Origin of the sequence: Clostridium intestinale (assembly GCF_035905475.1) — a bacterium.
Lineage (GTDB): Bacteria > Bacillota > Clostridia > Clostridiales > Clostridiaceae > Clostridium_T > Clostridium_T intestinale.
Genome location: NZ_CP121166.1, coordinates 4,531,617 through 4,589,287 on the forward strand (window position 1 = coordinate 4,531,617; position 57,671 = coordinate 4,589,287).

General features: G+C 30.7%; 48 protein-coding genes (2 of these 48 cut by a window edge). All 48 read left to right on the plus strand.

Features of this window, described 5'->3' with window-relative positions; all coding sequences use genetic code 11:
- Positions 1–1,037: the 3' portion of a response regulator transcription factor gene (locus tag P8F83_RS22825; RefSeq protein WP_326512820.1), read on the plus strand. The gene continues 562 nt to the left of window position 1, outside the view; only the last 1,037 of its 1,599 coding nucleotides appear in the window; the start codon falls outside the window, past its left edge; it ends in the stop codon at positions 1,035–1,037.
- Between the two features lie 7 nt (positions 1,038–1,044).
- Positions 1,045–2,043 (plus strand): sensor histidine kinase, encoded by a 999-nt coding sequence (locus P8F83_RS22830; RefSeq protein ID WP_326512821.1) that lies wholly within the window; start codon positions 1,045–1,047, stop codon positions 2,041–2,043.
- Between the two features lie 30 nt (positions 2,044–2,073).
- The gene (locus P8F83_RS22835; protein ID WP_326512822.1) at positions 2,074–3,510 is read left to right on the plus strand and encodes an ATP-binding cassette domain-containing protein; all 1,437 of its coding nucleotides are present in this window, start codon (positions 2,074–2,076) and stop codon (positions 3,508–3,510) included.
- 268 nt (positions 3,511–3,778) lie between these two features.
- Complete coding sequence (locus tag P8F83_RS22840; protein WP_326512823.1) at positions 3,779–4,471, plus strand: hypothetical protein; 693 nt, start codon at positions 3,779–3,781, stop codon at positions 4,469–4,471.
- 441 nt (positions 4,472–4,912) lie between these two features.
- Entirely contained in the window at positions 4,913–6,307 is a 1,395-nt protein-coding gene (locus P8F83_RS22845; RefSeq protein WP_326512824.1) for a PTS transporter subunit EIIC, read from the plus strand.
- A gap of 149 nt (positions 6,308–6,456) precedes the next feature.
- Positions 6,457–8,859 (plus strand): GH39 family glycosyl hydrolase, encoded by a 2,403-nt coding sequence (locus P8F83_RS22850; RefSeq protein ID WP_326512825.1) that lies wholly within the window; start codon positions 6,457–6,459, stop codon positions 8,857–8,859.
- 168 nt (positions 8,860–9,027) lie between these two features.
- Positions 9,028–10,080, plus strand: coding sequence for a Gfo/Idh/MocA family protein (locus P8F83_RS22855; protein ID WP_326512826.1), 1,053 nt, complete (start codon positions 9,028–9,030; stop codon positions 10,078–10,080).
- 30 nt (positions 10,081–10,110) lie between these two features.
- Positions 10,111–11,028, plus strand: coding sequence for a sugar phosphate isomerase/epimerase family protein (locus P8F83_RS22860; protein WP_326512827.1), 918 nt, complete (start codon positions 10,111–10,113; stop codon positions 11,026–11,028).
- Positions 11,029–11,140: 112 nt separating this feature from the next.
- Positions 11,141–12,250 (plus strand): Gfo/Idh/MocA family protein, encoded by a 1,110-nt coding sequence (locus tag P8F83_RS22865; RefSeq protein WP_326512828.1) that lies wholly within the window; start codon positions 11,141–11,143, stop codon positions 12,248–12,250.
- 12 nt (positions 12,251–12,262) lie between these two features.
- A complete protein-coding gene (locus P8F83_RS22870; RefSeq protein ID WP_238902863.1) occupies positions 12,263–12,703 on the plus strand; it encodes a C-glycoside deglycosidase beta subunit domain-containing protein in 441 nt (146 codons plus the stop codon).
- Positions 12,704–12,714: 11 nt separating this feature from the next.
- Positions 12,715–13,689 (plus strand): sugar phosphate isomerase/epimerase family protein, encoded by a 975-nt coding sequence (locus P8F83_RS22875; protein WP_326512829.1) that lies wholly within the window; start codon positions 12,715–12,717, stop codon positions 13,687–13,689.
- Positions 13,690–13,714: 25 nt separating this feature from the next.
- Positions 13,715–14,359 (plus strand): histidine phosphatase family protein, encoded by a 645-nt coding sequence (locus P8F83_RS22880; RefSeq protein ID WP_326512830.1) that lies wholly within the window; start codon positions 13,715–13,717, stop codon positions 14,357–14,359.
- 76 nt (positions 14,360–14,435) lie between these two features.
- The gene (locus P8F83_RS22885; RefSeq protein ID WP_326512831.1) at positions 14,436–15,401 is read left to right on the plus strand and encodes an ROK family glucokinase; all 966 of its coding nucleotides are present in this window, start codon (positions 14,436–14,438) and stop codon (positions 15,399–15,401) included.
- 10 nt (positions 15,402–15,411) lie between these two features.
- Positions 15,412–15,951, plus strand: a complete 540-nt coding sequence (locus tag P8F83_RS22890) for a PTS sugar transporter subunit IIA (protein WP_326512832.1) — start codon at positions 15,412–15,414, stop codon at positions 15,949–15,951.
- 38 nt (positions 15,952–15,989) lie between these two features.
- The gene (locus tag P8F83_RS22895; RefSeq protein WP_326512833.1) at positions 15,990–16,961 is read left to right on the plus strand and encodes a flavodoxin family protein; all 972 of its coding nucleotides are present in this window, start codon (positions 15,990–15,992) and stop codon (positions 16,959–16,961) included.
- Positions 16,962–17,241: 280 nt separating this feature from the next.
- Complete coding sequence (locus P8F83_RS22900) at positions 17,242–19,899, plus strand: calcium-translocating P-type ATPase, PMCA-type (protein ID WP_326512834.1); 2,658 nt, start codon at positions 17,242–17,244, stop codon at positions 19,897–19,899.
- 306 nt (positions 19,900–20,205) lie between these two features.
- Positions 20,206–20,766, plus strand: coding sequence for a sigma-70 family RNA polymerase sigma factor (locus P8F83_RS22905; protein WP_326512835.1), 561 nt, complete (start codon positions 20,206–20,208; stop codon positions 20,764–20,766).
- A 1-nt stretch (position 20,767) separates the two neighbouring features.
- A complete protein-coding gene (locus P8F83_RS22910; RefSeq protein WP_326512836.1) occupies positions 20,768–21,850 on the plus strand; it encodes a DUF4179 domain-containing protein in 1,083 nt (360 codons plus the stop codon).
- 169 nt (positions 21,851–22,019) lie between these two features.
- A complete protein-coding gene (locus P8F83_RS22915) occupies positions 22,020–23,060 on the plus strand; it encodes a S66 family peptidase (RefSeq protein ID WP_326512837.1) in 1,041 nt (346 codons plus the stop codon).
- Between the two features lie 115 nt (positions 23,061–23,175).
- Positions 23,176–23,607 carry an Rrf2 family transcriptional regulator gene (locus tag P8F83_RS22920; protein WP_073022332.1) on the plus strand — a complete coding sequence of 144 codons (432 nt, stop codon included), beginning with the start codon at positions 23,176–23,178 and terminating at the stop codon, positions 23,605–23,607.
- A gap of 90 nt (positions 23,608–23,697) precedes the next feature.
- On the plus strand, positions 23,698–24,339 hold the full coding sequence (locus P8F83_RS22925; RefSeq protein WP_326512838.1) for a DsbA family oxidoreductase: 642 nt from the start codon (positions 23,698–23,700) through the stop codon (positions 24,337–24,339).
- Positions 24,340–24,359: 20 nt separating this feature from the next.
- Positions 24,360–25,001 (plus strand): NAD(P)-dependent oxidoreductase, encoded by a 642-nt coding sequence (locus P8F83_RS22930; RefSeq protein WP_326512839.1) that lies wholly within the window; start codon positions 24,360–24,362, stop codon positions 24,999–25,001.
- Positions 25,002–25,136: 135 nt separating this feature from the next.
- Complete coding sequence (locus P8F83_RS22935) at positions 25,137–25,745, plus strand: sugar O-acetyltransferase (protein WP_326512840.1); 609 nt, start codon at positions 25,137–25,139, stop codon at positions 25,743–25,745.
- 300 nt (positions 25,746–26,045) lie between these two features.
- Positions 26,046–27,347, plus strand: coding sequence for a PTS sugar transporter subunit IIC (locus tag P8F83_RS22940; RefSeq protein WP_326512841.1), 1,302 nt, complete (start codon positions 26,046–26,048; stop codon positions 27,345–27,347).
- A gap of 78 nt (positions 27,348–27,425) precedes the next feature.
- Positions 27,426–30,368 carry a carboxylesterase family protein gene (locus P8F83_RS22945; protein ID WP_326512842.1) on the plus strand — a complete coding sequence of 981 codons (2,943 nt, stop codon included), beginning with the start codon at positions 27,426–27,428 and terminating at the stop codon, positions 30,366–30,368.
- 309 nt (positions 30,369–30,677) lie between these two features.
- Positions 30,678–30,998: a PTS sugar transporter subunit IIA gene (locus P8F83_RS22950; RefSeq protein WP_021804147.1), complete on the plus strand. Its 321-nt coding sequence runs from the start codon at positions 30,678–30,680 to the stop codon at positions 30,996–30,998.
- A 31-nt stretch (positions 30,999–31,029) separates the two neighbouring features.
- Positions 31,030–31,341, plus strand: coding sequence for a PTS sugar transporter subunit IIB (locus P8F83_RS22955; protein WP_326512098.1), 312 nt, complete (start codon positions 31,030–31,032; stop codon positions 31,339–31,341).
- 84 nt (positions 31,342–31,425) lie between these two features.
- Positions 31,426–32,727 (plus strand): PTS sugar transporter subunit IIC, encoded by a 1,302-nt coding sequence (locus P8F83_RS22960; protein WP_326512843.1) that lies wholly within the window; start codon positions 31,426–31,428, stop codon positions 32,725–32,727.
- A gap of 159 nt (positions 32,728–32,886) precedes the next feature.
- Positions 32,887–33,534, plus strand: a complete 648-nt coding sequence (locus P8F83_RS22965) for a YczE/YyaS/YitT family protein (protein ID WP_326512844.1) — start codon at positions 32,887–32,889, stop codon at positions 33,532–33,534.
- 125 nt (positions 33,535–33,659) lie between these two features.
- Positions 33,660–34,091 (plus strand): MarR family winged helix-turn-helix transcriptional regulator, encoded by a 432-nt coding sequence (locus tag P8F83_RS22970; protein ID WP_315108797.1) that lies wholly within the window; start codon positions 33,660–33,662, stop codon positions 34,089–34,091.
- 54 nt (positions 34,092–34,145) lie between these two features.
- Positions 34,146–35,879, plus strand: coding sequence for an ABC transporter ATP-binding protein (locus P8F83_RS22975; RefSeq protein ID WP_326512845.1), 1,734 nt, complete (start codon positions 34,146–34,148; stop codon positions 35,877–35,879).
- Complete coding sequence (locus tag P8F83_RS22980; RefSeq protein WP_326512846.1) at positions 35,872–37,758, plus strand: ABC transporter ATP-binding protein; 1,887 nt, start codon at positions 35,872–35,874, stop codon at positions 37,756–37,758. Before P8F83_RS22975 ends, P8F83_RS22980 begins: the two co-directional genes overlap by 8 nt.
- Before the next feature lie 287 nt (positions 37,759–38,045).
- Entirely contained in the window at positions 38,046–40,478 is a 2,433-nt protein-coding gene (locus P8F83_RS22985) for a GH39 family glycosyl hydrolase (protein ID WP_326512847.1), read from the plus strand.
- A gap of 193 nt (positions 40,479–40,671) precedes the next feature.
- Positions 40,672–41,136: a C-glycoside deglycosidase beta subunit domain-containing protein gene (locus P8F83_RS22990; protein WP_326512848.1), complete on the plus strand. Its 465-nt coding sequence runs from the start codon at positions 40,672–40,674 to the stop codon at positions 41,134–41,136.
- A 1-nt stretch (position 41,137) separates the two neighbouring features.
- Complete coding sequence (locus P8F83_RS22995; protein ID WP_326512849.1) at positions 41,138–42,193, plus strand: hypothetical protein; 1,056 nt, start codon at positions 41,138–41,140, stop codon at positions 42,191–42,193.
- A gap of 514 nt (positions 42,194–42,707) precedes the next feature.
- Complete coding sequence (locus P8F83_RS23000) at positions 42,708–43,046, plus strand: PTS sugar transporter subunit IIA (protein WP_326512850.1); 339 nt, start codon at positions 42,708–42,710, stop codon at positions 43,044–43,046.
- A complete protein-coding gene (locus P8F83_RS23005; protein ID WP_326512851.1) occupies positions 43,039–43,902 on the plus strand; it encodes a Cof-type HAD-IIB family hydrolase in 864 nt (287 codons plus the stop codon). Before P8F83_RS23000 ends, P8F83_RS23005 begins: the two co-directional genes overlap by 8 nt.
- Before the next feature lie 37 nt (positions 43,903–43,939).
- The gene (locus tag P8F83_RS23010; protein ID WP_326512852.1) at positions 43,940–45,235 is read left to right on the plus strand and encodes a PTS sugar transporter subunit IIC; all 1,296 of its coding nucleotides are present in this window, start codon (positions 43,940–43,942) and stop codon (positions 45,233–45,235) included.
- Between the two features lie 12 nt (positions 45,236–45,247).
- Positions 45,248–45,559, plus strand: coding sequence for a PTS sugar transporter subunit IIB (locus P8F83_RS23015; RefSeq protein WP_326512853.1), 312 nt, complete (start codon positions 45,248–45,250; stop codon positions 45,557–45,559).
- Between the two features lie 25 nt (positions 45,560–45,584).
- Positions 45,585–46,694 carry a Gfo/Idh/MocA family protein gene (locus P8F83_RS23020; RefSeq protein ID WP_326512854.1) on the plus strand — a complete coding sequence of 370 codons (1,110 nt, stop codon included), beginning with the start codon at positions 45,585–45,587 and terminating at the stop codon, positions 46,692–46,694.
- Between the two features lie 61 nt (positions 46,695–46,755).
- Positions 46,756–47,670 carry a sugar phosphate isomerase/epimerase family protein gene (locus P8F83_RS23025; protein WP_326512855.1) on the plus strand — a complete coding sequence of 305 codons (915 nt, stop codon included), beginning with the start codon at positions 46,756–46,758 and terminating at the stop codon, positions 47,668–47,670.
- Between the two features lie 17 nt (positions 47,671–47,687).
- Positions 47,688–48,743: a Gfo/Idh/MocA family protein gene (locus P8F83_RS23030; protein WP_326512856.1), complete on the plus strand. Its 1,056-nt coding sequence runs from the start codon at positions 47,688–47,690 to the stop codon at positions 48,741–48,743.
- A gap of 30 nt (positions 48,744–48,773) precedes the next feature.
- Positions 48,774–49,730 carry an ROK family glucokinase gene (locus P8F83_RS23035; RefSeq protein ID WP_326512857.1) on the plus strand — a complete coding sequence of 319 codons (957 nt, stop codon included), beginning with the start codon at positions 48,774–48,776 and terminating at the stop codon, positions 49,728–49,730.
- Positions 49,731–49,784: 54 nt separating this feature from the next.
- A complete protein-coding gene (locus P8F83_RS23040; protein ID WP_326512858.1) occupies positions 49,785–50,735 on the plus strand; it encodes a flavodoxin family protein in 951 nt (316 codons plus the stop codon).
- 295 nt (positions 50,736–51,030) lie between these two features.
- Positions 51,031–53,481: a GH39 family glycosyl hydrolase gene (locus tag P8F83_RS23045; protein WP_326512859.1), complete on the plus strand. Its 2,451-nt coding sequence runs from the start codon at positions 51,031–51,033 to the stop codon at positions 53,479–53,481.
- Between the two features lie 166 nt (positions 53,482–53,647).
- Positions 53,648–54,424 carry a class B sortase gene (srtB, locus tag P8F83_RS23050; RefSeq protein WP_326512860.1) on the plus strand — a complete coding sequence of 259 codons (777 nt, stop codon included), beginning with the start codon at positions 53,648–53,650 and terminating at the stop codon, positions 54,422–54,424.
- 100 nt (positions 54,425–54,524) lie between these two features.
- A complete protein-coding gene (locus P8F83_RS23055) occupies positions 54,525–57,227 on the plus strand; it encodes a prolyl oligopeptidase family serine peptidase (RefSeq protein ID WP_326512861.1) in 2,703 nt (900 codons plus the stop codon).
- A 167-nt stretch (positions 57,228–57,394) separates the two neighbouring features.
- Positions 57,395–57,671: the 5' portion of an SdpI family protein gene (locus P8F83_RS23060; protein WP_474198368.1), read on the plus strand. 59 nt of this gene lie beyond the right edge of the window; only the first 277 of its 336 coding nucleotides appear in the window; its start codon is at positions 57,395–57,397; its stop codon lies beyond the right edge, outside the window.

Consider the following 57,671-nt stretch of genomic DNA (forward strand, 5'->3'; position numbering starts at 1 on the left):
ATAATGAAGGATTTAATCATAAAAATATTTTTAATATTTTCATAAAAGAATTTGACAATCTATTTCTTGATAAAACCCATGATATTACTAATAGCCTTTATAAAGAAGGAGTAATATTACTTATTAACTATAGGCAAGTTGATGAAAACTGTATGCATGAATCTTTAAATAAATTTTTAAATATAATAAAAAAATTAATTGGGAAATTTCAAGATTTAAATTTTATTTTAACTTTAGGAAATACGGTAACAAAAATTAATGAAATCCCTTCGACCATATATAACAGCATAAATATGATTAAATATAGAGTAACTTATGGAGTGAACACTATAATAGATATCTCTATGACAGAACCTCTTGGGATTAATGGGACAAGTATTTTAAGTGATAAAGAAATATGGGATTTAAAAAACATAGTGGAATCACAAAATTATAAAGGGTTTTTATCATTAATTGATAATGCATTTAAGAAAGTTGATACAAAGTACCATGGAAATGCTATTTACTTTTTTAAAACATTAGAGAGTATAAATGAAACAATATTAGAAGTTTATAAATCTATAGATGTGAAAGATAACTTTTCTGAGGCGTTAATAAGCCAATATAATAGGTTAATAAATATTGAAAATGATAGAAAGATTCTAGTTAATAAATATAAGTTATTTGTAGTAGATCAGTTGAAGGAGTGTAATTGTGGCGTTAATAAAAAAGAATTAGCATTGATAACAAAAGCTAAAAAATATATTTCATATAATTACCAAAATGCAATAACATTAGAAGAAGTTGCAGAAGTAGTTCAAATAAGTCCTGCTTATTTAAGTACTATGTTTAAAAAAGAGATGGGAGTAAATTTCTGTGATTATATTATAGAATTAAGAATTGAGTTATCAAAGGAGATATTAAAGACTACAAATTTACCAATAGCAGAAATTACTGAACAAATAGGATATACAGATTCTAGATACTTTAGTAAGTTGTTTGATAAAATAGTTGGAATAAAACCGTCAAAATATAGAAAATTATATAATAAAGGATAGCTTTAATATGAAAAGTTTATATAAAAGAATACTAACAATATTTTTAATATTGATGTTTAGTATCTTAATAGTTTATATAGTAGGAATATTAGAATTTGCAATAACAAAAAAGGGCTTAAACCGCAGTTTAATGTTGATAATCTTAGTAGGTTTGTTATTAGTTATAATATTTATTTGTTTTTATATATTTATTTGTAAGCCTATAAAATTAATTGAAGAAAATATTAGGAATATTAATATAAATGGAGGTAATGAAGATAATAACTCCATTTTAGATATATTAAATAATATCAATAATATAATTATTGATAATGAAAGACAATTAGTTAGAAAACATTCTGCTGAAATGCTCAACCAAAAAATACATTTTGCGGAGCTTCAAAATCAAATAAATCCTCATTTTCTTTATAATACTTTAGAATCAATAAGAGGACAGGCGATAGAAGATGAGCATTACGTTATATCAAATATGACAGAAGCTTTGGCTAAATATTTTAGATATAGTATAAGCAATAACAGTGATATTGTTAAATTAGAAGATGAGCTGAAAAATGTAATGAACTATATGGAAATTCAGAAATATAGGTTCGAGGATAAAATACATTTTCAAATAAAATTTGATGAATTAGATGAAGAATTATTAAGCAGTTCTATACCTAAGTTAACATTACAACCTATTGTAGAAAATGCTATTTATCATGGGTTAGAAACAAAAGCAAACGAGGGTGAATTAATAATAAGAATCGAAAAAACTCAAAAGAGAATCATCATTATTATAACCGATGATGGGATTGGAATGGATCATATAACTTTAAGTGAATTAAATAAAAAAATTAATGGGAATTTGGAGAATTTAGTTGAGACAAATAGTAAAAAAGGTGCAGGTATTGCTATGAGCAATGTAAATAAAAGATTAAAGTTACTATTTGGGAAAGAGTATGGACTTAATGTATCAAGCACACTAGCTTTAGGAACAGAAGTAGAAGTGGTGATTCCTATAAGTTAGAAAAGTAGATATAAAAACCTTGGAGAGCATATGAAAGAAGAAGTTTTAAGAATGGAGAATATTTCTGTATACAATTTAAATCGTAGTATTTTAGAAGATTTTCGCTTATATGTATTTAAGGGAGAAATCTTAAGCTTGGCTGGATTATCAGGAGAAGGGAAAACAGCGCTGTACAAAATTTTATCAGGAGAAAATGTAATTGAAGAAGGCAGGGTAATTTTTAAAAATAAAATATATACTAAAAATCAATGTATTGTGAAAAATAGAGATATTTTTTGTCTTGGAAAAGAAACTATACTAGTGGATAACTTATCGGTTGCAGAGAATATATTTGTAATTGGCAATAAGCAATATAAAAATATTTTTATTAATTACAAGCATATTATTTATAAAACTGAAAAGCTGTTAGCTAAATATCTACCTAATGTAAAATCAGATTGTTTAATAAAAGAGTTAACACAATGGGAAATAAGAATAGTAGAGCTTTTGAAAGCAATTATTATAAAACCAGTACTAATAGTTATAGATGAGGTTATATTAACCTGTAGTAAAGAAGAAATAGACCAAATTATATATTTATTAGAAGAGTTAAAAAATATGGGGATTTCTATTGTATATGAGTCAAATAGAATCAATAGAATAACTAATATATCCGATAGAATGTTTATAATAAGAGATAGAAAGATTGCAAAGATACTTTACAATGAACAATACTCTGAGATTCTTATAAATAATTTTTTAGTCGGTTATGATATGCCAATGGAAATAGAAAGACAGTCAAACATAAAAAATGAAACTATTTTATCTATGGAAGAAGTTAATTTAGGATTAGATATTCACAATATTAACTTATCCTTAAAGAAAGGTGAAATAATAGGGATATTTCATGACGAAAATATTTTAAACAAAAAAATACTAGATATAATAACAGGAGAAACTAAAGTATTATCAGGAAGCATAATTTTTGAAGAGGAGAGATTTCATCCTAAAAGTATAAGTTCAGCTAAAAGAAAAGGAATAGGAGTTATTCCTAGTGGATTGAGTAATGAGTTTATAATAGAATCAATGAGTTTAGAAGACAATCTAATATTATATTTTATAAAAAAGTATTCTATAGGGAAAATTTTTATTGATCATAAAATGGTTAAATTTATGATTAATCAATTTAAAAATATTATAAATAGTAGAACCTATAAAGAGATAATAAACACTTATTCCTATATAGAGCAACTAATGTTATTGTATAGGGAAATAATTTGTAATAACAAAATATTGATATGCATGAATCCATGTGAAAGAGCAGATATTATTATGAAAAAAATGATTTATTCGGCATTAAATGAAGCAGCAGAAACAGGCACTGGGATTATTATAATAAATAATAATATCATTGAATTACAAGAGATTTGTGACACTATTTATATAATAAATAATAATGGTGAAATTAAGAAACATAAAATTAAGTAGTATTTATAGTTAATAATAGATTTACAATATATGAGCTGTCTTGATAGACAGCTTTTTTCGTTAATCATTTAAGCTTAGACGAATACCTTAGCTCATTTTTTGGAGTAATAGCTTTTAGTTATAAGAATTATGCAGATTTGCTATTGGACTATGTTTAAGTTAGCAACCTATAATTAAAAAGAAAATACGTTAAATTATTATCAAGTATTTATGAAGAAATCATACAGAATTATTTTAAGTTACTGTAAAAATAGGAAAGGAAGTAGTTATGAAAAATTTAAAAGGTGACATAGTATGGGGGTTATTGCTTCTAGTTTGGGTTTTGGTACTGGTAATTCCAAGTGCAAGATCTGTATTTATAAGTTTTACTGAAGCTCATGCTTATATTGGAGGATTTATAAAGTTCTTTATTTTAGCATCCATGGGGGACATGCTTGGGGGAAGGATACTAAAGGGAAAATGGAGCTTTTCACAAGGATTTTTCTTTAAGGCAGTAGTTTGGGGAATTTTAGGAATGATGATAACATTGGTGTTCAGCGTATTTATGGCAGGTGCAGCTGGAGCACAAGCAAGTGGAAAATTGCCTTTTCAAGAATCGAAAGTAGCTTTAGCATTATTTGCAAGTGTTATTATGAATATGACTTTTGGACCAATGATGTATATTTATCATAAGTTTGGAGATCTTTTTGTAGACCTGTGTTATGAAAAGAATAAGGGGATTTTAAAGGGAAAAATAACAGTTAGTGAAATGGTAAATAGAGTTGATTGGCAAGGGATGGTAGGTTTTTCTTGGCTAAAAACATGTATATTTGTTTGGATGCCGTGTCATACAATCGTATTTTTACTACCACCTGAATATAGAGTTTTGGCATCAGCATTTTTATCTATACTACTAGGGGTGTTAGTCGCTATTTCGAAAAAAAGTGCAAGCTCTATAGATCATAGGAATGTTCCTATTTAACAACAGTGGAAAAGAGGATCAGTGCTATTTGCCAATGCCGGAACAGTGGAGAATCGATATGCAAAAGCATAAAAGCACAGGTACAGTGGAAAAGTGCAGCAGTGAAAAATAGGAGCAGTGCAAAAGCGGGGCATAGGAAAAGCGAAGCAGCGGACTGATGAGTTAAATAAGCCAGTTGTAGATAAGTACATCTACAACTGGCTTATTTTATAGATTATTGAACAGAGTAAAAAATAGCTAGGCGTTTTTTGTCCAATTCTTTAATTCATATAAGTATTAGACAAAAATAGAGCTATAATATTGTGAAAAATGAGAATGATTACATTAATAGCTTTGGTATTATAGTGTTAAAGAAGAAAACGATTAATGTAAGGCATTAATAGTAATCTCTACTGCAGTAAGGGATATATTTATTAAATATATTTTAAGGAGAAAAATGTTATGGATAAAAAAGTAGCCGTTAAAGAAATAATAAAATTAGTAGGTGATGATAAGAACATCGCTGAAGTTAGTCATTGCTTTACCAGACTTAGATTTAAGCTAATAGATCGTAACATTGTAGATGATGAGAATTTAAAAAAGGTACAATCTGTTATGGGCTTAATTGATAGAGGGGGAGAATTACAGGTTGTAATTGGAAATGAAGTTTCAGAATATTATGCTGAAGCAAAAAGTATATTAGGTGATAAGTCATCAGGATCAGTTGATGAGAAACTAGACAATGTACCAAGTAAAAAGAAACTTAATTTAATTGATAAAATTTCGGAAATAGCTTCAGCTATTTTCATCCCAATAATCGGTGCGCTTGCAGCATGTGGTACTTTACAAGGAATAATATCATTATTAACATTCTTAAATGTACTTACTAAAGATAGTGGAACATATATAGTGCTGTATGCAATTGCAGAAAGTATATTCTACTTCTTACCATTTTTCCTAGCATATACAGCAGCAAATCATTTTGGTGGAAAGACATATATCTCAATGATTATTGCAGGAACTATGATGTATCCAGAGGTAATGGCTCAAGTTACTAGTGGAAATAGCATGAATTTTGTAGGGATACCGCTATTATTTATGAATTATTCAAAAACAGTATTCCCTATTATAGTTGCATCTTGGTTAGCATCTGTAGTAGAAAAGAAATTAAGAAAAGTAATTCCAGATATATTAAAAATGATTTTTGTTCCTATGATTACATTACTTATAGTTGCTCCTTTAACTTTATTAGTTGTAGGACCAGTTCTTACTAAGGCTATGGCAATAGTTACACTATCAGTTCAAACTCTATATAATTTTACACCTACTATAACAGGTGCAATTGTAGGTGGAGTATGGCAGCTTCTTGTATTCTTTGGAATTAGTAAAGCATTTATTCCTATATTTACTTCAGACTTTTCAACTTTTGGATATAGCTACTTTGGAGCAATAACTTTCTTTGTTGCTTGCATGGGACAAACAGGTGCTGCTTTAGGTATTGCATTAAAATCAAAAAATAAAAATGTAAAATCAGTAGCATCAGGAGCTACAGTATCTGGATTCTTTGGAATAACAGAACCAGCGCTATTTGGGTTAAATGTACCAGCCAAAAAACCATTCCTAATTGGTAGTATAAGTGCGGTTATAGGTGCTATTGTATCTTCATTATTAGGTGGAAAACTATATACATTGGCAACAGGAGTCCTAGGAATACCAGCATTAATTAATCCTAACTCAGGTATAGATAGGGGATTCTATGGAGTTTTATTAGGATCAGCTATAACTTTAGTGTTGGCAGTAGGTCTAACATATAAATTTGGTTGGACAGAGGAAAATGATAAGAACTTTAAATTATAATTAAGATAAGTTAAATTAGGTGTGGCAAAGTAATCTATTAGATTATTTTGTTAACACCTTTTTTCTTCTACATTGATATAGATTATGTTAGAATTAGCTTAAAGGTTTTCAACTATTACATCAGGATGAATTGTGTAAGTGGGGGAATTATGAATAGAGTATTTAATGATTTTAATTCAGAAATTATGTTTAATATATTTATTAATAAAAGTATGGAAAAGCATAATCATGCTGCGGTTGAGTTTATTTATGTTTTAGAGGGGGAAATTGAGTTTAGTATAAATGACAAAAGTAGTACTTTAACTAAGGACAATTTTGTAATATTTAATTCTAATGATTCACATAGCTATAATTCTAAAACTGAAAAGAACTTAATATGTGAGCTGCATATATCTACTCAGCTTTTAAAGAGCATTATTAGAAAAAGAAATGTAGAGTTTGATTGTAATTCGATTAAAGATTTAGATAATAATCATGATAAGATAAGATCTATTATAAAAGAGTTTGTTAATCTAATTGTAGTTATGGATAAAAGAAAAAGCTTTAATCAGTATAGCTTAGCCTACCAGCTCTTAAATGAGCTTGTTAGTAATTATATAGTATCTAAAAATAACACTTCTAATATTAACGATGAGTATGATGAAAGAATAGAGAATATTTTGGATTATATAAATAGGTATTATTATAATGATATTACTTTATCAGAAGTAGCAAACGAACTATTTATGTCTCCATCTTATTTCTCAAGATTCTTTAAAAAGAATATAGGAAATAATTTTCTTGATTATTTAACTAAGTTTAGGCTTGATAAGGCTGTGGAGAAGCTTACTAGCTCTAATTCTTCAATTACTCATATAGCACTAGAAACAGGATTTCCGAGTACAAATTCTTTTAATAAGGTTTTTAAAAAAGCTTTTAATAGTACTCCATCTGAATATAGAAAAGAAAACGGAATAGTAAAGAATCAAGAAGTAGTAAATGAGACTAGCTACATAAAAGAAAGTATATACGAAAAGCTAAAGGAATATTCCGCAACCTCAATGATCTCAGTAGATGAAAAGAGCGAAGGAAATAACATAAATATAATAGAAAGCGTTAACATGAAAAATGCATATAATAAAACTTGGAATGAAGTTATCAATATGGGGAGCGCGGGAGATTTATTAAACTCCAACATGCAGGCACACATTATTTTATTAAAAAATAAGCTTAATATTAAGTATGTGAGATTTTGGAATATATTTTCCGAGGAAATGTATATAGATATAAGTCAAACAGACAATTTAAACTTTGATAAAATATATTCTGTATTGGATTTTTTAGTTGAAAATCAACTAAATCCATTTATAGAGCTTTCCTTTAAGGATAGAAGAATTCATAGAAGTCCAAGTAAGGCTGTAGTATACAATAAAAGTTCACAGAAAATTGATGGTATAACTCAGTGGGCAAAACTTATTAAAAGATTTATGGCCAATATAATTAATCGTTATGGATTAAAAAGAGTTGAACAGTGGAAATTTGAGTTTGGAAAAGATGATATTTCAAATAGTGATATGAATATAAACTACTGCGATTTTTATAAAGAAACCTACAGGATAATAAAGAAGTATTCAGAAAGAATATGCTTAGGTGGAGCTGGATTTAAATTATATGATGTTGAAAAGCTCTCTATGGAGTTAAAGAAAATTAAAGAAAAAGGGATTGAGTTTGATTTTATATCATTAATGATATACCCATATGTTCAAGGGGAAAAAGAAGGAGAAATGAATTCAAGAAGAGCAAAAGATCCTAGTTTTGTAGCAAATAAAATTAGAAATATAAGGAGTAAGATAGAGGATTTTGAAAGGCCTATATACATAACTGAGTGGAACAACACCATATCTAATAGAAATAGCACAAATGACAGCTGCTATAAAGGTGCATATGTTGTTAAAAATTTGATTGATACCTTGGAAGATGTAGATATGATGAGTTATTGGGTAGGTTCGGATGTGTTTGGGGAGTATTTTGACTCTAAAAGTATATTAAATGGGGGAGTTGGATTAGTAGCTAAAAATGGGATACTTAAACCTTCCTTATATGCATTTTACTTTATGAATGAACTTGAAGAGTATTTAGTAAGTAAAGGTGAAAATCATATATTAACGGTTGGAGATGAGGACAACTATACTTTGATTTGTCATAACTACAAACACTTTAATTACATGTATTATCTTAAAGAAGAAGATGAAGTGTTGATTAATGACCATAAATTTATATTTGAAAATGAGAACTCAAGAAAACTTAATATACTATTAAATGATGTTCCAAATGGAGAATATGAAATTAAAATATATTCAGTAAATAAAAACAACGGAAGCGTTTTAGATGAATGGGCGAATTTAGATTATCTTGATGATTTAAATAATGAATACATTAATCATTTAAAACAGATTTGTATTCCAAGGCTTACAATAAAGAAAGTTAAAGTAAGTGAGCAGTGCTTACATCTAGATAGTGAGCTTGAAGCTCATGAGATTTGTTTAATTAAGTTCAATAAAAAGATAGAATAGTATAAAAAGAGTGATGTCAAAAATAATCGGATGATTTTTGACATCACTCTTTTTTATTTTTTTGATTTGCAAAAAAGCATTGAGATTTTTGAATTAATGAAGTATTTGAAAAATTACGGATTTGGTATCATTTAAATATAGAAACGCTTTGAAAACAGGAGGATAACTATGAAACTTAAGTTAGGGATAATTGGATTTGGAGGCATGGGAAAATGGCATTCTGAAAATGCCACTAGAGTTGAAAACGTTGAGATAGTTTGTGTATGTGATATAAAGAAAGAGCGTATACAAGAAGCTAAAGAAAGAGGACTGAAGGTATACTCTGATGTAGAAGATGTCTTAAATGATAAAGATGTAAATACTGTTCTTTTAACTGTACCAAATCATCTACATAAAGAAATGGCAATAAGAGCAGCAAAGGCAGGAAAACACATAATTGACGAAAAGCCAGCAGCCTTGGATACAAAAGAATTAGATGAAATGACAAAGGCAGCTGAAGATAATAATGTTATCTTTACAGTTCACCAAAATAGACGTTGGGATAGAGATTTTCAAATAGTAAAGAAGGTATATGAGGAAAATTTAATAGGACAAATTTTTACCATAGAGTCAAAACTTCATACTGCTAACGGAAGAATTCATGAATGGCATTTATATAAAAAGTATGGTGGCGGAATGATGTATGACTGGGGTGTACACTTAATAGATCAAACTTTATTTATGATGAAAGGTGCCAAAATACTAAGCGTTTTTGCAGATATAAAGAGCATTATAAATGATGAGGTTGATGATTATTTCAAAATAATAATGAAGTTTGATAACAATATTACAGTTCATTTAGAGTTAGGAACTTATGTCTTAAATTATCAACCAAGATGGTTAGTAGCAGGAAATAGAGGAACCTTGAAAATAAACTCTTTTGCTTGTGACGGAGAGATATGGAGAACAAGTGAACTTCTAGACAAGCTTCCAGCACAAATTGCAGAAACTGTTGCAGGGCCAACTAGGCAGTTCGCACCACAACCAGCTGGAGCATTATACTCAGAACCATTACCAGAAGTAAAAACTGAGTGGACAGATTTTTATAAAAACTTTGTGGAAGTCTTAAATGATAAAGAAGAACTTAAGATAAAAATTCCAGAAGTAAGAAGAGTGTTATCTGTTATGGAAGCAGCTTTCTTATCTAGTGAAACTAATAAGACAGTTGAGTTTAATGAGTAATAAATAATAAGAGAAAGGATGGGAGTAAATATGAAACTAGGAGTAGTAAGTGCTATTTTAGATAAAAGCACATTTGAAGAAGTTATTGATTTTGTAGCTGAAAATGATATGGAATGTGTAGAGCTAGCTTGCTGGCCAAAAGGAAAAGCTGAACGTAGATATTCAGGAGTGTGTCATATAGACGTAGAGGAACTTAATGATGAAAAAGTTAACTATATAAAAGAATATACAAAGTTAAGAAATGTTGAGATATCCTCATTAGCTTATTATCCTAATACTTTAGATGAGGACTTAGAAAAAAGACAAGTATATATAAATCATTTACTTAAACTTATAGAAGCATCATCAAAGTTAGGAATCAACATGGTAACTACATTTATAGGAAGAGTTCCGACCAAAACAGTAGAAGAAAATCTAGAAACAGTTAAGGAAGTATGGACTCCTATAATCAAACATGCTGAGAAATTCAATGTAAAAATAGGAATTGAAAATTGTCCAATGTTATTTACAAATGATGAATGGCCAGGTGGACAAAATCTTATGACTTCACCAGCAAACTGGAGAAAAGTATTTAGTTTATTAGATAGTCCAAACCTAGGAATTAACTATGATCCATCACACTTTATATGGCAACAAATTGATTATATCAAGCCTTTATATGAATTTAAGGATAAGATATTCCACGTACATTATAAAGACATAAAGGTATATAAAGACAAGTTGGATGATGTAGGAATAATGGCTACCCCTCTACAATATATGTCTCCAAAGTTACCAGGTTTAGGAGATGTTAACTGGGGAAAATATGTGTCAGCACTAACTGATATAGGATATACAGGATACACTTGTATCGAAGTAGAGGATAAAGCTTTTGAAAAGTCTTATGAAGATGCTAAAAAAGCAATAAAATTAAGCGTTAAGTATTTAAGAAATTTTGTACACTGCTGATCTGTAGAGACTCCGAAGGACGTCTCATAAGAGTCATTTAGTTAAAGACTATAATCCAGATGACAATGTAAAAATAGAAGAATAGAAGAATAAAAAGAAAGAGGTAAGAGATATGAAAAAAGTAAGAATTGGTATTATAGGTTGCGGAGGAATAGCTAATAATAAACATTTTCCAGCATTAAGCTTACAAAAAGATAAATCAGAAATGGTAGCATTTTGTGATGTTGTTGTAGACAGAGCTAAAGAAGCAGCTGAAAAATATGGTGTTGAAGGAGCTAAAGTATATGAAGATTACAATGAATTATTAAAAGATGAAACTATAGATGTGGTTCATATATGTACACCAAACGTAGCTCATAGTCCAATAGCCGTTGCAGCATTCGAAGCTGGAAAACATGTACTATGTGAAAAACCAATGGCTCACACTACAGAAGCAGCTGAAAAGATGATGGAAGCTTGGAAGAAATCAGGAAAGAAATTCACTGTAGGATATCAAAATAGATTTAGACAAGAAGTACAATCTTTACAAAAATCTTGTGCCAATGAAGAATTAGGAGATATATACTTTGCAAAAGCGCATGCTTTAAGAAGAAGAGCAGTACCAACTTGGGGTGTTTTCCCAGATAAATCTCAACAGGGTGGAGGACCATTAATAGATATCGGAACTCACGCACTAGACATTACTTTATGGATGATGAATAATTATGAGCCTGTATCAGTAACTGGTTCTGTATTTAACAAGCTTGGAAATCTTCCAGAAGCAGTTGAAGGAAATATGTTTGGACCATGGGACCCAGAAACTTATGAAGTTGAAGATTCAGCATTTGGTTACATCAAAATGAAAAATGGAGCAACTATATTCTTAGAATCATCATGGGCATTAAATGTACTTGAGTCAAAAGAAGCAGCTACAACTCTTTGTGGAACAAAAGCAGGTGCTCAAATCAATGCTGGAATGAGCTATAAAGTAAATGAATTAATCTACAACAAAGCACATAATGGAATGTTAACAGAAGAGAAAAACTCTGCATCTGGAAATATAGCATTTTTTGAAGGTTCTTCAAATGCACCAGAAGCATTAGAAGCAGCTCAATGGATAGATGCAATAATAAATGATACAGAACCATTAGTAAAACCAGAAGAAGCATTTGTTGTTACAAAGATATTAGACTCTATATATAAAGCAGCAGCAACAGGTAAAGAAGTAGTATTTGAGAAATAGGAGGAAAGTTTAATGGGATTTGCATTAAGAATAAACTTCGTTGATGTAGTATGTGATAACAGTTTAAAAAACACTTACATTAACGGAAAGAAAAATGGATTTGAATTTGATATTCGTCTTAGCTATTATAGAGGACATTTCCTTTCTGTAATAGATAAGTTTGAGGTTGCAGTGGATGGAGTAAAAGTAGATGAACCTGATGTAGTATTTTGCATAAATGATAAAGAGTTTGCGGTAAATCAACTACAATACGCATATGACGAGTTCTGGGATGTATTAGAACCAGCAAAAATAAAGGTAAGAAAACTAGGTGGACTAGAAGTAGGAGAACATGAAATTGATGTAACATTAATGTTCCGTTCACCTTATATGCCGCTACCAAGTGCAGATAATGACCATTTATACATGCCAATAGATGGCTGTGGTAAAAAGGTATTATCAATTGAAGGATAGGAGTGAGATACATGAGTAACATTAAATTAGGAGTAACACTTTTTAGTTTTACAGATAATTATTGCAAAGGAATATTTACATTAGAAGACTGTATAAGAACTGCTAAGGAACTTGGAGCAGAAGGCTATGAAATAGTAGGAAGCCAAATGGTTAGATCGTATCCATATGTAAGTGATAAGTTCTTAGGAGAAATAAAAGCCATGAATTCTCATTATGACATTGAAGCTATTTGTTATGGAGCTAATATGGATAGAGGAATGAGAGCAGATAGAAATCTTACTGAAGATGAGATGCTATCTAGAGCTATAAATGACTTAAAGACTGCAAACAAACTTGGATGTAAAGTTATGAGAGAGCAGTTCTTAATGTCTCCAAATGCAATGAGAAGACTTGCACCATATGCTGAAGAGTATGATGTTAAGGTTGGTATAGAAATACACAATCCTGAGATTCCAAGCAGTCCAATAATGCAAGAGTACTTAGAAGTATTTGAAAAGAGCGGTTCAAAACATATAGGATTTATACCTGACTTTGGATGTTTTGCAACAAAACCTAACAAACCTCATTGGGAAAGAGCTTTGGCTCAAGGGGCACCATTAGAACTTTTAGAAATGAGTAGAGATTTAAGACTTCAAGGTGTTCCAATGAGAGAAGCAGCAGAAAAGCTTCAAAAAGCAGGAGCAAATGGACCAACTATGGCTGCTTTTAATGGAATGTATGGATTTGTTCAATTCTCTAACAGTCCAGATTATGAAGGGCTTAAGAAGATAATTCCTTACTGCTTTGAAATGCATGGAAAATTCCACTATGTAGGTGAAGACTTAGTAGAAGCAAGTATACCATATGAAGAGTTACTATCAATCATAAAAGAATCGGATTTCAATGGATACATCGTATCTGAATATGAGCAAGAAGGACCTTATGATGCTGTAGAACAAGTTAAACGTCATTTAAATATGGAGAAGAAAATACTAGGATTAGTGTAGAATTCTGAAAGGGTGAAAATTAGGAGTGAAGTTATATTTCATTAGACATGGAGAAACCTATTTAAATAAATATAAAAAGATGCAGGGCTGGGCTGATGCACCTTTAACTCCTAGTGGAGAAGAAGTTGCAATTCTAACAGGCAAAAGATTAGAAGATATAAAATTTGCCGGAGTATACTCAAGTGATTTAGGAAGAACCATAAAAACAGCACAAATAATATTAGATCATAACAAACAAAAAGAAGATGTAGAAATTAAATCTATAAGAGAATTAAGAGAAACCTTTTTTGGGAGTTTTGAAGGGAACAATGGGTTAGAAGTTTATAAACAAATGGCGGACAACCTAGGTATTCCTCAAGAAGATATATTCAAGAAACTAAGTTTAAAAGAAATAGCTGATGAGATGAAAAAGGTTGATCCTACAGAAGATACTGAAAGTTATGATGAGTTTTGGAACAGGATATTATCTGGATTAAAGTTAATAACATCAGATGTAGAAGAAAAGGATGAAGAAAAAAATATATTAGTAGTCACTCATGGAAATGTAATAAGAAGTGTAGTTAATTATGTAGATCCATCAATAAATGTTAAAAGAGAAATTGCTAATTCAAGTATAACTATCTTAGAGTACAGAGATGAAACTTATTCTGTAAAAGACTTTAATATATAAAAGTTAGTAAAGTTATTAGAAGAGAGTTAGTTAAAATAGCTCTCTTCTAATCTATTAGTTGATTAGAGGTGGGAAGATGAGTAAAAATTTATTAGGAATTGATTTAGGTGGAACAAGTGTTAAGTTTGGGATACTAACAGAAGGCGGAGAAGTAATCAATAAGTGGAGTATAGATACTAGAATAGAGGACAAGGGTAAATATATAGTACCAGATATTATAGAATCTATTAAAAATACATTAGCTTCAATGGATTTAAAAATAGAGGATTTTCAAGGAATAGGAATGGGTTCTCCAGGAACTATAGATAGAGAAAAAGGAACAGTAGTTGGAGCTTATAATTTAAATTGGGGAGAACTACAAGAAATTAAAGCTGCTTTTGAGAAAGAACTAAAGGTACCTTTTTATATAGATAATGATGCAAATGTAGCTGCTCTAGGAGAAAAGTGGATAGGTGCAGGAGAAGATAGACCAGACGTTGTTTTTATAACCATTGGAACTGGTGTAGGGGGAGGAATCATAGCAGAAGGCAAATTAATTCATGGTGCAATAGGCGCAGCTGGAGAAATTGGACACATAATAGTTGAACCTGAAACTGGTTTTGAATGTACCTGTGGAAATCATGGATGTTTAGAAACTGTTGCTAGTGCTACAGGAATAGTAAGATTAGCAAAACATCTATCAAAGGTATATGCAGAAGATTCAAAGCTTCATTCTATCATTAATGAAGGAACTGAAATTACAGCTAAAGATATTTTTGATTTTGGGAAACAAGGAGATAAATTTGCAATTGTTGTTGTAGAAAGAGTTTCCTATTATTTAGGTTTAGCTTCTGCAAATATAGCTAACATATTAAATCCAACAGACATAGTTATTGGAGGAGGAGTGTCAGCAGCAGGAGACTTTTTGCTTGAAAAGATTGAGAAATATTTTAATAAACATGCTTTTCCACAAGTAAGAAAAAGTACAAAAATAAAGTTAGCTATATTAGGAAATGATGCAGGAGTAATAGGTGCAGCATATATAGCTAAAGAAGAGAACTAGGAGGATTACAATGTTTAATTTCTTAAAGAAAAAGAAAGAAGAACCAAAAGTAATAGAAAATAAAGATACTCTAATATATTCAGTAGCTAATGGAACATTTATAGGTATGGAAAATGTAGAAGACGAGATGTTTTCACAAAAAATATTAGGGGACGGTTATGCAGTTATGCCTGAAGATAGAGATGTATATTCTCCTGTTAGAGGTACAGTAAAAAGTATATTCCCTACAAAACATGCCCTATGTATAGTTTCAGATCAAGGAGATGAAATAATACTACATATGGGAATAGATACTGTAAGTTTAAACGGAGTACCATTTAACATTTTAGTATCAGAAGGACAAACTATAGAAGCCAGCACTAAAGTTGCAGAAATAGATTTAAATTATTTAAAAGAAAACAATATAAATAGTTCACTAATAGTAGTATTTTCAAATGTAGATTCAATAAGCGAAATAATATATTCAAAAACTGGCAGCTTAAAAGCCACAGAGATAGTAGGGCAAGTTGTGCATAACTACGCCCATGAAGAAATAATTGTGGATAAATAGAAATAAGTAATGTAGAAGATAGAGGAGTTTATAAATTTATGAAAATTTTAGGATTATCATTTGGAAGAAAGATGGGAAACACAGATATACTTGTGAAAGAAGCATTATATGGAGCAAAAGAAGGAGCACCAGATGCAGAAGTAAAATTTATTAATACAAACCGTTTGACAATTGATCGTTGTACTGGCTGTGGAGCTTGTTCAACAAGTTTAGAGAGAGGCGGAGACAATGACTGTATAGTGAAAGATGATATGCAGATGGTAGAAGAAGAAATTAGAAAAGCAGACTGCATCATAGTTGGAGCACCAGTTTATGTATTGCAACCAGTAGGTCAATTCAAAAACTTAGTTGACCGTTTTTCATGTAGACATGATGTATCAGCAATTAATTGGGTATTAGATAAAAGAAGACGTGGAGAAGCTCCAGGAGATGCAGATGCATATCCACAAGAAAGATTAAAAAGACGTACTGTATCATATATATCGGTAGGGGGAACAAGTACTCAGAACTGGGTGTCAATGGGAACAGCTACTATGCATTTATTTGGTTTTCCAGCAATGATGAAGGCAGTTGGTAACTATGACGCACATCATATGGGAACTACAGGTAATCCAGTTCTAGATAAAACTCTTATATCTAATGTTCATGAAATGGGAAAACAAACATCAGAAGCTTATTTCAAAGAAGATAAAGATATAAAGTGGTTTGGGAATGAAGGAACTTGTCCTGTTTGTCATCAAAATCTTTTAATGATGAACGGAACAACAAAAGTAGAATGTCCAATCTGCGGAATTGAAGGAAGACTTTCAGTAGATGGGGAAAAAGTACATGTAGAATTCTCTGAAAAACAACAAAGAAGAGCAAGAGGAACCTTTGATGGATTAAGAGAACATACAGTAGAAATTCAAGGATTCGGAAAAATCTGTGGACCAAAACTAATGGCAGTAAAAGAAGAAATGCCTAAGATGCTTGATAAGTATAAGAACTTTGATGTATATATTAGTAAATAGGATTACAGCCTTACTTGACTAAATAAAACCATCATGGTAAAATATGAAAATAATTTAAAAATACTCGTGAGGGAGTAGTTTGCGTAAGAATTTACGTGACAAGTCAACATACTGACTGTAAAAAGTCTGGCTTGTCTTAATAAACGAGACTCATGTATAGCTTATTTAGCCATACATGGTCTTTTTTTATTTGACTCGTGTATAGCTTAATCTGCTATACACGAGTTTTTTATTCTTTAAGAATTCAGGGAATAATATTTATTAAGAGGAGGAATTATTTATGAAGGAATTTATGGAGGACAAAAAGAGTCTTCTAAGTAGGCTTAATGCAGATTCATCGGCAGGCCTGACTAATGAGCAAGTAGCTCTAAATCAATCAAAGTATGGTAGTAATACTCTGACTAGAGAAAAGCCCGAGTCTTTAGTAAAACGAATAATAGGAGCTGCCAGTGAGCCTATGATTTTAATGCTTATTATGGCAGGGGTAATAGCACTTATTGTTAACATTATCCGTACGACAACTGGTGGGGAAGCAGACTTTTTAGAGTGTGTAGGAATATTTGCGGCAATTTTTCTTTCGGTAATTATTACTGTTGTTATGGAGGGGAAAAGTGCTAAGGCTTTTGAAGCTCTTTCAAAGATAAGTGAAGACACTTTAATCAAGGTACTTCGTAATGGTGATACTACTATGGTAGTACAAAAAGAAATTGTAGCTGGTGATATACTGCTTCTTTCTACAGGAGATAAGATTCCAGCAGACGGGAGATTATTAGAAAGTGTGGATTTATCAGTGGATGAATCAGCTCTTACTGGTGAAAGTGTTCCAGCTAAGAAAAATGCTGATTTAACTATTATAGATGAAAAAACACCTTTAGCTGAAAGAAGTAACATGCTTTATTCAGGAAACTATATCATAAGTGGATATTGTAAAATGGTAGTAACTTCTGTAGGTGATAATACAGAGTTTGGAGAAATAGCTAAAGAACTTACTAGTACAGAAAGAACATTAACACCTCTACAAGAGAAATTAGCAAGGCTAGGGAAAACAATAACTATTCTTGGGGTAATCGCAGCTAGTATAGTTTTTATAACTGAACTTATATCATTTGCAGTTAATGGTGGACTAGTTTTTGAAGATGTTTTAGAAGCCTTTGTTACTAGTATTGTACTTATTGTAGCAGCTGTTCCAGAGGGATTACCTACAATTGTTGCAGTTTCACTTTCTATAAATATTATTAAGCTTTCTCACAAAAATGCCCTTGTTAAAAAGATGATTGCATCAGAAACTGTTGGTTGTATTAACGTTATATGTTCAGATAAAACTGGAACATTAACTGAAAATAAAATGACTGTATCTGAATTTTATGATGATAAGTGGAATGAAAAGCCATCAAATTTATCATCAAGTTGGCTGGTTCATAATATATGCTTAAATACAACAGCGGATATTTCTAAAGAAGGTGCTTTTATAGGTAATCCTACTGAATGTGCAATGTTAAATTTCTACGAAAAATCAGATGTACGTAAAACAAGTGGTAAATCATATAAAGATGAAAGAGAAGATCATGATGTTCTTCAAGCATTCCCATTTTCTTCTGAATTAAAGCATATGACAACTATAAGTAAGGTTGATGGTAAAATTATTTCATATGTAAAAGGTAGTCCAGAATCTGTATTTTCTATGTGTAATATTTCAGAAGATAAAAAAAGTGAAATTGATGAATATATTATAAAAGCACAAGAAAAAGCTATGAGGGTAATAGCTTTTGCACATAAAGAACTTGAGGTAATGCAAAATTATGATGAAGATCATCATCATAATGCAATGGAAAATAATATGGTTTTTGATGGATTTGTAGCAATATCAGATCCACTACGTCCAGATGTATATGAAGCTGTTAAGAATTGTCGTATTGCTGGGATAGACCTTAAAATATTAACAGGTGATAATATTGTAACAGCTAAAGCCATTGCAAATGAACTGAACATATTAGACGGTGAACACATAGCCGTTGAGTCAAAGGACATAGTAGATTTAAATGATGATGAATTATTAAAAATTCTTCCTAAAATCAGTGTAATTGCTAGAAGTACACCTACTATAAAAATGCGTGTAGTAAAATTACTTAAGGCTCAAGAAAATGTAGTTGCTGTAACTGGTGACGGTATTAATGATGCCCCAGCACTTAAAAATGCTGATGTAGGAATTGCAATGGGTATATCAGGTACAGAGGTATCTAAAGAAGCAAGTGATATTGTTCTTCTTGATGACTCTTTTTCAACAATTGTTAAAGCTATTGCATGGGGAAGAGGTATTTACGAAAACTTTAAGAGATTTATTCAATTTCAATTAACTGTAAATTTAGCCTCTGTTATTGTTGTTTTTACTTCTATAGTTTTGGGATTTAAAGCTCCATTTACAGCTCTTCAGCTTTTATGGATAAATATTATAATGGATGGACCTCCAGCTCTTACTTTAGGACTAGAACCTATTTATAGTGACTTAATGAGTCGTCCTCCTACAAAGAGAAGTGAAAATATTGTATCTAAGTCCATGCTTACAAGAATAGGGCTTGCTGGTGTTTATATTTCAATAGTATTTCTATGTCAGTATATCTTTAACTTTCTTGGAGCAACAGAAGAAGAGATGACAACAGTGCTTTTCACCTTATTTGCTTTGTTCCAATTATTTAATGCCTTTAACTGCAGGGAACTTCAGTCAGTAAGTATATTTAAACATTTATTTGAAAATAAGATAATGTTGATAGTTATTTCCATTACTTTTGTTCTGCAAATAATTATAATACAGTTTGCAGGAGCATTTTTTGGAACAATTCCTCTTGATATAATGATGTGGATAAAGATATTTGCAACTTCATTTAGTGTAGTTGTAATATCTGAACTTGTAAAATTAATATGGAGGAAGGTTAGAGTTTAGTAATATATTATATTTTAGTAATTATAAAAAAGGTATATTCCTTATAAAACATAAAGGAGCTATGATGAATTTAATTTATTATAGCTCTTTTATGTTTTATAAAATAATGATTCAAAGCCTTGTTCTAAGAGAACTTAAGATTTTTCTGATTATAGTATGTTTAAAAACCACATAACCAGTTAACCAGTTAAGAATATAACCAGTTAACCAGAAAACCAGTTATAATAAAATGTGAGAGAAAATTTTTTTATTAACGTTATATAATGTGTAAGAGCTTTTACAAAATAATGAATGGGAGAAGATTTAATGAGGTGTACTGAAAAAAATTATATAGATAGACTAAAAAATAAAAAAGAAGATGCACTTGAGTTTATAGTAGATAAGTATTTAGTAATAGTTAAGTCCACAGTGCATAAAGTACTCTCACCGCTTCATAATGATGGAATTATTGAAGAATGCATAAATGATGTTTTTCTTTCAGTATGGAATAATTCAAATAAGTTTATGGGAGAAGAAATTGCATTTAAGAAATGGATATTTAAAATAGCAAAATTTAAAGCGATTGATTACTATAGAAAAGAAATTAGGAAATTGGATGTAAGTATAGAAAATAAAGAAATAGGCACAAATGAATTAGTAGAAGAAGAAATTATAAAGATAGAAGAAAAAAATGAGCTCCTTAGCTTAATTAATACCCTAGAACCTATGGACAGAGACATCTTTGTTATGAAGTTTTTTCTTGGAGAAAAATCTGATGATATCGCTAAAAAGTTTGGTATTACTAGATCTGCTTTAGATAATAGAATTTATAGAAATAAGAAAAAGCTTAGTAAGAAAATACTTAAATTGAATATTGAGGTGATATAGTATGAAAGATATTTATGAAGTATTAAATGATATTGATATAGATGATGATGAGATTGAATTGATGGAAGTATCTGATATAGAAAAAATGAGAGTAAAAAAATACTTAAAAAATTCCATAAATAAGAATAAGGTATTCAAAAAGAAAAGAATAGTAGTAGCTGCTTTAGTTTGTTTAGTAATTGGAGGTACAGGAATTTTTGGAATGTCCTATCCATCATACGCAGCTGAAATTCCTATAGTTGGAGATATATTTAGATTTATAGATAATGGAAGAACTGGTGCGTATGACAAATATAAGGAATATTCAGATGTGCTAGGAATGACTCAGGAAAGCAATGGAATTAAAATTACTATAAAAGAAGCAATATTTGATGGAAGAACATTAACTTATACTTATGAAATAGTTAGTGATAAAGATTTAGGAGAAGATCCATTTTTAAGTATGAATGGACCTCGTATTACTATAAAAGATTATAGCGGGGGCACAGGGGGAGGTTCAATAGTAAAAAGAGTTGATAAGAATACCTATGTAGGTGAAGAAGATATAAGCATAGATGAAGAAAGAGAATCTTTAAGATTTGAATTAAACTTTACTAGTATAGTGGATATGAGCTCAGCTAATTCAACGCAAATAAATGGAGATTGGAAGTTTAAAATTAACTTAAAAGCGTTAGATAATGTTAAACAGATTGTAAATAAGGAGACTGAAAAGGATGGAGCTAAATTAATTATAAATAATATTTCTAAAACAGCAGTATCTTTTTCTGTAAATTGTACTCAAGAAATTCCTAAAGAACTAAGAGAGAAATATATTATGGTAGATAACCCTATACTAGAAGTAAAAGATGACATGGGAAATAGGTATACTTCTACAAGAGATTTACTAATTGAAGATAGAATGTATTGGGTAGAATCTACGTTAAGTTTTGGAGCACTAAATCCAAATGCAACTAAGCTAATAATAACTCCTAGGTTAGGTTTTACAAATGATGTACATTCCGCAAAAGTTAACAGTGATGGAGAACTCATTAAGATAAGCTCTGTTATAGATGAAAATCACCCTAAAAAGGTGAAATTATATTAGATGATATTGTGATAGATTTGGAAAAGTAATTTGTTTTATGAACTAAAGCTTATAGTTTTAAAATTTCTCTTTTGAGTAGCCTTCTTAAAATTATAATTATAAATGAATTAATGTATAGGACTCAGCTTTAATAAATGGTATAATGTTTCAAAAAGTAGGGGGAATGGCTGTGCTGAACTTGATAAAACCACAAATGCTTAAAAGAGGAGATAAAATAGCCACTGTAAGTTTGTCTTGGGGTGGAGCTGGAGATAAAGAAATATTATGGAGATATAATCAAGGAAAGAAAAGATTGCAAGAAGAGTTTGGTATTGAAGTAGTTGAAATGGAGAATACTCTTAAGGGAAGTGAATATGTATATAATCATCCTGAAAAAAGAGCTGAAGATTTTATGAATGCTTTTAAAGATAAATCAATTAAAGGAATTTTTTCATTTATAGGTGGGAATGAAAGTGTTAGAATGCTTCCATTTATAGATTTTGATATTATTAAAGAAAATCCTAAGGTGTTTATTGGGTATTCAGATACAACTGTTGCACATATGATTTGTTTAAAAGCAGGAATTTCTAGTTTTTATGGTCCAGCTATTTTATCAGAGTTTGCGGAAAATATTGAAATGTTTGATTATACAAGATACTGGGTAGATAAGGTTCTGTTTAATAGAGAAGAAATAGGAGAAATACACTCAGCATCTATATGGACAAGTGAGCACCTTCCTTGGGAGGAAGAAAATAAGAATATAGGTAGAAGAGCTAATGAATTTGAAGGAATAGAGATTCTGCAGGGAGATGGAAAGGTAAAAGGAACTCTAATAGGGGGCTGTATTGAAGTTTTAGAGATGCTTAAGGGAACAAAGCTTTGGCCAGAAGAGGATACGTGGAAAGAATCAATATTATTTTTAGAGACATCAGAAGATACACCAAGTCCTGAATATTTTGAGTACTGGATTAGAAATTATGGCTCTCAAGGCATTTTAGAAAAAATTAATGGAATAATTTTTGGAAAGCCATATGACAACAGGTATTATGAAGAGTATAAAAATGTAATTAGTAAAGTTATTAGAGAAGAATTAAGTCTTAAAGACCTACCAATAATGTACAATATGAATTTTGGTCATACAGCCCCAATGATGATAATTCTATATGGTGCATTAGCAGAAATTGATTGTGAGAATAAGAAGTTTTATATACTAGAATCTGGTGTAGTTTAAGTTTTAGAAAAAATGTAAATATCCATAGGAGATTAAAATTTCTTATGGATATTTTTCTATAAACTATTGACTAAAAGTTTGGTTGTAACTATAATGGTTACAAGAGGTGTTTTAAATGAAAATTAGTAGTAGATTTACCGTAGCTGTTCATATATTATCTTTGATAGCTGTTCAAAGCAATACTCTTTGCACTTCGGAGTGGATGGCGGGAAGTGTTAATACTAATGCCGTAGTTATTAGAAGAATTACAGGTATGCTTAAAAAAGCAGGTTTAGTAAATGTTACTTCAGGTACTGGAGGAGCTACCCTAAATAAGGACTTAAAAGATATAACTCTTCTGGATGTTTATCGTGCTGTTGATGTTGTTGAGGAAGGAGAACTTTTTCAATTTCAAGAAAATCCTAATATAAATTGTCCAATAGGAGCTAATATTCAAGGAGTTCTAGAACTTATATTAATAAAAGCTCAGGAAGCCATGGAAACTGTTCTTAAAGATGTAAATATGGAAGAGCTCGTGGGAGTGTTAAATAAAAAAATTGAAGGATAAGGTTTCAATTTTTTTTATCAATGTTGTAACTAATATGGTTACAACATATAGTATTAAGTAAACTTAAAATGTTTTAGGAGATGATTAATTGTGTCATTAAAAATTAGAGTATATTCAGATTATATTTGTCCATTTTGCGTTTTAACAAAAGGTATTTTTGAAGAAGCTATAGAAGGAAAAGATGTTGAGGTTGAGTGGATGCCTTTTGAGTTAAGACCAGAACCTGTACCTAAACTAGATCCTATAAATGAGCCAGAGAAAATGCAAATGTGGGATAGATTTACTAAATCCATAGGAAGTGATATGAAGTTACCTAGGGTATCTCCAAATCCCTATACTAATTTAGCCTTTGAAGGTTTTCATTTTGCTAAGGAGCAGGGAAAAGGGAAAGAATATAATGATAGGATTTATGAAGCTTTCTTTAAAGAAGAACAAAATATTGGAGAAATAGATGTTTTAGTTAAACTTGCAGTGGAAGTAGGATTAAATGGAGAAGCTTTCGAAGAAGCATTAGAAACAAGAAAATATAAAGATGTTCAAAGAGAAGCATTAAGACATGCTTATGAGGATGCAAATGTTAAGGTAGTTCCAACATTTATTATAGGAAACAAAAGAATTGAAGGATATACAGATAAAGAAACCTTTGAGAAAGCAATTAATGATGAATATGCAAAGGATGGAGCAAGTAAAGGCTATGGAGTTTGTAGTATAGACGGAGTATGTGAAATTTAGAAAATTAGGAGGAATTATAAATGAAAATAGGAATTATAGGGGCATATGGAAAGGCTGGGAGTCTTATATTAAAGGAAGCCCTAGATAGAGGTATTGAAGTGACTGCAATAGTTAAGGATGCTTCAAAAATAGCAGATAAAACTGTAAAAATAATAGAAAAAGATCTTTTAGATTTAAAGGCTGAGGATATTAATGGACTAGATGTTCTAGTAAATGCTATTAGTGCACCAGCCGGAAAAGAAAATCTTTATGTAGATGCAGGAAGATTTCTTACAAATCTTTTAAAAGAAGTGCCTCATACAAGACTAATCGTAGTAAGTGGTGCCGGAAGCTTATTTGTAGATGAAGATAAAAAGGTGAGATTGTATGATACTCCAGATTTTATAGAAGCATATCTTCCAACAGCTAGAGCTATGGGAGCTAGCTTAATAGAGATGGAAAAATCAGAAGGAATAAAATGGACTCACTTAAGTCCAGCAGCTTTTTTTGATCCTCAAGGAAAAAGAACAGGTAAATATATAGAAGGAAAAGATAATGTTATAGTTAATTCTAAAGGAGAGAGTTACCTTAGTTATCCTGATTTAGCAGTGGCATTAGTAGATGAAATTGAGAATGGAAAACACATAAATGAAAGATTTACTGTGGTTTCAGAGAAAGAATAATCAAGTACTTTTGTAATATGAGAGTTTAGTAGAGTTAATTTGCTAAACTCTTTTTTATATGTAAACAATTGAGTATAATATTAGTATAATTTCATTATTTAAATAGATTATAAAAGGTAAAAGAGAGGTATTACTATGAATCAAAAAGAAAGAATGCTTGCAGGACTACCATATAAGGCCTGGTTAGATGGTCTTAGTGAAGAGCGGATGGAGAATAAGTTAAAGATACATAAATATAACACTATGTCTCCAGATAAAAAAGAGGAATTAGATGCATTAATTAAAGATATACTTGGAAAGTCTGGGAAAAACATTGTAGTGGAACCTCCATTTCATTGTGATTATGGAAAAAATATTGAAGTTGGTAATAACTTTTTTGTAAATTATAACTGTACTATATTAGATGTAGGGAAAGTTATAATTGGAGAAAACGTTATGTTTGCACCTAATGTATCCATATATACTGCAGGACATCCTGTTCATCCTGAATCAAGAAATTCTGGATATGAATATGGAATTGAAGTAATAATAGGCGATAATGTGTGGATAGGCGGAAATGTTATAATAAATCCAGGCATAAAAATAGGAAATAATGTGGTTATAGGTGCTGGAAGTGTTGTAACAAAAGATATTCCAGACAATGCTATTGCAGTTGGTAATCCATGTAGGGTTATAAGGGAAGTAACCGAAGAAGATAGAAAGTACTATTTTAAAGATAGAGAATTCGATGTTGATGATTATTAATAAAGGAATATAGTTGGAAAATGTCTAGTTATTTTTCAATTAGAAAATTAACTAGACATTTTTATTTTAATTAAACTGACTGTTGAGTTTGTCTTTAATATATTAACTTCAAACACTAATGAAAAAATATAAACACAAAATTAAAATGCTATTAAAACGATATCAAAAGTCAAACACAATAAAAAAATACTTAAACACTATTAGAAACACTTGTTGAAAACGTTATGAATACGTAAAAATAGTGTTTTGGCATAGATATTGCTCTAATAAAAGGTATAAATTATAAGGAGGAATTATATTATGTCAGAAACACGTGGAGAAAAACTTATAAGTATCGTAATGAAGTTTGTTGAACTTAAAGCAATAGTTGCACTAAAAGATGGAATAATATACACTCTACCTATGTCACTAATAGGATCAGTATTTTTATTATTAGCACAAATCCCATATAAGCCATTTAATGATTGGATGGCTGGAATCTTTGGAGCAGGGTGGACTGAACCATTGTTCCAAGTTTATAACTCTACAATGCAGATTATGGCTATAATAGCAGTAATCGGTATAGCATATATGTATGCTAAAAATGAAGGTCATGAACCATTAGGATCAGGAATCATAGCTTTTGCAGTATTTTTAATAACTTTAAATCAATATACAGCATCTAAGTCAGGAGAAGTTGTATCAGGTGTTATACCTAGAACTTGGCTTGGTGGACAAGGTATGGTTACAGCCATAATTATAGGACTTTTAGTTGGATTCGTTTACTCATGGTTCCTAACTAAGAAAATAACTATTAAGATGCCTGCTGGAGTTCCACAGGGTGTATCAAATCAATTCTCAGCACTTATACCTGGACTTGTAATAATAACAGCAACAATGTTTGTATACATGTTCTTTAGATATGCGCTTAATACTACTTTAATAGATTTTATATTCAAAGTATTACAAACTCCACTACAAGGATTTACAGATTCATTAGTAGGTTTAATAATTACAACTGCACTTGTACCTTTCTTCTGGTGGTTTGGTGTTCATGGTGCTACTATAGTTAATGGAGTAATGAGTGGACTTACTGCTGCTAATAGATTAGATAATCAAGCAATTATAGATGCAGGTAAAGAATTAACTTTAGCTAACGGAGGACATATAGTAACAGATCAATTTAATGCAAGTTTTGTTACTGTAACTGGATCAGGGTTAACAATAGGTTTAGTAATATTAATGCTTACTATAGCAAAATCTGAGCAAAATAAAGCTTTAGGTAAACTTTCTGTAGGACCTGGTGTATTTAATATAAATGAACCAATACTATTTGGATTCCCAATGGTTATGAATCCATTAATGTTTGTGCCATTTGTAGCAGCACCAACAATATCAGCTATAGTTGCTTATTTTGCAATGAGAGTAGGCTTGGTTCCATTATTCACTGGTGTAACTGTTCCTTGGACTACACCACCTATAATATCAGGATTTATCCTTGGTGGATGGAGAACAGCCTTAATGCAAATAATTTGTATAGGAATTTCAGTTGTCGTTTATTTCCCATTCTTTAAAAAGGTAGATTCTATGAATCTTAAGAGTGAGCAAGAAGCAGAAGCTTAGAATAGTCAATTTAGTGAAGGCTCAACATTATCTATGTTGAGCCTTTGCTATATAAATATATAAGGGGTGTAAAAAGTAATGAAAAAAGGTTTGAAAAGTTTTTTAACTGCACTTACACTGACAGGAACAGTAGTAAATTTTGCGGTGCCCAGTTTAAGAGTTAATGCTGAAACTGTAGATAGTGTTAGTATAAAGCGTATTACAGCTAATACCTACGTGGGAGATGTAGGGCAGGTTGTTGATAATTTTGAAATAGTTATTGATGACGTAGCTAAGATTCAAGGAATTAAAGCTGAGGATTTTGAAATAATAAATAATTATGATGGATATCCTTTAAATTCTAAAGGTGAGCTTGTTAAAGAAAATTATGAAGATGATGGTATTTCTTTGAGTATTGAAGGTAATACCATAAAGATGGATGTAAAAGATTTTAAATATGATTCAAGTATGACAGGGGTATTTAGTGTAACATGTGATAAGTATCCAGAGCTTAATTTTACATCAAGCAATGTTAATGAAATAAAAACTCAAACAGTTGATAAATTTGAGAATTTGACTTACGTAGGAACTAATGGTGTGAAGATACCATATAGATTATATTCAGCAAACACAGGAAAACCTGAGCCATTAGTAATATGGATGCATGGAGCTGGAGAAGTTGGAACAGATAACGTTAAACCAGTTACAGCCAATAGAGGTGCTGTAGCATTTGCAGAATCAGGATATACAACAAATGTTATAGCGGCACAATACCCATATAAATATTCTGTAGAACTAACAGATGCAGAATTAAAAGATATGAGAGACTTTTTTGATGCTTATGAAGAACTTATAAATAAGCTCATAGCTGAAGGAAAAGTAGATGCTAATAGAATATACTTAACTGGAGCATCTATGGGTGGAGGATTAACTTTAAGATTTTTATTAGATAAACCTAACCTATTTACAGCTTCAGTTGCAATAGCAAGTAGAGGAACAGTTAAAGATTTATCTGAACTTAGTAAGATATCAAAATTACCAATATGGTTGTTCCATGCAGAAGAAGATACAACTAATTCAAGCACCATAAGTAAAAATATATATAACAAATTAAAAGAGCTTGGAAATGATAATGCTAAAATGACTATATATTCAACAGAATATATGAATTCATTGAGACTATATGGAGGACTTCTTCATTGGTCTTGGGTTCCTACTCTTAATAATAAAGATATGATTAGTTGGCTATATTCTCAATCTAAGCAAGTTGTTCAGGTAAAAGATATAGTTGCTGATACTTATATAGGTGATGCAGGTACTATGGTTCAAGGCTTTGATATAACAGTAAACGATGCATCAAAGCTTTCAGGACTAAAAGCATCAGATTTTGATATAAAAGGGAATTATGATGGATATCCACTAGATTCTAAAGGAAATCTTGTGCAAAATAACTATGCTGATGACGAAATTAAATTAAGCATAGAAGGAAATACAGTTAAATTAAGATTTAAAGGATTTAAATATCCAGGTGGAGTTATATCACCATTTTCAATTATATGCAGCAAATATCCAGAGTTATCTTTTAACCAAAGCAATGTTTCAAAGGTTAATATTAAAACTGTAGATGAATTTGTATCTGGTACTTTTGTAGGAAGTAATGGACAAAATTTAACATACAAACTTAAATCTACAAAGTCAAGTAAACCAGAGCCACTAGTTGTATGGTTACATGGTGGTGGAGAAGTAGGGACAGATGGATTAAAACACTTAACTGAAAATAGAGGAGCTACAACTTGGACTGAGTCTGGAAAAGAAACATCAGTACTTAGTGTACAATTCCCTAAAAATTATGGATGGGCAATTTACAATAATCCTACAGAATTAAAACAAATGCAAGATTATTTTACTGCTTATAATGAATTAATACAGAAATTAATCTCAGAAGGAAAAGTAGATAAAAATCGCGTTTATGTAGTAGGTGCCTCAAGTGGTGGAGGCGGAGTATTTAGATTTATGATGCAATATCCAGATCTTTTTGCAGGTGCTATATCAATAGCAGCAAAAGATACAATAGGAGATTACAAAGCTGAGGAAGCTACTGCTGTAGCAGACTTTAAAGAAAAATTAAAAGCAATAAAAGATATTCCAATATGGATAGTACATGCAGATGGAGATCCAATTTGTGATAGTAGAACAAGTAAATATGCATATAAAGCTTTAATAGAATTAGGTAGTACAAAAGCTAAAGAAACTATATATAGTAATGAATATATGGATACACACAAATTCTACGGGGCCTTAAAACATTGGTCATGGGTACCAGTATTTAATAATGATCAAGGTATGATTGATTGGCTTTTTGAGCAAACAAAAGCAGTTGATGATAATAAATCCAATAACCCAATAGTTAATAAAGATGGTGTTAATAAGATAGTAGTAAAAGATGTTGATTTAACTAAAGGAGCTAAAGTTGAAATTGAAGATGTACAATCAGTTAAAGATGGAAAAGGATCTTTTGAAATAGTAGCAGGAAATACTACAATAAAACTTCCTTTCTCAGCTATTGATGATAGCTTATTGGTTGAAGGTTCAAAATTAGTTTTTGAACTTAATATTGAAGAAAATAGTGATATTGTCAAAAACTTAAAAGGAAATAAAAAAGTTTATAATTTCAATCTATATGTAGTAAATGGAGATAATAAAACTCTTATTCATAAATTTAATAATGGTGAAGCAGAGATTACAATAACTCTTACTGATGAGGAATTAAGTAAATTTAATAAAGATAAGATAACAGTATTCTATTATAATGAAGAAACTAAAAGTTTTGAAAGTTTAAAAACATCATTAGATGGAAATAATGTAACTTTTAAGACTCCTCATTTCTCAAAATATGTAATAGGGGAAGCTACTAATGATTCTAAGACTGGTTTAACATTGCCTCAAACAGGATCAATGGTAGGAATGAATTCTTTACTTGGAATTTCTATAATACTTATTGCATTAGGTTTTGTATTAGTGAAAAAAAGAGCAAAAGTATAAAAATGATTTATAAAGGAAATGGCTGGATGCATAAGAAATGCCCCCAGTCATTTTTTTATTTTGATTAATATAAAAAAGAAAAATTAAACACAAGTACAATAAATATAAACACTTAAAAATCACTGCTTAAATAGTCAAACACTACTTGGAAAAAGTTGAACACTAATTAAAATGATGTTAAATAATCAAACACTAAATAATATTTATGTTTGAAAACGTTAATTATAGGTGGTTTTAGTGTTTTGGCACGAGTCTTGCTAATATAAAGAGTATAAAAACAAAAGGATTTAAAAATACGGAGGTAATAAAATGAGTGAGTTAGAACAGGTAATAATGAATATAATAATAAACTCAGGAGATGCTAAGGGATATTCCTATGAAGCTCTAAACGCAGTAAATGAAGGAAACTATGAAGAGGCAGATCAATTAATAGAAAAAGCAAACGAAGCACTAGAAGTAGCACACAATTCTCAAACAGATTTATTACAAAAAGAAGCAGCAGGAGAAAAAACAGAAGTGTCAGTACTGTTCGTACATGCACAAGATCATTTAATGACAACAATAACAGAAAAGAATCTTATAGAACAAATTATGGAACTAAGAAAAATAGTTAATAAACTAGTTAAATAGTTAAGTATAGATATTTAAGGAGGAAAAAAAGATGATAAAGATCAGATTATTTTGTGCAGCAGGAATGTCAACAAGTGTATTAGTAGCAAAAATGCAAGAGGCAGCTAAAGCTAAGGGAGTAGAAGCTGATATAGAAGCTTTCCCAGAATCAACTATGGGTAAGAAATTAGAAGAAGGAATAGATGTAGCTTTACTTGGACCACAAGTTAGATATAAATTACCAGCAGCTAAAAAGCTTTGTTCTGCAAAAGGAGTTCCAGTAGATGTAATCAACTCAGTTGATTATGGAATGATGAAAGGTGACAAAGTTTTAGATTTCGCTTTAAAGATGTTAGGAAAATAATCAATAAGGTATTAAGTTCTGCTATAGATAGTACTAATGTTTATAGCAGAAAATACATAAATAAAAACTAGGAGGACTTATTTTATGTCAGAAACACGTAGTGAAAAGTTGATAAACATAGTAATGAAGTTTGTTGAACTTAAAGGAATAGTAGCATTAAAAGACGGAATTATTTACACATTACCAATGTCATTAATTGGGTCAATATTTTTATTACTTGCTCAAATTCCATATCAACCATTTAATGATTGGATGGCAGGAATATTTGGAGCAGGATGGACAGAACCATTATTCCAAGTTTATAACTCAACAATGTCAATTATGGCTGTAGTAGCTGTAATCGGTATAGCTTACATGTATGCTAAAAACGAAGGTCATGAACCTTTAGGAGCAGGAATTATAGCATTTGCAGTATTTTTAATAACTTTAAATCAATATACAACATCTACAACAGGAGAAGTTGTATCAGGAGTTATACCAAGAACATGGCTTGGTGGACAAGGTATGGTAGCTTCAATAATCATAGGATTAATAGTAGGAGCAATTTATTCTTGGTTCTTAACTAAAAAAATTACTATAAAGATGCCAGCTGGAGTACCACAAGGGGTATCAAACCAATTCTCAGCACTTATACCTGGACTTGTTATAATAACAGGAACAATGTTTATATTTATGTTCTTCAAATATGCATTAAACACAACAATGATAGACTTTATATTTAAAGTATTACAAACACCATTACAAGGATTTACAGATTCTTTAGTAGGATTAATTATAACAACTGCACTAGTACCATTCTTCTGGTGGTTTGGTGTTCATGGAAATAATATAGTTAACGGTGTTATGCAAGGAATGCAAATTGCAAACAGACTTGAAAACCAAGCAATTTTAGATGCAGGTAAAAAACTTACATTAGAAAATGGTGGACATATAGTTACAGACCAATTCATGGCTAGCTTTGTAACAGTTGGAGGATCAGGATTAACAATAGGTCTTGCAATACTAATGGTATGGTTCTCTAAATCTGACCAAAACAAAGCATTAGGTGGATTATCTATAGGGCCTGGAATATTCAACATAAATGAACCAATAATATTTGGTTTCCCAATGGTTATGAACCCATTAATGTTCTTACCATTCGTATTAGCACCAACAGTTTCAGCAGTAGTAGCATATTTTGCTATGAGAGTAGGATTAGTTCCACTATTTACAGGTGTAACTGTTCCTTGGACTACACCACCAGTAATCGGAGGATTAATAATGGGTGGATGGAGAATGGCCTTACTTCAAGTAGTATGTATAGCTATATCAGTAATAATATACTTCCCATTCTTCAAGAAAGTAGATGCTATGAATGTTAAGAGTGAACAAGAAGCTCAAGCTTAAGATTATAAATTAATAAAAATAACAATAAAGACTTTATCTAAAGTCTTTATTGTTATTTAAGGAAATATATTTAATTTTCAGAAATAGATAATTTATGGAGTTAAGGTTGTGGTATATTTTTAGTGTATGAATTAGATTTACTAAGGAGAGTAGTATTAGATGAATAAAAAAATTAATAGGATTATTATGGTGGCTATGGCTATGATTATAACGGCCATAGGGGCAAGCTTAGGGATAAAAATAGCAATAGGGGTAGGTGCATGGGATGCATTAAGCCAAAGTATATCAATGGTATTAGGCGTAAAAGTAGGAACTTTTTCTATGATTCTTAATATTAGTTGTGTTTTAGTACAAATTTTTCTTTTAAAAGATGGATTTAGATTTAATCACTTGGCTCAGATAGGTGTTTCAATATTATTAGGAACTGTTGTTAATTTTATGATATACAAAGTTTTATCAGAAATTATGATTGATAATTATTTTATAAGTATAAGTTTGTTTATTTTATCTGTAGTAATGTGTGCTTTAGGTATAGCTATGATTACTGCAATTAATCTTATTAGTTTTCCACTAGAATCATGTTGTATGGTTTTAGCAAAAAAGATTAATAAAAACTTTGGTTCGATAAGACAAGGTGTAGATATAATAGCAATTATAATATCTTTAATTATTACATTTATCTTCAAAAATTCTATGACGGTAAGAGAAGGTACTATAATAGCAATGTTGATTTTTGGACCTATGTTAGATCTTTTTGTGAAGCTTATTAGTCCAAGCTTGAGAAAATTATCTTTAATTATAGAATAGTGTTTAGTTTCACACTATTCTCTTTGTTATTAAACTATACTAATTTTCAAAATTAGAAAATTAATTGACAAATTAGTTTAAGAATTTTATAATTAGTTAGAAGTCTAACAATTAGAGGTAAAGTAGTGGATAAAGAAATCTACATAGCGAAAAAGATTAATATCTTATCACATGGAATTCACAGAAAAATATCTAAAGAAGCATCTAAATATGGTTTGACTGGAGTTCAAGGAAGAATACTTGGATTTTTGAATCATGAAACAAAGATAAGATCAGTATTCCAAAAAGACATAGAAGAAGAATTGGATACTAGACGCTCTTCTGTAACTAGTGTTCTTCAACTTATGGAGAAGAATGGGTATATAGAAAGAGTAAGTGTATGTGAGGACGCAAGGCTTAAGAAAATAATCCTTACAGATAAAGGAACTGAAATTCAAGACAAGGTTTATAGTTATATACTTGAATTTGAAAAATCATTAAAAGATGAATTGAGTAATGAAGAATTAGAAATACTAACTGAATTAATAGATAGATTAATTAAAAAAATTGCTGATTAGGCAATTTTTTTTAAGTGATTAGTTAGAAGTCTAACAAAGATGAGGAGGCAGGTTATGGTAAAAAAAATAGCAAGTTATATTGGAGAGTTTAAAAAAGATACAATTATGACTCCAATATATATAGGATTAGAAGTGGCGATGGAGGTTATAATTCCATTCCTTATGGCATGGATAATCGACAATGGGGTAGGGAAAGGTGACGTGAAGTATGTAACAATGGTAGGGATTGGCATGCTTGTAGCATCATTTTTATCACTTACATTTGGAATTATAGCTGGTAAAACTGGAGCAAGTGCGTCATCTGGGTTTGCAAGAAACTTAAGAAAAGGAATGTTTTATAATATACAGGACTTTTCTTTCTCAAATATAGATAAGTACTCAACAGCAGGACTTGTAACTAGATTGACTACCGATGTTACAAATGTTCAAAATGCATTTCAAATGATAATAAGAATGTTTTCAAGAGCACCTCTTATGTTAATCTCTGCTATGCTCATGTGTTTTTATATTAATTGGAAACTAGCGCTTATATTTTTAGGAGCAATAATTTTTCTATCTATAGTATTGTATGCTATCATTATGAAAGCACATCCAAACTTTGTAAAAGTATTTAAAAGATATGATGATTTAAATGCTAGTGTTCAAGAAAATCTAACAGGTATTCGTGCTGTTAAAGCATATGTAAGAGAGGATCATGAAATAGATAAGTTCTATAAAGAATCAAAAACTCTTTATGATTACTTTATGAGAGCAGAAAAACTGGTTATACTTAATGGACCTATTATGCAGTTTACCGTTTATACTTGTATATTACTTCTATCATGGCTTGGAGCTAAAATGATAGTTTCAAACACTATGACAACAGGTGAATTAATGAGTTTATTTACTTATACTGCAAATATAATGATGAGCCTTATGATGATGTCCTTTGTATTTGTTATGGTTATTATAGCTAGGCCATCTGCTGAAAGAATTGTAGAAGTTTTAGATGAAAAAAGTGATTTAACTAATGGAGAGAATCCAATATATGAAGTTAAAGATGGATCTATAGAATTTAAAAATGCTAGTTTTTATTATAAAACTAATAAAAATAACTTAGTACTAGACAATATAAGTTTAAAGATAAATTCAGGAGAAACAATAGGAATTATAGGTGGAACAGGAAGTTCTAAATCTAGCTTAGTTCAACTTATACCAAGACTATATGATGTTACAGATGGTTCAGTAGAAGTTGGTGGAGTTGATGTTAGAAAATATGATATAGAAACACTTAGAAACGAAGTATCCATGGTGCTTCAAAAAAATGTACTGTTTTCAGGAACCATAAAGGAAAACTTAAGATGGGGAAATAAAAACGCAACAGATGAAGAAATAATAGAGGCATGTAAACAGGCTCAAGCATCTGAGTTTATAGAAAGTTTTACAGATAAATATGATACTTTCATAGAGCAGGGTGGAACTAATGTATCTGGTGGGCAAAGACAGAGACTTTGTATAGCAAGAGCATTACTTAAAAAACCTAAAATATTAATTTTAGATGATTCAACTAGTGCAGTTGATACTAAAACAGATGCTCTTATAAGAAAAGCCTTTATAGAAACAATACCTAATACAACAAAGATCATTATTGCACAACGTATTTCTTCAGTTCAAGATGCTGACAAGATTATAGTATTAAATGATGGGCTTATAGATGGATTTGGAACTCATGAAGAATTATTAGAAAGTAATAATATATACAAAGAGGTTTATGAATCACAAGTTAAAGGAGCTGATAAAGATGAATAAAGACAAGAATTTTAAAGGTAATGTAAGCTCTTTAAAAACATTAAAAAGATTAATAAACTATGTAGTTAAAGAATATAAGTTTCTTTTTTTCATTGTTACTATAGCTATAATAATAAGTTCTATAGCTAATGTTATAGGTACAATGTTCCTTAGAAGCTTAATTGATGATTATATAGCCCCTCTTATGAATAAATCAAATATAGATTTTGCACCACTACTTAAAGTAGTATTAACTATGGCTGTTATTTATTATGTAGGAGTTTTGTGTACTTATATATACAACCGTATAATGATTGTAATTTCTCAAGGATCTTTAAAGAGAATAAGAGATGATATGTTTTCACATATGGAAAAGCTACCTATAAGTTTTTTTGACAGAAACTCTCATGGAGATTTAATGAGTTTATATACTAATGATACAGATACTTTAAGGCAGATGATAAGTCAAGGGATTCCACAGCTTCTAGCAGCTATAATAACAGCTGTAAGCATATTTTTTTCTATGATATTTTTAAGTATCCCGCTTACGATTGTTCAGATAATAGCTATAGCTACTATGTCATATGTCACTAAGTTTATTGGTGGTAAAAGTAGAAAGTACTTTGGATTTCAACAAAAAGATTTAGGTAAAGTAAATGGTTATATAGAAGAAATGATGGAAGGGCAAAAGGTAGTAAAGGTATTTGGTTATGAGCAAGAAGCGAAGGCTAACTTTGACAAAATAAATGATGCTTTACGTGATAGTGCTAATAATGCAAATAAGTTTGCAAATATACTAATGCCTATAATAGGTAATATAGGGTATATAACTTATGTTGTAATGGCTATCTTAGGAGCAACTTTAGCAATAAACTCTTTTGCTGGATTTACTATTGGAGGACTAGCAGCTTTTCTTCAACTAACAAGAGCATTTAGCCAAACAACAGGACAGATGTCACAACAGTTTAACTTTGTAGTTATGGCTTTAGCAGGAGCTGAACGTATATTTGACTTTATAGATGAAAAACATGAAGAAGATGAGGGGTATGTAACCCTGGTTAATGTTAATGAAGATGAGAAAGGAACATTAACTGAAACTAATAAGCGAACTGGTATATGGGCATGGAAACATCCTCATGAAGATGGATCAGTTACCTATACTAAGCTTTTAGGAGAAGTAGTATTTGATGACGTTGATTTTGGGTATACATCTGAAAAATTAATATTAAAAAATATAAATCTTTATGCAAAACCTGGTCAAAAAATAGCCTTTGTTGGAGCTACAGGCGCTGGTAAAACTACTATAACCAATTTGATTAATAGATTCTATGATATTCAGGATGGAAAAATAAGATACGATCATATAAACATCAACAAGATAAAAAAGGATGACTTAAGAAGATCCCTTGGTATGGTACTTCAAGATCCTCATTTATTTACGGGAACTATTGCGGATAATATTAGATATGGTAAATTAGATGCTACAAATGATGAAGTAATAGCAGCAGCGAAACTTGCAAATGCAGATACTTTCATAAGACATTTACCACAAGGTTATGATACCTTTATTACTGGTGATGGAGGAAGTCTATCTCAAGGACAGAGGCAACTATTAACAATAGCAAGAGCTGCTATAGCTGATCCACCAGTATTAATACTAGATGAAGCAACTTCAAGTATAGATACAAGAACAGAGAAAATCGTACAAGAAGGAATGGATAAACTTATGAGAGGCAGAACTGTATTTGTAATTGCACACAGACTTTCTACAGTTAAGAATTCAGATGTTATTATGGTTTTAGACCAAGGAAAGATAATTGAAAGAGGAAGTCATGATGACTTAATTAACCAAAAGGGAAGATATTATCAGCTTTATACAGGAGCTTTTGAACTTTCTTAAAGTGAAACTTAATTCAGGTGGGGTTTTATCACCATCTGAATTTTAGTTGAACTTATCTAGGGTCGTGCCACTGTTATCTACCACCTTAATAGAGGATGGTAGTATTACAGTGGCTAGGCATCAGGTAAAGGTATATAATAACTATAAAAATAGCTGATATTAGGAGCTTAAAGTTCTTAGTATCAGCTATTAAATCTTATATATTCTCATAAAAATATGATATTATAATTATAATGTTTAATAATTATTTATAGTAAATATAATAAGAATTTTTAGGAGAGTTGCTAGTGAAAGATGTTATTTTAAGAAAAGGAAAAATTCTTGAATTCAATTTGTTGGACAGCTTAAATGAAGATAGACACTTCCATCAAGATATAGAATTGATTTATATTTTAGATGGAAACTTAGAAGTTAGGATTCAGGAAGAAGTCTTTCAAATGAATAAAGATGATGTTATAGTAGTTAATCCCAATAAGAAACATAGCTATAAGGCTTCTAAAGATGCTCTAATTGGAGCTTTTATGATTGAGTTTCAAGAATTAAGTAACTATTTAGAGAGAGATTTAGTTTTATTTTGGTGTAATTCTATTATTGATGAAGGAGATTCTTATGATATGCTACGCTCATACATTAAGAAGATTTTAAATCACTATTTGATTACCAAAGGTAAAGCTGATTATTACCAATTAAGCTTGTATTATGGAATGATTGATTGTCTAATCAATTACTATTTAATTGATTATTTAGATGATCGTTTCAAGGATACTGATAAAGAAGATATAAGGATTAATGAGATAACAAATTACGTTAACTCTAATTATAATACTGGAATCAGCTTAAATGATTTGGCAAACAAACTATTTTTATCAAATGCTTATTTGTCTAGATACATAAAAAAGAACTTTGGAATAACTTTTATGGAATATGTAAATACCATAAGATTACATCATTCAGTAGAAGATTTATTACATGGAAATAAATCGATTACAAAAGTCGCTTTTGATAATGGTTTTGCTAATAGTGCTATTTTTAATAAAATATTTAAGGAGACATATGGCGTATCTCCTTCCACATATCAGAAAAATATTAAAGAAGAGTTAGAAAAAAGAGGGCAAACTAGTTTAGCATATGATTCAAATAAGTTAATGAATAGACTTTCAGATTATCTAGAAAATGTACCAGAGATACAAGAAAATGAAAGAAGAAATGCTTTATTCATAAAAGCAGATAGTGAGAGGCGGAGAGTATATAAGAAGAATTGGAATAAAATGATTAATATAGGGTCAGCGAGTGATTTACTTAAATCAGCAATGCAGGAGCATGTACTACAATTAAAGAAGAAATTAAGATTTCAGTACGTTAGATTTTGGGGAATATTTCATAGCGATATGTATGTAGGATTAAGATCTCAAAAAGGAATTTATAATTTTGATAATGTAGACCGTGTTTTAGATTTTTTAGTTAAGAATGAAATTAAGCCATATATTGAGTTATCACAAAAGCCTAGAATTATTCATAGAAGTATTGGGAAACCAGTTGTAGAAGAAGAGATGAGTTCATTGTTTAGTAATTTAGAAGAATGCGAAATAATGGTAGAGTACTTTATTTCACATCAAGTTGAGAGATACGGAATTGAAGAGGTTGAAACTTGGTATTTTGAAATGTGGAATAATAATCAGGCGAAAATAGATAATGAATATATAGAGGAGTTTTATTTTAAAACATTTAATTCTCTAAGTAGGATAATTAAAAAATATGTTCCAACAGCAAAAGTGGGTGGTGCAGGACTTGCAATTGATTATGGAAAGAAAAAATTCTCTGAATTAATTGATATATGGGCATCACATGAAATAAAGCCTGATTTTTTATCTCTAAGTATGTACCCTTATATATTAGGTAAGGAAATGGGCAAGATATATGGAAAAAGTTCTGCAGATAAAAACTATCTAATTAATAAGATTAAAGAAGCGAAAGAAATTCTAAAGACTGCCAATATGGATAATATAGAGTTACATATTTCAGAATGGAATTCTACTATCTCTAATAGAAATTACTCAAATGATAGTTGTTATAAAGGAGCATATGTAATGAAAAACATTATAGATTGTTCTGAAGAAGTTGACCTTATGGGCTATTGGATTGGTAGTGATTTATTTTCTGAGTTTTATGATACAAACAATCTTTTATGGGGTGGAGCAGGGCTAATATCAAAAGATGGAATAGAGAAACCTGCTTTTTATGGGTTTGATTTTATGAATCGTATGGGAATGCAGTTTATCCAAAAAGGTGAAAATTATATGATTACTGCTAATTCCCACAATGGTTATTATATAGCATGCCATAATTATAAACATTTTAATTATTATTATTATCTAAAGTCAGAGGATGATATTCCAGTAAAGGACCAATATAATATCTTTGAAGATAAAGATAAGCTAGGTGTTCATTTCAAAATCGAGAATGTTAAAAATGGTAGATATAATATAAAAATGTATTCTATGAATAGAAAGAATGGTAGTATCTTAGATGAATGGGAGCATATGAATTTAACTACATCCTTGAGCTTAAATGATGTTGAATATCTTAAAAGAATATGCACACCTAGGATTTCTGAGCAGACTTTTGAGGTAACAGATGGATCATTGAATGTGGATATAGCTTTATTGCCACATGAAATAAATGCTATACATATTTCTTATCGAGAAAATTTAAGGTTTTAAATACAAATAAAAGATATGTCAAAAAACAATTTGCTTTTTTGACATATCTTTTTTGTTTATAGAAAAACTGTTTTAAAATTGGTCATTTATTTATGCAAAAGAGCCGCATAATAGATAAAGTTTTAAATAAATGTAAAGGATATAATTTATTTAAGGGTACAGGATTATGATTTAGTTGAAAGGAGAAAAGTAAATGTTTGATAACTATTTAGTTAGAAAAGATAGTCTAGAAAATGTGTATAAAGATGGTAAAGCTGTAGGTTTTAAGTTTGGGGTTCGTATTGCAGATTATAGGGGATGTTTCCTATCACTGCATAATGGATACTACGTTGAATGTGATGGAGTAGAATATCCTAAAGAAGTACAAAAATTTGAAATCAATGGTAATGAACCAAGAGATTTTGAAGAAATTAAAAAGTATGTTTGGGAACATTGGGATTACGATGATGAGGGATATGTTTATATACAAAAAGAAGGTGGACTAGCACCTGGTGAACATGTGATTAAATTACAACAATCTATATTAGCGCAGTATGGATATATGCCATGGGATGAAGAGTGGTTAAAGAATCCTCCTACTCCAGGTAAAGGTGCTGGTTCAGGAAAAACAGCTAATATTTGCTCATTTAATTTAGAGTTACAGGAGGGTGGAAAATAGTATGTCAATTAAAAGAGGTGTTTCTTTATATAGCTACCAACAAACTCAATTCTTCAAACAAATGAACTGGAAAGATATGATCAGAGAGGTTCATGATAATCTAAAAACAGATGGTATTGAAATTATAGATGAAGCTATTATCAAAAACTATCCATTCCCATCTGAACAATTTATATTTGACTGGAATAATGAAATGGCAAGATATAATATGAAGGCAACAACTATGGATATTTATCTTGATGTTCATCAATTTAGAGATCATATTATGACTCACAGAGAAGCAGCAGAAAGACTTAAGAATGATATTAAATTAGCAGCAAAACTTGGATTTAAAAATGTAAGACCACTTTGTCTCGTACCAATAGATGTAATAGAAATGGCACTTGAAACTGCAGAAAAATATGATATTAGAATAGGAAAAGAAATCCATGCACCACTTCCTATTAAAAAAGGAACAAAAGTACAACCGACTAAAGGAATGGCAGCAGCATTAGATTTTAGAATGGCGGATCAAATAATTGAGCTTGCAAACCGTACAGGAAGTAAACATCTTGGACTTGTACCTGACTTTGGGATATTCCAACACTCACCGTCTAAAATAGCTATTGATTATGCAAAGAGACAAGCTAAAAAACCAGAAGTTATTGACTTTATATTAGAAAACAGAAAAAGCTATGATTTAGATGAGATGTCTGATGTTTTAGATAAAAAGTACGCTCACCATGGAATAGATCTATCTACAATAGAAAGAATGAGTCTTCATGAATCCTCAGCAAAACCAGAAGATATTATTGATATAATTCCATATATCGTAAGTATTCATGGTAAGTTCTACAACATGACTGAAATTGAAGGAAAACCAGGTTGCTATGAAGATGCTGCAATAGACTATGAAACTCCTATTAAATATTTAAAAGAACATGGATTTAATGGATATATAAATTCAGAATATGAAGGGCAAAGAGATCAACAAGATAGAGGTGTTGAATTCTTACCAGATGAAAGAGAACAAGTAAGACGTCATCACGAGATGTTATCAAGATTAATTGGTGAATAAAATGTATGTGAAATAGAGCTGTGCACTGAATAAGTGTACGGCTTTATTTGTTTATAAAATTAAGGACTTAATGAAGCCGGATGGAAGGCTTCTACAGAGCAGATGTTAAAAGGAATCTAATGAAACTCTACGAGTTTCTAGAGGGTAGATGTTAGAAGGAATTTAATGAAACTCTACGAGTTTCTACAGGGTAGATGTGCATAAAACAGCGGAGCAGTGCAGCAGTGGTATTTGCCAATGTGGGAAAAGCGCGCCATCGTTATGCAAAAGCACAGGTGCAGTGGAACATTGGAGAAGTGAAGCGGTGGAGAATAGCAAAAGAGGAACAGCGGTGCAGTGAGAATAAAATAGTAGGACAAAAAATGTAATCAATTTTTGATGTGTTTTTATAAGAGATAATGATAAGGTTTAAAACAAGTCATGTATACGTATAAAAGAGCAGCATAACAGATAAAGTTTAAAAGGAAATATGGTTATATAATGAGTACATAAAGTGAATGTTAGGAGGTTTATGATGGAAAACTTAGAGATGATTGCTTGTGAAATTATCAGTAATGTTGGGACAGCTAAATCATTGATTATGGAAGGATTAGCAGAAGCAAGAGAAGGAAATTTTCATGAAACAAAGATGAAGCTAAAGGAAGCAGATGAGTATTTTAAAAATGGACATAAATCGCATTTAGAATTGCTCCAACAAGATGCTTTAGGTAATAAGATTGAGATTTCAATGATTTTATTACATACAGAAGATCAATTAATGAGTGCAGAGACAATTAAGTGTCTAGCAAATGAAATGATTGAAATGTATAGGCTTCAACATGAACTAAAAGAGGAAAGGGTGAAAAATGGTTAAGTTAATTGCTTCTGACATGGATGGTACTTTAATTAATGATAAGCATGAAATCTCAAAGGAAGATGCAATTGTTATTAAAGAGGCACAACTAAAAGGCATTGATTTCATTATTACAACAGGGAGACTATATCAAGAAGCATTCCAACAGGTAAGAGACGCAGGTATAGATTGTCATTATATAGTAATGAATGGTGCTGAGCATAGGGATGAAGACGGAAAAATTCTTTACAGCATAGATATTGATAAAAAACAAGTTAAAGAAATAGTAGATGTTTTGAATAAAAACAATTTATACACAGAGTTATACACTAATAAAGGTTTATACACAGTAAGTAGTGAAGAAGTTTGTGTACAAGCAGTAGTTACAAAAATCAAATTTTTTGAGCCAGAAAAGACTGTAGATGAAATATTAAAAACAGCAAAAAAACATAGCGAATTTACAAAGCTTAATTTTATAGACCATATAAATAGGTTTTTGGAAGATGAAGAAATTAAAGTTGGCAAAATACTCTCCTTTTCTGATGACATTAGTCTACTAGACAATATGAAAAACTTATTAGGTAAAAATAATAATTTATCAGTTACAGCATCTTTTAAAATCAATATGGAAATTACACATTCAGATGCTAAAAAAGATATTTTGTTAGAAAAAATTGCTCAGGCTAAAGGATATAGTAACGATGAAGTTATGGTTATTGGAGATAGTTACAATGATTATACCATGATAAAAAAATTTAAAAACTCCTTTGCCATGGGTAATGCTATTCCAGAAATTAAAGAAATTGCTACCTATGTAACTGAAGATAATAACAGCTCAGGAGTAGGTAAAGCAATCTTAAGGGTAATAAATAAGTAAAATAAATTACATTTTAAATGTGATTAGGAGGATAAATATGAGTAATAAAGCGGATATGTTTTTAGATGTGGTTGGAAGAGTGGCTGAGAATAGGTACTTAAAGGCAGTTAGTAAGGCGATGGTTGCAACATTACCAGCAACTATCGTAGGAGCACTTATTACATTACTTAAAATAATACCTATAACAGTATGGCAAAGCTTTTTAACCTCAAGTGGTTTATTATCAACATTCGGAATTATAACTACCTTCACTACTAATTTTTTAGCAATCCTTGTGGTATTTTTTGTAGCAAGAAATATTGGTAACTCATTTAAGTATGATGGAGCTAATGTTGGAATACTTGCAGTTGTATGTTTCTTAGTTTTAACACCTTTAGGATCATTTACAGTTGGAGAAAAAGCAGTAAGTGCAATTACCTTTGACTGGGTTGGATCAAGAGGAATGTTTGTAGCTATCATAATTGGATTATTAGTTGGTAGAGTATTTGCTTTCTTAATGGATCACAAGGTATATATAAGAATGCCTGAAAGCGTACCACCTTTTGTAGAAAAATCTTTTGCTAATATTATTCCATGGACAATTATAGTTGTAGGTACAGCTTTAATTGCATGGGGAGTTGCATTTACACCAATGAAGGACATTCATAGTCTAATATTTAAAATTGTTCAGGCACCATTACAAAATATCGGTGGTTCTATAGGTGCGACACTATTAGCTTATGTAGTTATAAGTATATTATGGTGTTTTGGATTACATGGAAAATCTATTGTATATGCAGTTGTTGCACCAATATGGGCTTCATTAACAGCAGAAAACTTAGCAGCAGTTCAATCAGGAGCAGAACCTAGCAATCTGGTTAACTTCAGTTTCTTATCTGTATTCTTCGAAGTAGGGGGAGGCGGCTGTATACTTGGGTTAGCTATAGTTATACTAGTAACAGCTAAGAGCGAAAGATATAAGGCAATAGGAAAGATTACATTACCAGCAACAATTTGTGGAATCAGTGAACCATTGACCTTTGGAGCTCCAATAGTTATGAACCCAATTCTAGGAGTACCTTTTATAATATCACCATTTGCGGCAGGAATTATAGCTTATGCTGCTACTAAAATAGGATTTTTACCAATCATGTCAGGAGCACAATTACCGACAGGTACACCAGTTATCATAAATTCATTTATTCTGGGTGGTATAAGAGCAGTTATTGTTCAGGTTATTATTCTTGCAGTATGTATAGGTATATACTTACCTTTCTTTAAGAAAGCAGATAACATGGCTTTAGCTGAAGAAGCTGCTAGTACCCAAGCAGAAAATCAAACAGTAGAAGTGTAAAGGAGTAGGATTATGAAGTATATAACATTAGTTTGTAATGCAGGTATGTCAACAAGTTTATTAGTAAAAAACATGAAAAAATCTGCAATAGAACAGGGGATAGAAGCTGATATAATAGCTATTCCAGACTCTGAGTTAGAGAGCAGGGCAGAAAACTTTAAAATTGATGTGGTTTTATTAGGACCTCAAGTTAGATATCTTAAAAATAAGATAGCTAAGCTTTTAGAGCCTAAAGGAGTTCCTGTAGAAACAATTCCACCAGCGGATTATGGAACAATGAATGGTAAAAATGTTTTATATTTAGCACTAAAGTTAGCAAAATAGATACAGAAAAGTAGGAGGAAAGAATATGAGTAAAGTAAGAATTGGAATAATTGGATGTGGGGGAATAGCAAATAATAAACACTTTCCAGCACTAAAAAGCCAAGCAGATAAGTGCGAAATTGTGGCTTTCTGTGATACTCAAGAAGAAAGAGCTAAAAAGGCATGTGAAGAATTTGGTAGCGAAGACTCTAAATACTACACTGATTATAAAGAACTTTTAAAAGATAAATCTATAGATGTTGTACATGTATGTACTCCAAACGTATCTCACAGTCCAATAACAGTAGCAGCATTTGAAGCAGGTAAACACGTTCTTTGTGAAAAGCCAATGGCTCATAACCCAGAAGCTGCTGAGAAAATGATGGATGCTTGGAAAAAGTCAGGTAAGAAATTTACAATAGGATATCAAAATAGATTCCGTAAAGAAGTACAAGCTTTACATGGAGCATGTGAAAAAGATGAATTAGGAGAAATCTATTTTGCAAAGGCTCATGCAGTTAGAAGAAAGGCAGTTCCAACATGGGGAGTTTTCCCAGATAAGTCTCAACAAGGTGGAGGTCCATTAATAGATATAGGTACACATGCATTAGATATTACACTGTGGATGATGAACAACTATAAGCCAGTTTCAGTTACAGGTTCTGTATTTAATAAGTTAGGAAATTTAGAGGGTGCAGAAGAGGGAAATATGTTTGGACCATGGGATACTAAAACTTATGAGGTTGAAGATTCAGCTTTTGGCTACATTAAGATGGAAGATGGAGCAACTATTTTCTTAGAAGCTTCTTGGGCATTAAATGTACTAGAATCAAAGGAAGCAGCCACAACACTTTGCGGTACAAAAGCAGGGGCTCATATTAATGCGGGAATGAGTTATACAACTAATGAATTAATTTTTAATAAGGCTCATAATGGAATGTTAGTTGAAGAAAAGAATTCTACAGAAGGGGCTATAGCTTTCTTTGAAGGAGCAAGTTCAGCACCAGAAGTATTGGAAGCAAAACAATGGTTAGAGGCTGTAATAGAAGACAAGGAGCCATTAGTTAAACCAGAACAAGCCTTTGTTGTTACAAAGATATTAGATGCAATTTATAAATCAGCAGAAAGCGGAAAAGAGATTATATTTGATAAATAGATAAGAGATGAAAGATAAGTGCCTTATTAATTTAAGGCACTTAATTTAAAAGGAGGAAAATATGAAGTTAGGATTTGTAAGTGCAATTTTAGGAGATTTAAGCTTTGAAGAAATGATTGATTTTGCTTCAGAGCAAGGTTATGAATGTGTTGAAGTGGCATGTTGGCCAAAAGGTAAAGCAGAAAGACGTTATGCAGGTGTTACGCATATTGATATAGATGATTTAAGTGAAGAAAAAGTAGAGTATATTAAAAGTTATATAAAAGAAAGAGGAATAGAAATTTCAGCTCTAGGATATTATCCTAATACATTAGATCCAGACTTAGATAAAAGAGCTGTTTATGTAGAACATATTAAAAAGCTTATAGCTGGAGCAAGAAAGCTTGGCATTAATACTATAACTACTTTTATTGGAAGAGTACCTAATAAAACAGTAGAAGAAAATCTTAACATAGTTAGGGAGGTATGGACTGAAATAATCAAGGTAGCAGAGGAGCATGATGTGAAAATAGCGATTGAAAACTGTCCGATGCTGTTTACTAATGATGAATGGCCCGGTGGTCAAAATCTTATGACAACTCCAGCTATTTGGAGAAAGATCTTTGAGATACTTCCAAGTGAAAATTTGGGGATAAATTATGATCCATCCCATTTTATTTGGCAGCATATCGACTATATTAAGCCACTTTATGAGTTTAAGGATAAGATTTTTCATGTACATTATAAGGATATTAAAGTGTACAAAGATAAACTTGATGATGTAGGAATAATGGCAACTCCACTTAAGTATATGTCACCTAAACTACCTGGGCTTGGAGATGTAGACTGGGGGAAATATGTGTCAGCTTTAACGGACATTGGTTATAGGGGGTACACCTGCATAGAAGTAGAAGATAAAGCTTTTGAAGGTTCATTAGAGGAAGTTAAAAAATCAGTGATTATTAGTAAAAGATATATGAGTCAATTTGTAATATAGGAAAAGGAGGAAAGATTATGAAAAATGATATATATCAAGTAGCTCTTATAGGCTATGGGGGTATTGGATGTGGGCATCATGCACCTAAGATATCATCTACAGAAAGAATAGATATTGCTGGTGTATATGACATAGACCCAAAGAAGAATAGACAAGCATCTGAAGATGGATATAAGGTTTATGAAAGTTTTGAAGCTGCACTTGAGGATAAAGATGTTGACATCATACTTATAGCTACCCCGAATCACCATCATAAAAATTTAGCAATTCGTGCAATGGAAGCTGGTAAAAATGTAATTTGTGAAAAGCCAGTTATGCTTAATAGTGAAGAACTTCAGCAAGTACTAGATGTAGCAGAAAAGACAGGAAAATTATTTGTGGTACATCAAAATAGAAGATGGGACCCAGACTTTTTAATTATAAAAAACATATATGAATCTCATGAAATAGGAAAAGTATTTAATATTGAAACAAGAGCACAAGGTTCAAGAGGTATACCAGGAGATTGGAGAAAGTATGCTGAGTTTGGTGGAGGAATGATGCTTGACTGGGGAGTTCATTTAATTGATCGTCTTCTTTGGATGATACCAGAAAAAGTTAAGAAAGTATTCTGTGAACTTTCATATATCCTTGAAGAGGATTGTGATGATGGATTAAAAATGAAGTTATTTTTTGAGAGTGGATTGACAGCTACAGTCGAGGTCTGCACTACTAATTTTGATACTCTTCCTCAATGGTATGTTAATGGCACTACAGGAGCGTGTATTATAAATGACTGGAATCTTAATGGAAGAATAACTAAGTTATTGACTTATGAAGGAAATGAATCAAAGCCTATAGTTGCAGGAGTTGGTCTTACAAAAACTATGGCACCAAGAGATGAGTCTACGGTGTCCTTTAATAAACTTCCTAATGTTCAATCAGATGTTAGGGATTTCTACTGCAATGTAATTAATCATCTTGATGGTAAAGAAGATATAATAGTTAAAAATTCAGAAGTAATGAGAGTAATGAGACTATTTGATTGTGCAAAAAAATCTCATGAATTATGCCAAGTACTTGACTTTGAATAAATAGTAGAACTTAAATGTTAAGGAGTTTTCATGAATAAAGAATATGGATTTGGAGTAGATATTGGAGGAACCACTGTAAAACTTGGGTTATTTAAAGTAGATGGAGAACTGTTAGAACAGTGGGAAATAAAAACGAGAAAAGACAATAAAGGTAGTCGTATTCTTAAAGATATCTCAAAAGCTATAGAAGATAAAATAAAGGACAGAGATATTTCTAAAGATAAAATTATTGGAATAGGTATGGGTGTACCTGGACCAGTAGAGGATAAAGGGAATGTATTACGATGCGTAAATTTAGGCTGGGATATAGTTAATGTAGTAGAAGTAATGGAGGAGTTAACTGGCCTACCAATAAAGGTAGGTAATGATGCAAATATAGCAGCACTTGGTGAAATGTGGTTAGGTGGAGGTAAGGGCTGCAAAAATATGATAATGGTAACATTAGGTACTGGAGTAGGCGGTGGAATTATTGTAAATGGAAACATACTATCAGGCCATAATGGAGCAGCAGGAGAGATAGGTCACATTAAGATTAATAATAATGAGACAAGGGGTTGTGGATGTGGTAAAAAAGGATGTTTGGAACAGTATGCTTCTGCTACAGGAATTGTAAATGAAGCTGTTAGAGCAGTAAATAGCACAAATATTGAATCAACTCTAAGAGAAGTAGATGAGTTAACAGCTAAAGAGGTTTTTTATGAAGCTAAAAAAGGTGATAAGTTGGCTATTAAATTAGTAGAAGAATTCGGCAATAGATTAGGAAGTGTACTAGCAACTATAAACTGTGTTTGTGATCCCGAGGTTATCGTGATTGGTGGTGGAGTTTCAAAAGCAGGAGAAATATTAATTGAAACAGTGAAAAAGTATTTTAAAGAAAAAGCATTCCATACTTCAGAGAACACAAGATTTGAATTTGCACTATTAGGAAATAATGCTGGGATTTATGGTGGAGTTAAGCTAGTTTTGGATCAAATAAAAAATAATTAGAAACTTAAAAGAGGAGTTTTAGTTACTATAAATAAAGAAAGCGAGAGTAGAGTAATGAACGTATTAGGACTATCCTTCGGAAGAAAAATGAAATGTAGTGAGATTTTAGTAAAAGAAGCACTTTTCGAAGCTAAAAAAGCTGGTGCAGAAGTGAAATTTATAAGTACTATTAATATGAATATTCAACATTGCAAAGGCTGTGGAGCTTGTAGTGCTGGCAGAAATAATGGAAAGCAGATTAAATGTATTATTAAAGATGACTATGAAATATTAGAACAAGCTGTTTTAGATGCAGATGCTATAATTTTAGCTGCACCAGTATATGCAGTAGGGCCTGTAGGACAATTAAAGAATTTTATTGATCGTTTTGGACCAGCACATGATCGTCCAGCAATTCAGTATGAGCAAGATAAACGTATTACAGCAGGTGAGGAATTATTAGATGAGCGTGCATTTAAAGATAGATATGTTGGGTATATTTCTGTTGGAGGAGCTAGTACACAAAATTGGGTTTCTCTTGGATTACCATCTATGCATTTATTCAGTTTTTCACTTATGATGAAGGTAGTTGGTCAAATCGATGCTTATGATATGGGAAGAACTGCTAGCCCTGTACTGGATAAAGAATTAATGAGTAAAGCAGGAGAACTAGGACGTAGAGTAGCTGAAGCTGTTGGAAAACCATATGATGAAGTAGAATGGTTTGGAGAAAATGGTAGTTGCCCAGTTTGCCACAATAATTTAGTTACTTTAAACAAAACAACAACTGTAGAATGTCCTGTATGTGGAATAAGAGGGCACTTATCTATAGATGGAGAGCAGTTAAAGGTTGAATTTAGTAAAGAAGAACAAAATCGTGCTAGAAATACTAGAATAGGACTACAAGAACACTTTGATGAAATTAGCAACATGAAGAATGTGGCTAGACCTAAACTTGAAGCTAATAAAGATATATTACCTCAATTATTAGAAAAATATAAGAACTTTGAAGAACTAGTTAAGTAATTGTAAAAAGACTCCTGTGCTGATGCATAGGAGTTTTTTGTGCTTAAACACTTACGTATAATAGTTAAACACTGAATAAAACACCTAAACACTAACAATATTTAACAATAAATTTCTAGAAGGCTATAGATGTAGAGGGCTTTTAAGAAAATAAGTAGTGTTTTGGTATGATATTTGCTGGATTATATTAACAGATATACGTAAAGTTAAAGAAAGGACTAACGAAATATTAATTGTAAATAATTGTAAGTAATTGTGAGTAAAATCTGAATTTACGGTCAAAGGGGGAAGGATAATGATATTTGAGAAAACAAGTGATATTCCAATTAGTATTAACAGCTATGGAGTAACTAAAACTCAATACTACTTCAATAAAGAATTGAAGCTAATCTTCATATTAAAGGGGAAGATTAATGTCACAACAAACAGCAATTTATATAATCTTTCAGAAGGATCTGTATTTTTAATCAATAATGAAAGCTTATGTTTACTAGAGCCTATAGAAGAAAACGTTATTATTACATTAAATATAGATAGTAACTACTTTAACAATTATTATAAAGATTTTTCTGAAATTAGATTTTACTTAAATACCCGTGAAGATAAGAGTTTTTGGAGAATGCTTTTAAAAATAATAGAATCATTTATAAAAAAGGAAAAGTCTTATGCTTTAGAGATTAAAAAGAGGGTTTTAGATTTGATTTTAGTATTTACAACTAAATATATAGATGAAAAGGAATATATAAAATCAAATTCCTCGATAGAAGATAAAAGAATAGAAAAGCTGATTAATTTTATTAATATCCACTATAAAGAAAAGTTAACTTTAAATGACTTGGCTGAGGAAGTGAACTTGAACCCCCAATATTTATCTAGATATTTTTCAAAATATATGGGGTTAACTTTAAATGACTTTATTTCTAATGTGAGGTTAAAAGAATCTTTAAAGGATCTAAAAAACGAAAAAAATAAAATAATCTATATAGCTTTAGAAAATGGCTTTCCTAATCTTAAATCCTATTTTAAGGTATTTAAAGAAAAATACAATACCACTCCATCAATTTACAGAAAAAATATCCAGAGTAGCAATCCTATTAAAACTAAAGATTCAAAAAATAATGTTGATTTAGAAGATATAGAAATTATAGATTTAATTAAAAAATACTGCTCAAATGAGGATAAGGAAAATATAGTTAATGAAAAATATATTATTAATTGTGAGAAGACTATAGGGGATATAAAAGATTCATGGAATAAAATCATTTGCTTTGGAAGAGCTTCAGAGGGGTTAAGGGCTGAATGGAGACAACAGCTTAGAGCTATTCAACAAGAAATCCCATTTAGATATATAAGGTTTCATGGAATCTTTAGTGATGACATGATGATATACAATGAGAATTCTAATGGAGAAGTAGAACTCAATTTCAGTTATATAGATGAACTTATAGATTTTTTATTAGAAGTTAAGTTAAAACCATTTATTGAATTAAGTTATATGCCTGAAAGCCTTGCTAGTGAAAAAAAGTATATGTTTAATTGGAAAGCAAATATAAGTTACCCAAAAAGCTTAGATAAGTGGGAGAGTCTTGTTAGAAATTTTACAAAACATTTAATAAATAGATATGGAATTGAGGAGGTTACTTCTTGGTATTTTGAAATTTGGGATAACTTTACCATTGAAAAGAGTGTAAGTAAAAAAACATTGGAGTTTTTTAAAAGAACTTATTCAGCTGTAAAAAAGGTTAATTCAAAATTAAAAGTTGGAGGAATAAATAACTTTATAGAAATTTTGATAAATACAGATATTCTAAAAATGTATAATGATTTCTTTATTAAAGAAAATATAGAACTTGACTTTATATCTCTAAAGATTTATTCAATTAAGCCTAAAAACAACACTGATTTAGTTACCGTTTTTAAGAATTCTGGAATAGATTCCGATGGAAAATTAATTCTCCAAGATTCCGCTAATGAATGTGTATATGCAGAAGACAGGTATATAAGTGAAAACCTAGATGAACTTATGAAAGTCCTAGATAACTTCGAAGGTTTGAGAAAACAAATATTCATTACTGAGTGGAATCTTAATGCTGACCCTAGAGACTTAGTCCATGATACTTGCTTTAAAGCTTCTTATTTAGTTAAAAACGTTGTTGAAAATTTTAATAAAGTTGATGGAATGGGATATTGGACATTTACTGATATTTTTGAGGAAGTAAAAACTAGTTATGATACTTTTCATGGGGGCCTTGGTTTTGTTACTAGCAATGGACTTAAAAAACCTATATATAATTCTTATAAACTACTAAATAAACTTGGAGCTCAAATAATAGAAAAAGGTGAGGACTTTATAGTAACTAAAAATTCTAAAGGCGTTATTCAAATACTAGCCTATAACTACTGTCATTTTAAAAATGAAGATATTAAATACAACGAAAAGGAAGTTTTAAGTGATAGGTACAGTATATTCAAAGAAAAAATAAGAAATATAAAAATTACCTTATTAGGTGTTAATGGAAATATAACTAAAAAGATATATAGAATAAATCAAGAAAATGGTTCTGTTTATGATGAGTGGATTAAAATAGGATCGCAAAAGAATATATATCAAGAAGAATTTGATTATCTTAAGCAGAAATCAATATATGGATATAAAAGAGAATATGCTTTTTGTGAAAACGATTTAGAAATCAATGAAAATATGCAACCTCACGAGGTTATGCTAATAGAGGTAGTTAGGGAATAGAAAAATTATGTACCTTTTTTTGACTTCGCTAGAAAAGGTGAAAAAGAATTAACAGAAAGGAATGTAGTAAAAGAGTAATAAATAAACAAATAAACATACAGTTATTGGAAGGAATTTTTGTTGGCTGAAAGATATAATTTTAATAGATTGAGGTAAGGTAGGTGCTATGAACTTTATGAAATTAGAAGATGGAAATAAGCACAAAAAGAAAAGATGGACAAGATTAGCATTACTTATAATTAGTCTCTCTGCCTTAATATATTCAGCAGTTTCCCTATTAGCTATTTTTAATGAATATAAAAAGGGTGAGAAGGAATATGAAAGTCTTCAGAGATATATAAATAGAGATTCAAATATTTCAGAAATTAAGGATAAAGAAATTTTATCAGTAGATTTTGAAAGTTTGAAAAAGCTTAATGAAGATATTGTTGGATGGATTTCTTTTAAGGACACAGAAGTTAATTATCCAATTGTCAAAGGAGCAGATAATAGTTATTACTTGAATCATACGTTTAATAAAACAGAAAATGATTCGGGAAGTATTTTTATGGATTTTGAAAACGATTCAAGTCTTAAAGATAAAAATACAATCCTATATGGTCATAACATGAAAAATGGTTCGATGTTTAGCATTTTAAATAAATATATGGATAAAGATTTCTATGACAGTACACCATACTTTTGGATTTATACAGAAAGTGAAGTATATAAGTGTGAAGTTTTTTCAGCTTATAAAACAAGCGCAAACAACAGTAAAAGCTATATTAAAAACTTCTCTACAGATCAAGAATATGAAGAGTTTTTAAAAGAATTAAAAAGCAGTTCTTTATATGATACTGGAATAACTGTAAATAAAGATGACATAGTTTTAACTTTGTCCACATGTACAAACAACGATAAGGACAGTCGGTTTGTAGTAAGCAGCAAAATGGTAAAACAATAAATTATATCAATTAAGAGAAACTTTATAACCATTAACATATAGGTTTTAAGTTTAAGAAGGTTTCTAGATAGGAAACTTTTAAAATTTAGGGGGGATAAAAATGATTAAAAGATTCCGTAAATACGGAAAAAGCTTTATGGCACTTATGTTAGCAACATCTATGATACTTTCTTCTGGAGTAACAGTATTAGCAGCTGATGGAAAGTCAACTTCTTACAGTACTATTAGTGAAGTTCATGATTGGGGTATTGCAATCCCAAGAGTAGTAGTGGACTTAGGCAAGACAGTTAATAAAGATTCAATATCAAAGGATACATTTAAAGTACACGTAAAGAGAACTGAAAAAGGTAAAGATACGGTTTTATCAGAAGGGGATCGTAACATCACTAAGATTTATGTATCCGACAAGGATGGTAATGTTCAAGAAAGTGGAAATTATGTAGTTATTGAAATGGAAATAGGACCAACTTTAGATATTGCATCACCAATTCAGTTCAGTATGAAAACTTTCTTGAATGAGTGGATTGATTCTTACTATACAATCACTCAAGTACAAGATATAACTACTCCTACAGAAACAATTTCTGGATTAGTTGTTGATACTTTTTCAGGAGATACAAAAAAGCTTGTTGATGATTTTTCAGTAGGAAGTGGAACTTATGATAATATAAATTTAAAATATGCAAGCTATGCACCTGAAACAACTGGGGAAAAGAAACCTTTAATTATATGGTTACATGGTATGGGTGAAGGTGGAACAGATGGACTTCTTCCAATATCAGCAAACAAAGCTGCTAACTTTGCATCAGAAGATATACAATCATATTTTGATGGAGCTTATGTATTAGCACCTCAAACACCAACAATGTGGATGCAAGGACCAAACGGTGAATTTGGAGGCAAAGATTCAAAATATACAAAAGCCTTAATGGGATTAATAGAAGACTATGTTTCTAAAAATAGTAATATAGATAAAAATAGAATTTACATCGGAGGAGATTCTAATGGTGGATATATGACTATGGTTATGGCTAGAGAGTATACAGATTATTTTGCTGCTGCATTTCCAACATGTGAAGCATTGGCTGATTCTTTAATCACAGATTCAGATATTCAGAAAATGAAAGATCTTCCAATGTGGTTTATTGCATCTAAAGATGATACAACAGTTGATGTAAATAGCTATGTAATTCCAACACATAAGAGATTAAAAGATGCCGGAGCTAAAAACCTTCATTTATCATTATATGATAGTGTAGTTGACCAAACAGGTTTATATAAAAATCCAGATGGTACACCATATAAATATAATGGACATTGGTCATGGATATATGTTTATAATAATGATCCTAAGGATATTATAAATGGAAAAGAGACAACCATTATGGAATGGTTAGCATCTCAAAACAAATCTGATTTTACTACCTATAATACTATTACAGAAATCGAAGATTGGGGTCCAGCAACTACGAAAGTTGTAATTGATTTAGGACAAACAGTTAAAGAAGGTTCTGTTAATACTGATAGTTTTTCAGCATTTGTTTCTAGAAGTGATAAAAGATTAGCTACACCATTAATACAAGAAGGTTATAGAAACATAACAAAAGCTTATGTTTCTGATGCAAAAGGTAATGCTTCTAAAACAGGAAACTACGCAACTTTAGAAATGGAAATAGGACCAAGTATAACTTTAGGTTCACCATTTAACTATGTTCCTGCTTCAGGTGGTAATGCATGGATTGACACTAAATATACAATTACTCAAGAAAAGAATATTGTATCTGATAGCACTACAATATCACGTCTTGTAGCTAATGAACTTAAAGATCAAATAAAAGTAGGAGTAGATGATTTTGATATTTCAAAAGCAACTTATGATAACGTAACTTTGTCATATGCAAGTTACGCTCCAGCAAAAGATAATGGTAAAAATCCATTAGTTATTTGGCTTCATGGTGGTGGAGAAGGTGGTTCTGATGCAACTGTACCTATATCAGGAAATAAAGCAGTAAACTTCTCGTCAAAAGAAATACAAGATTATTTTGGTGGTGCATATGTTTTAACACCTCAAGCACCAACTAGATGGATGCAAACTGAGTCTGGAAAACTAGATGGAACTTCAATTTATACAAAAGCCCTTATGTCATTAATAAAAGATTACGTTTCTAAAAATGATGACATAGATGCTAATAAAATATATATTGGAGGATGTTCTAATGGCGGATATATGACAATGGTTATGATTCGTGATTATCCAGGATATTTTGCAGCTGCATTCCCAGTATGCGAAGGATTAAATGATAGTTTGATATCTGATTCTGACTTAGCAAAAATGAAAGAGACTCCAATATGGTTTGTTGCTGCTTCAACAGATACAGTATTGCCACCAGCAATAAACACTGTACCAACTTATGAAAGATTAATAAAAGCTGGCGCAAAAAATGTTTATCTATCACTATTTGATAAAGTTGTAGATACAACAGGATTGTATAAAAATGCAGATGGTACTCCATATGAATACAATGGACATTGGTCATGGATATATGTATTTAATAATGAAGTAAGTCAAGTAATAAATGGAAAGCAAACAAGCATTATGGAATGGATGGCTGCTCAAACTTTAAAACAAAATGAAACTACAGTTGAAGAACCAACTGTAGAGCAACCAACCAAAAATTCTACTAACACAGACGTAAAAACAGCACCTAAAACTGGTGATACAGCACCAATAGCTCCGCTATTAGTAATAATGACATTATCTATAGCTGGAATATATATTTCTGTAAGAAAAAAATCAGCTTAAAAACATTTCCACCTAAAATTAAGTTTTAGGTGGATTTTTTTTATGGAACGGTTAGTGTATTTACAAAATATGTTATTATTATAGGTGATGATAACTTTAATTTATAATAGGGAGAAATTATGTGGCAAGAAATATTTATATTTGTAAGTAATTTAATTATTCCAATAATGCTGTTGTTTTTTGGAATAATATTTAAAAATCAGGGACCTAAAAAAATAAACGGATTTTATGGTTATAGAACCTCAATGTCAATGAAAAACAAGGAAACTTGGGACTTTGCACATAGATATTGTGGGAAGTTATGGACAAAGTTAGGTCTTATAACATTATTTTTATCAATAATTATTAGTTTAATTATCTTGAATTTTGATGAGAAAATTCAAGGTATTGTTGTGGCAATAGTAGTAACTGTTCAAACTATTCTTTTGATAGTATCTATTTTTC

Coding starts and splice junctions, on each gene's coding strand:
- P8F83_RS23005 (WP_326512851.1), top strand. CDS start 43,039: ATGGTTAAGTTAATTGCTTCTGACATGGATGGTACTTTAATTAATGAT.
- P8F83_RS22860 (WP_326512827.1), top strand. CDS start 10,111: ATGAAACTAGGAGTAGTAAGTGCTATTTTAGATAAAAGCACATTTGAA.
- P8F83_RS22865 (WP_326512828.1), top strand. CDS start 11,141: ATGAAAAAAGTAAGAATTGGTATTATAGGTTGCGGAGGAATAGCTAAT.
- P8F83_RS23045 (WP_326512859.1), top strand. CDS start 51,031: ATGATATTTGAGAAAACAAGTGATATTCCAATTAGTATTAACAGCTAT.
- P8F83_RS22895 (WP_326512833.1), top strand. CDS start 15,990: ATGAAAATTTTAGGATTATCATTTGGAAGAAAGATGGGAAACACAGAT.
- P8F83_RS22930 (WP_326512839.1), top strand. CDS start 24,360: ATGAAAATAGGAATTATAGGGGCATATGGAAAGGCTGGGAGTCTTATA.
- P8F83_RS22905 (WP_326512835.1), top strand. CDS start 20,206: ATGAGGTGTACTGAAAAAAATTATATAGATAGACTAAAAAATAAAAAA.
- P8F83_RS23015 (WP_326512853.1), top strand. CDS start 45,248: ATGAAGTATATAACATTAGTTTGTAATGCAGGTATGTCAACAAGTTTA.
- P8F83_RS23030 (WP_326512856.1), top strand. CDS start 47,688: ATGAAAAATGATATATATCAAGTAGCTCTTATAGGCTATGGGGGTATT.
- P8F83_RS22940 (WP_326512841.1), top strand. CDS start 26,046: ATGTCAGAAACACGTGGAGAAAAACTTATAAGTATCGTAATGAAGTTT.
- P8F83_RS23035 (WP_326512857.1), top strand. CDS start 48,774: ATGAATAAAGAATATGGATTTGGAGTAGATATTGGAGGAACCACTGTA.
- P8F83_RS22830 (WP_326512821.1), top strand. CDS start 1,045: ATGAAAAGTTTATATAAAAGAATACTAACAATATTTTTAATATTGATG.
- P8F83_RS22835 (WP_326512822.1), top strand. CDS start 2,074: ATGAAAGAAGAAGTTTTAAGAATGGAGAATATTTCTGTATACAATTTA.
- P8F83_RS22875 (WP_326512829.1), top strand. CDS start 12,715: ATGAGTAACATTAAATTAGGAGTAACACTTTTTAGTTTTACAGATAAT.
- P8F83_RS22965 (WP_326512844.1), top strand. CDS start 32,887: ATGAATAAAAAAATTAATAGGATTATTATGGTGGCTATGGCTATGATT.
- P8F83_RS22910 (WP_326512836.1), top strand. CDS start 20,768: ATGAAAGATATTTATGAAGTATTAAATGATATTGATATAGATGATGAT.
- P8F83_RS22990 (WP_326512848.1), top strand. CDS start 40,672: ATGTTTGATAACTATTTAGTTAGAAAAGATAGTCTAGAAAATGTGTAT.
- P8F83_RS22845 (WP_326512824.1), top strand. CDS start 4,913: ATGGATAAAAAAGTAGCCGTTAAAGAAATAATAAAATTAGTAGGTGAT.
- P8F83_RS22980 (WP_326512846.1), top strand. CDS start 35,872: ATGAATAAAGACAAGAATTTTAAAGGTAATGTAAGCTCTTTAAAAACA.
- P8F83_RS22890 (WP_326512832.1), top strand. CDS start 15,412: ATGTTTAATTTCTTAAAGAAAAAGAAAGAAGAACCAAAAGTAATAGAA.
- srtB (WP_326512860.1), top strand. CDS start 53,648: ATGAACTTTATGAAATTAGAAGATGGAAATAAGCACAAAAAGAAAAGA.
- P8F83_RS22840 (WP_326512823.1), top strand. CDS start 3,779: ATGAAAAATTTAAAAGGTGACATAGTATGGGGGTTATTGCTTCTAGTT.
- P8F83_RS22855 (WP_326512826.1), top strand. CDS start 9,028: ATGAAACTTAAGTTAGGGATAATTGGATTTGGAGGCATGGGAAAATGG.
- P8F83_RS23040 (WP_326512858.1), top strand. CDS start 49,785: ATGAACGTATTAGGACTATCCTTCGGAAGAAAAATGAAATGTAGTGAG.
- P8F83_RS22945 (WP_326512842.1), top strand. CDS start 27,426: ATGAAAAAAGGTTTGAAAAGTTTTTTAACTGCACTTACACTGACAGGA.
- P8F83_RS23025 (WP_326512855.1), top strand. CDS start 46,756: ATGAAGTTAGGATTTGTAAGTGCAATTTTAGGAGATTTAAGCTTTGAA.
- P8F83_RS22960 (WP_326512843.1), top strand. CDS start 31,426: ATGTCAGAAACACGTAGTGAAAAGTTGATAAACATAGTAATGAAGTTT.
- P8F83_RS23000 (WP_326512850.1), top strand. CDS start 42,708: ATGGAAAACTTAGAGATGATTGCTTGTGAAATTATCAGTAATGTTGGG.
- P8F83_RS22950 (WP_021804147.1), top strand. CDS start 30,678: ATGAGTGAGTTAGAACAGGTAATAATGAATATAATAATAAACTCAGGA.
- P8F83_RS23020 (WP_326512854.1), top strand. CDS start 45,585: ATGAGTAAAGTAAGAATTGGAATAATTGGATGTGGGGGAATAGCAAAT.
- P8F83_RS22975 (WP_326512845.1), top strand. CDS start 34,146: ATGGTAAAAAAAATAGCAAGTTATATTGGAGAGTTTAAAAAAGATACA.
- P8F83_RS22900 (WP_326512834.1), top strand. CDS start 17,242: ATGAAGGAATTTATGGAGGACAAAAAGAGTCTTCTAAGTAGGCTTAAT.
- P8F83_RS22850 (WP_326512825.1), top strand. CDS start 6,457: ATGAATAGAGTATTTAATGATTTTAATTCAGAAATTATGTTTAATATA.
- P8F83_RS22920 (WP_073022332.1), top strand. CDS start 23,176: ATGAAAATTAGTAGTAGATTTACCGTAGCTGTTCATATATTATCTTTG.
- P8F83_RS23010 (WP_326512852.1), top strand. CDS start 43,940: ATGAGTAATAAAGCGGATATGTTTTTAGATGTGGTTGGAAGAGTGGCT.
- P8F83_RS22885 (WP_326512831.1), top strand. CDS start 14,436: ATGAGTAAAAATTTATTAGGAATTGATTTAGGTGGAACAAGTGTTAAG.
- P8F83_RS23055 (WP_326512861.1), top strand. CDS start 54,525: ATGATTAAAAGATTCCGTAAATACGGAAAAAGCTTTATGGCACTTATG.
- P8F83_RS22955 (WP_326512098.1), top strand. CDS start 31,030: ATGATAAAGATCAGATTATTTTGTGCAGCAGGAATGTCAACAAGTGTA.
- P8F83_RS22935 (WP_326512840.1), top strand. CDS start 25,137: ATGAATCAAAAAGAAAGAATGCTTGCAGGACTACCATATAAGGCCTGG.
- P8F83_RS22995 (WP_326512849.1), top strand. CDS start 41,138: ATGTCAATTAAAAGAGGTGTTTCTTTATATAGCTACCAACAAACTCAA.
- P8F83_RS22870 (WP_238902863.1), top strand. CDS start 12,263: ATGGGATTTGCATTAAGAATAAACTTCGTTGATGTAGTATGTGATAAC.